Origin of the sequence: Paenibacillus sp. PK4536 (genome assembly GCF_028594455.2) — a bacterium.
GTDB lineage: Bacteria > Bacillota > Bacilli > Paenibacillales > Paenibacillaceae > Saccharibacillus > Saccharibacillus nuruki.
The window spans coordinates 2,369,421-2,427,091 of sequence record NZ_CP126313.1 but is presented as its reverse complement, the minus strand read 5'-3'; the positions used below and the strand labels follow the sequence as shown (position 1 = coordinate 2,427,091).

The window sequence follows — 57,671 nt, the reverse complement described above, 5'->3', positions numbered from 1 at the left end:
CCTTTTCTTTGTATCTACCCGTCTGATCCGCTTTGGCTTACGTCGTCGTTAACAACGATAGAATAGATCATCCTATCTGCCCGTACAAATTTGAGTATACATTTCAGGAGGAACCCTTTTGCAATTGGAATGGCAACAATCAACCAAAATGCCCGCGTCCGGTCAAGCGGTCACGATCGTACTCAGTGAAGCTGAAAAACTGCATATGCTGCATCCCGGACAAGTGATTGCTTATACCGGCCCTTCTGGAGGACGTAGCGATCGCTTTATGGATGTCAAAGGAATGTACCGCAAACGGAATCTGATTCGAGCTGACTTTACAGGGGCATGCCGATTTATCGCTTCTCTTCCTCCCGGCTTTAACCTGATGCCTATTCCTATTCGTGGTGGCAGTGATCTGCTTTATGATTTCCGCCATCTTTTTTATTATACAGATGGTATCAAAATGCAGACCCGGTTATTACAATTCAAAAATATGTTAATTACTCGTGATGCCATCAAAGTAAAATTTAGCGGTGAAGGTGAGATTGGTATTTTGACTAAAGGGGCTGTGGTGGAAATGAAACTTCATCCTACAGAACCACTGTATGTTGATGCTCGTAGTCTACTTGCGTATCCAGAAAATGCTCAATTGAAGTTAAGTGTCTATGGTAACCACCTTGCCAGTCAACATATGCATTATCAATGGCAGATGATCGGTAGTGGCTCCGTACTGATCCAAAGCGGACACGATAGCGGTGAATTGGAAAAGCATTTGCAAGGAGATGGATTATTCAAACGTGTATTGCGCGAAGTGATTCCTTTTGGAGGCATTTTTATCAAATAGTCCACTATACAAAAATGGATCGATTAGCATACCTTATCCAATCAGGTAGCCCGTCGATCCATTTTGTCATTACCGAGTTCCATTATCCCATAATTCGAACTCCGGTTTGACCCATTTATTGAGCTGTTTGAACTGCTTCTGATCAATATACGCTATTAATAGATGATGGTCTTGTGGACTAGCCACAAATTGTTTTTCAGGATTACGTTTACGATCAAGCGCAATTATATAATCGAAAAAACTTTTATCAATCCATTCATTCTTATATTCCAAATTCCATTCGATACGTTCTCCATGATAGATAAAAGAAAACAATACTTTACGCTTCTCATGATCCACACAACTACGAATATGCTTCATTTCAAGCGCTCCGTCTGTCATTTGAACCATACGTTCAGCCAGTTGAGTATAAATATCTGTATTGTCTACAGCTTTGAGATCCACATACCAAATATTGTTTGTATGATTAACCCACTCTTCCTCGATCAATGTCTGACCTCCAAGTGCAATTAATAGATGCACATAAGGCTTTTCTTCAAACCATGCTTTATCTTGACCATTCATTAAATGTTCGAGACTGATTCCCTCATTTACTGTAATTCCTGCTTCTTTGAGGCGTGTCCATTGATCTGCTAAAGGTACTGTTTTATTGCGAAAAAAACCGATCATCATACATCTCCCTTCGATCTGTTCTGTCTATAATCAGCTACGATGTGTGCAATCAATGCGGCATGAAATCATGCGGCCTAGAATTCCTACTTTCTGTTGTTAGATATATGAAGAGTACAGTATTCTTCATTTGCATATTATCCTATAATAACCCTTTCCGCCAAGTCTTATAACTCCTTTTCATGTAAAAATAACAAAAAATAGCTAATATCCTGTCTAACCATGACGGATACCAGCTACTTTTCAGTACTGTTTATATCATTTACTCAGAAGTTGAATGTTCTTCATTCGCTTCATAGAAATCCCAAACTGCATCAATAATACGATCGAACGTATCATCATCTTCACTAATAAGTGTTTCCAGCGCCAGAATTTCTTCTTCTTTGCCCGGTTCATTTAGAAAGTGCAAGCTATAATCCCACTCTTTGCCACGCTTGGTGAACAGAGTTACTTCATACGGTTCAGCATGCCCCTCGACCACTAATTCTACTTTGCCAATATAGCCTTTGTCTGGCTCAGGCACTTGCTCCAATTGAGCATTACGTATCGTGATATTCATTGTGTATTCTCCTTTATTGATGAAAATCAGTTGTTTGTTTTATTGTAACATGGTTTGATCAATATATTTAGACCAACCTATATCGAAAACTTCTTTAACAAAAGATAACCCATCCTCGTGAGCATACACAACATTTTCCAATAGGCTGTTCTTGGATTGAACTCATCTATAATCCTTTTCCTTCCACTCCAACAATCTTATTCCAGTTGGGTACTTTTATAATTGTTTTTCGAGCAATTAAAGTTCCATTCTACTAAGCTTATTATTCGAAAATTTTTCCATTCAAAATCCATAGCTTTTTTCTGCATTTTCATAAAGTATTTTTGTACATTCTCTCATTTGTGTTTTAGCAAAATCTAGCAAGTTTCTTTCTTCTAATATTAAAGAATCTAAAATAGACAAAAGTAAAACTTCTTGAACTTGTTCGTTACTTGTAGCCATTTCTTCTAGAAAATTAAAGATCAAACTTAAATTCAATTTATTCTTCAATGATTCTATTATAAAAGGTGTAACAACTAATCCAAAAATAACATGCGGCAAATCTTCTTCTAACCATTCCATTTCTTCACAATATTTAGATCTGACTTGTGGTATTTCTGATAATAATTTTGGGATTATTTCTGTATATAACAAATCATTCACTCCTCAATTCCCATTTAAGGCTTTTACAAATATCCATAAAGTACTTTGGCAATTTCTTTGTCTTTATTATTTAAAAGATTATCCTCTATTAATTTTTGTAAAGTTCTACTGCAATTTTTTCCTTTTAATGAGGGCATCTTTTTAGTTATGTTCGATAATAATCCAATTGTTGTTCTAATGTTCCTGTATGGAACTCTAGTAAATGTCCATCAGGATCACGGAAGTAGATAGAATTTCTTTCTCCATTTGGATTATGCTGATGACTCTCCTCTATGGTTGCACCTGCTTTTAACAATCTTGCTTGTAGAGTTTCCATATCTTCTTCTTTTACTGAAAAAGCAATATGAGTATAAGACGGTTGAATATCTTGTCTTGTAATATTCTCTTGCAGATTTAATGTCCACCAAATTCCTGCACTTTCAAAATAGGCTGTTTGGGGTCTCACTAATAAAGGCTGTACGCCAAAAATATTAATGTAGAAAGTTACTGCACGCTCCATATCTGCTACAGAAAAAGTGATATGTCCTATACTACGAATAACAGGCTTATCCTCTTTATCTAAATCCACATTAATATTTTTTAACTGTTCTCTCAAATTCCAATTTTCTGGTCTGCGTGTAAGAAAGTTAGCCCATGTGCCTTTATACCTTAACCAACTTTTACGATATTCTTCGACAGTTACAGGCTCACTAGCTCCATCATCATCGAACCCTGCTTGAAAAAAGCAACAAGGACATATCTCATAACTTGGAGCATCACCTTCCCATTGTGGTTCATCCAATTGATCATATCCACATACAGCACATATGTATTTCATTGCCATTCACCTAATCCTATACAAATTTTAAAATCAAACCTATGGCATTCATAGTGTTCATTCTTTATTTTAAAATCCTTCTGTTTATTTGAGCAATTCAACTATAACTCTCATCCACTATTAAATAAGATTAATTAAAAAGTGCTATCTCTTTTTTCTGTTTTATTAGTTATGTTCGATAATAATCCAATCGTTGTTCTAACGTCCCTGTATGAAACTCTAGTAAATGTCCATCCGGATCGCGGAAATAGATGGATTGTCCTTCTCTTTTTGGATTACGCTGTCGTCCTTCTTCTATCGTTGCACCTGCTCTTTGAAGTCTAGCTCGTAAAGTGTCTAAATCTTTTTCTTTTGCTGAAAAAGCAATATGAGTATATGACTGATAAATCTCTTGTCTTGGTATGTCTTCTTGTAGATTCAATGCTAACCAAATACCGGCTATTTCAAAATAAACAGTCTTTGGTTTAACCAGTAACGGCTGAACAGCAAATACATTAATATAAAAAGTCATCGCACGCTCCATATTAGCTACAGAAAATGTAATATGTCCTATACCGTGAATAATAAGCTTAACCTCCTTCAATATCTTTATAAATTATTTAGTTCTAATCATGCATCATTGTCTACAAATATGCTATACTAACGAAGCAGTTTTTCAAGTTTTATCCTGAACAGAAGATAATCCGTAGTTGTACTTGATCAGACTCCTTTCTTCTTTATATAAGTAGAAATCGTAGTTCTGTACAGAGCAACACGGGAGAGGTTCGCGAACTCCCTCTATAAAAAACTATCAATCCTGATCAATGCGTGTATTTCAAAAGAAGACTCTGTCTTTTTTAGCATTGATATGAGGTTTGTTTTTTGTTGGACAGGTTCATGGAACTCTCTTCTTCCCGAAGGACAACAAGATATAGTGTGTTGAACGTTTTGCTGATTAGAATGATGCAGATCATTTTCTTTTCTAAGCAAGTGGTCTTCGTGCTAGTGTCTTGATATCCCTTTAAGGAAATGGAGAGATTTTTTTATGCTTAAAAATGAAAAAGTGGTCGTCGTTTTCAGTGGTGGCCAAGATAGTACAACCTGTTTGTTCTGGGCAAAAGAGCAATTTGCTGAAGTAGAAGTGGTGACTTTTAACTACGGTCAACGCCATAGTGCAGAGATCGAAGTAGCCACTCAAATTGCACAAGAATTAGGTGTAGAGCAGACGATTCTCGATATGAGTCTACTCAATCAACTAGCTCCTAATGCATTGACTCGTTCGGATATTGATATTACCCACGAAGAAGGCGAATTACCAAGCACATTTGTCGATGGACGTAATTTGTTGTTTTTGAGTTTTGCTTCGATTATGGCCAAACAAAAAGGAGCACGTCATATCATTACTGGTGTCTGTGAGACCGATTTTAGCGGATATCCAGATTGTCGCGATATTTTTGTTAAGTCACTCAATGTAACGTTAAATCTGTCGATGGATCACCAATTTGTTATTCATACTCCTTTGATGTGGCTTGATAAAGCTCAAACATGGGAAATGGCAGATCAATTAGGTGCTTTTGATTATGTACGTGAAAAAACGTTAACTTGTTATAACGGTATTGTAGGCTCCGGTTGCGGAGAATGCCCTGCTTGTAAATTACGTCAAGCTGGACTGGATCGTTATCTTGCAGAACGCGAACAACTCAATGACTCTACTGAAGGTGCACGTCGATGAATCAACCGGGACCTTTCCGTATCGTCGAGAAGTTGCAACAGTATGGTACAGATATTCAACATGAACAGCTCCGCTACCATCGTAGACGGGTGCTTGTCAATAAAGAGTTTACCTTTGATGCGGCGCATCATTTACATGCTTATGAAGGCAAATGTATGAATTTACATGGTCATACGTATCGAGTGATTTTTGGTATTAGCGGTATCCCTAGTGATAACGGGATCGTAGTCGATTTTGGGGATATCAAAAACATCTGGAAAGCTCATATCGAACCTTTCCTCGATCACCGCTATCTCAATGAGACTTTGCCTCCAATGAATACAACGGCTGAAAATATGGTCGTGTGGTTATATGAACAAATGGAATTAGCACTGCAAAGCGAACCTTATGCAGCACAAGTCGAAGGCGGACGTGTAGAATTTGTACAATTGTATGAGACACCAACCAGTTATGCAGAAGCAAGACGGGAGTGGATGCAAGCATGAGTACAACATTTAAAGTGAACGCCGAACAAATCGCTAAAGCCAATCAATTAGCAGGTTCAGATATAGATAATCATGATCATTCCGAACACCCTCATACACCGAAAATCGCTCCGATTCCGGTACTTGAGATTTTTGGACCTACCGTTCAAGGTGAAGGAATGGTGATCGGGCAAAAAACGATGTTTGTGCGTACGGCTGGTTGTGATTATCGTTGTAGCTGGTGCGATTCTGCTTTTACATGGGATGGTAGTGCCAAAGATCAGATTATGCGTCTAAGTGCTGAAGAAGTGTATGCTCAATTGTTCGACATTGGTGGAGACCGTTTTAACCATGTCACGATTTCAGGCGGTAACCCTGCTCTGCTTCCTCAATTGGGACAACTTGTACAATTGCTAAGTGAAAAAGAGATTCGTACCGCAGTGGAAACACAAGGTTCCAAATGGCAAGATTGGTTGACTGACATTAATGAAGTTACGATTTCACCGAAGCCACCAAGTTCTGGAATGACCACTAATTTTGAGGTGTTAGACGATATTATTCGCCGTCTGGAGCACAATCAGATCAGTCGATATACAGCACAAGCACAAGAAGCACCTCTTTCTTATGCGGGAACATCACAGTTTGCTCATTCGTTTAGCCTCAAAGTCGTGATCTTTGATGAACAGGATCTGGCTTATGCAGAGAAAGTACATCTGCGTTATCCAAATGTACTGCTTTATTTACAGACAGGTAATCCTGATGTGACCAGTGCCGATGATCAGATTGCAGCTTCTTTATTGAAGCGTTATGAGTGGCTGATTGATCAAGCGATGGACATGCCTGCTTTTAACGATGCTCGTATTTTACCGCAATTGCACACTCTGGTATGGGGCAATAAGCGCGGCGTTTAGCAGAACATGATATACGCTATTTTTTTACGTAAAATGCTAGAAGAAGTACGATGAAAGTAACTATATATTTAGAGGAGATTAATTTCTATGTCCGGAAGACAACCCGATGAAATGCAAGATTTAACACTGCTTGGCAATCAAGGAACCAAATACAATTTTGAATACGATCCAAGTATTCTTGAAAATTTTGATAATAAACATCCATATCGTGATTACTTCGTTAAGTTTAACTGCCCTGAATTTACAAGCCTTTGCCCGATTACAGGACAACCTGACTTTGCAACGATCTATATTAGTTATATCCCTGATCAGAAAATGGTAGAAAGCAAGTCACTCAAGCTATACCTATTTAGCTTCCGCAATCATGGTGATTTCCATGAGGACTGTATGAATATCATTTTGAACGATCTTGTTAAATTAATGGACCCTCGTTATATCGAAGTCTGGGGTAAATTCACGCCACGCGGTGGGATCTCTATCGATCCATATACCAACTATGGTAAGCCGGGAACGAAATATGAGCAAATGGCTGAACACCGTATGATGAATCATGATATGTATCCTGAGACCATCGATAATCGTTAATTGTTATTTTGCATCGTTTATCTATAGATAGATTAAGAAAGCTAACGTGTCACTACGTTAGCTTTTTTTGTTATATACGCTATATATTTCATACAGTACGGTATGACATCATAAGTTCGACCAATCTAATCCCATCCTAATTGGCACAAATCAAGTATATTTCGATTGCTATTTTTGTCGATTTATGTTGTTCACAAAATATACTAAAAATATTTTCTTTCTAAATTATGATTAAATTCTTTGCTTTCTGCTCTTCTGTTCCTTTCTATAATTAGATAAAAGCCTATCCTTATAGTCGGAATACGGTTATGAACAATCTGGTTTATCTTTAGATATTATATTGTTTTATATATAACAATTTGAATATAAAATTCATCTATATTATTTTTTAAATGATCCTCTACTTGTAGTTATAGCTACATTTCTGGTTATATTCATATTTCTAAGATAGCTATCAATCACTTCTTATTCAATGATTTATTTCTATTTATTTGAAGATCAACAATCTGGTATTTATACATTTTTCTTATTTCAAACCATTGTTACGAAAGCGTTTTTGTAAATATCGTTATAATTATATCCTATGATTTTCTGTTCTTTTTCCATCCAAAAATGGTATCGCTTCCATATCAATACTTCAAATTTTAACAGTTGATTTTACTTTATTTGGGAATAAAATAGGTTATGTACTCTTTTCCATACTTACAAGAAAGTACAGAAAAGAAAATGATTATTTTCATACACAGAAAAGGAGATGGACAGATTGAGTACAGAAACCAAACTTAAAACAACGAATCCAACCGACGTAGCGAAAACAAAGGTAACCACAGGTGCTGATGTAGTTGTCGATAGCCTTATCGCTCAAGGGGTTAAATATATATTTGGGATTCCAGGAGCCAAAATTGATGCCGTTTTTGATGTTCTACAAGATCGAGGTCCTGAATTAATCGTATGTCGTCATGAACAAAATGCTGCTTTTATGGCAGCCGCTATTGGTCGTTTAACAGGGAAACCTGGTGTATGTCTAGTGACTTCAGGTCCAGGCGCATCTAATCTAGTCACAGGGCTTGCGACAGCAAATGCCGAAAGTGATCCCGTAGTTGCTCTTGCAGGTGCAGTCTCCAGAACAGATCGCCTCAAACGTACTCACCAATCGATGGATAATGCAGGCTTGTTCGAACCGGTAACCAAATACAGTGTAGAAGTCGAACATCCTAACAATGTAGGTGAAGCGATCACGAATGCTTTCCGTGAAGCTTCTGCTTCTCAACCGGGCGCGGCTTTTGTTAGTCTACCGATGGATGTATTGGTGAGCGAAGCCAAAAAATTCAATTTCCATACGATGCATACTCCTCAATTGGGTACAGCACCGACTCATTTGATTGATGAAGTAGCTTCAGCGATTCGCCAAGCGAAATTACCCGTTATTTTACTAGGGATGAAAGCAAGTAGCCCTGAAGTGACGCAAGCGATTCGTGATTTGATTCGTGATACTGATATTCCTGTAGTAGAAACGTTCCAAGCGGCAGGCGCGATTTCGCGTGATCTAGAAAAACACTTTTTAGGCCGAGTAGGATTGTTCTGTAATCAGCCGGGCGATCTACTACTCAAGCAATCTGATCTGGTGCTTACCGTCGGTTATGATCCAATCGAATATGATCCTCATTTATGGAATCAAGAAGGCCAACGATTGGTGTTCCACCTAGATAATCGCAAAGCCGATATTGATCATTATTATCAACCACAAAGCGAATTGATCGGTAATATTGCATTGAATATACAAGCTTTAGCTACACACTTGGAGGGGTTGCGACTTCCTGCCGAGTCTCTTGACGTGCTTGCACGCTTACATCACAAATTAGAACAAGATGGTCAAGGATTCCACTCTTCTCATCCTGATCTCGTTCATCCGATAGAATTTATGAAAACATTACGTGGGATGATCGGCGACGAAGTGACTGTAGCTTGCGACGTTGGCTCCCATTACATTTGGATGGCACGTTACTTCCGTTCTTACGAACCTCGTCGCCTATTGTTCAGTAACGGTATGCAGACGTTAGGCGTGGCACTGCCGTGGGCGATTGGTGCTTCATTGGTTCGTCCGAATGAGAAAGTGATTTCGATTTCGGGTGATGGTGGATTCTTATTTTCTTCGATGGAACTAGAAACAGCTGTCCGTTTGAATACTCCACTTGTGCATATTGTATGGCGTGATGGAGCTTACGATATGGTTGCTTTTCAACAAGTCATGAAATACGGTCGTACTTCCGGAGTCGATTTCGGTAAAGTCGATATTGTAAAATATGCTGAAAGCTTCGGTGCTCTAGGGCTACGAGTTAACAAACCTGAAGAATTAGAACGTGTACTTCGCCAAGCGATGGCACATCAAGGACCTGTTGTAGTTGATGTACCGATCGATTATCAAGACAATATCAAATTAGGCGAGAAATTATTACCGGATGCGATCAACTAATTAGACTTATGAGATAAACATCTCTTATTTAGAACAATAGATCGATTGGATTTTATTCAAAAAAGGAGCTAGACCGAAATGGGAAATCACGTGATTTATCAAGCTTCAACTATGATTGCTTTACTCAGTGGTATGTATGATGGTTCAGTCACTTTTGGTGAACTCAAAAAACACGGTGATTTTGGGATCGGTACTTTTCATCAACTGGATGGTGAAATGATTGCTTTTGACGGTAAATTTTATCATCTTTATCCAGATGGTAGTGCCAAACAAGTCGGTATGGAAGAAAGTACACCGTTCTCTACTGTCACTTTTTTTGAAGAAGAACAGACTTTCCAGATTAACCGTACGCTAAACCGTCAACAATTGGAAAAAGTATTAGATGATCTATTAGCGAGCCCTAATATTTTTCATGCGATTCGTATTGATGGGCAGTTCCGTGAGGTCAATACACGAACCGTTCCCCATCAAGAAAAACCGTACAAACCATTTATCGAAGTGACCAAGTCACAGCCTTCTTTCCACTTTCCAAATACAGGCGGAGTGATTGCAGGTTTCTGGACACCAGCATTTGCTCAAGGTATTGGTGTGGCTGGATATCACTTACACTTTATCAATGATGAACGTAATGGTGGTGGTCACGTATTAGACTTTATTGTGGATCATTGCACGATTTCAGTATGTAGCAGTGAAGATTTTCAATTAGCTCTTCCACATGATCAAGATTATTTAAAAGCTAATCTAGAAGCTCCGAACTTGGAACGCGATATTATGACTGCTGAAGGTGCTTATTAAATCAACACACTTTTTAGTGTTTGATGATATTTTTAGGAAATACCTGTTATACCCTCCCTATACTAAGCCTACCTTTCTTTTTAATAAGAATAGGTAGGCTCTTTTTTTGTATGTTTATTCGTCATTTTTTAACAATTTTTGTATATTTATTGATAAAAGAAATGGTATTTCTAAGGCTATAGCAACTGTGTTGGATGATGTATTGTTGTTACACTGTATCTATATTCGAATATATCCTTTTGATTCATGCTTCCGTCCTACTTTATCGTTCGTTCATGCAAGTAAGCTTTCAAGCTTTATTGTTGTTGATCTGATCCGATATGATTTGAAGGAGGGCAAAACATGGAACGTAAAATGCGTATTATTCCTTATGAAGTGATTGCTCATGCAGAACAGGTCACCGAAACACCTACTGGTGTAGAAATGATTCAAGCACCTAAGGTCTGGGATATCACCAAAGGTGCAGGTGTCACTATCGCTATCCTCGATACAGGCTGTGATACTCATCATCCTGATCTGCAAGGACGGATTCGCAACGGGCGTAACTTTACAGATGATGATCAGAGTCACCCTGATATCTATGAAGATTATAATGGTCATGGTACTCATGTAGCGGGCACAATTGCAGCCATTCAAAATAATACAGGTGTTGTCGGTGTAGCTTCAGAAGTAAATTTACTGATTGGAAAAGTGTTAAATAAAGACGGCTCCGGGCAAATCGACTGGATTATCAATGGAATCCTATATGCTATTGAGCAAAAAGTAGATATTATTTCGATGTCGCTTGGTGGCCCTGAGGATGTGCCTGAATTACATGAAGCGATTCAAAAAGCAGTGAATAACAATATTCTAGTCATATGTGCTGCCGGTAATGAAGGTGATAACGATTCAAATACAGATGAATACGGATATCCGGGTTACTACAATGAAGTCATTAGTGTAGGCGCCATTAACCTCAACCGCCAGTCTTCTGAATTTTCTAATTCTAACAATGAAGTAGATTTGGTTGCCCCTGGTGAAAATATATTATCTACGTATTTAGATGGCAAATATGCCACACTTAGCGGAACGTCTATGGCTACTCCACATGTCTCCGGTGCGATGGCATTGATCAAAGTCATCGCAAATCAAAGTTTTGAGCGAGAGTTAACAGAACCTGAGCTTTATGCGCAATTGATCAAACGTACGATTCCTCTCGGTGATTCTCCTCGTCTAGAAGGAAATGGTATGGTCTATCTAACAGCTCAAGAAGAACTTGCCAAACTGTTCAAACCGCAAACAATAGCTAGATTGCTCAATATTTAAATGCATCAGATCTATATTCTGCGTATCTATGTCTACTTTCTTGTGGATGTAGATACGTTTTATTTTATTTGATTTCTAGAATGAACCTGTATATCATTTCTGATATACTGATAAAAAGACGATATCGGTAGATCCGAATGGTACTTTTAGCTTTACAAATAGCTATACAATACATATGTATTTTCCATTCAAGCTGACTTTACCTTATTTTCTGCTCTGATCCTGTTTGGGACCGAGACAGAAAAGATGATCGCCGTGTGATTCTTTTTTGGACTCAGTACCTTTTTAGTGATGAACTAGAAGGTTTTTTTGCGTTACAACGTGTATATCATACTGAAAAAAGGAGTATTACGAACATGTCGTTGCCATCACTCACCAAAAAGATAAACAATGCTTCTCCTGGTTCTACAGCGAATCAGACCATATTCGGGGTTTTACTTGCGATCTCCCTTGTTCATTTATTTAATGATTCGATGCAGTCAGTCATTCCAGCCATTTTTCCTATTTTGAAAGAAACGATGAATCTTAGCTATACGCAAATTGGTTGGATCGCTTTTGCAATTAACTTCACCGCTTCGATTATGCAACCTGTTGTAGGACTCTTTTCAGATAAGCGCCCTACGCCTGCATTGTTACCGATCGGAATGGGATTTACGTTTACAGGAATGCTATTACTTGCTTATGCAAGTTCTTATTCTGCTGTTTTATTAGCTGTCGTGTTTGTTGGCTTGGGTTCTGCTACTTTTCACCCTGAAGGTTCTAAAGTTTCTCACATGGCAGCAGGCAATCGAAGAGGATTAGCACAATCTATTTTCCAAGTCGGTGGAAATGCAGGACAATCACTGGCTCCACTGCTGACTTCTTTGATCTTTGTGCCTTATGGTCAATTTGGTGCTATCGGATTTACAGGAGTCGCAGCCGCAGGTATTATTGTGCAAATCTTTATTGCACGCTGGTATGGACGCACGATTCGTAGTGAAAGCTTTGCTAAAAAACATCGTAACGTTGGAAAAATACGTCCTGAGCTGAAAAACCGAATAGCTTTTGCGATGATTATTTTGATTTCACTTGTATTTGTACGTTCGTGGTATTCATCGTCGATCGCGAGTTATTACAGTTTTAATCTGATTGAAGGTTTTGGACTAAGTGTGGGCGATGCACAGATTTATATTTTTCTTTTTTTAGCAGCTGGAGCTTTAGGTACTTTTTTTGGTGGAACACTAGCTGATCGCTTTGGTAAACGAAATTTAATTTTTGTATCCATGGCAGGTTCTGCTCCTTTAGCTTTAATCCTGCCTTATGCTAATTTATTTTGGAGCGGTGTATTGCTAGCTATGATCGGTTTTATTCTTATTTCTAGCTTTTCAGTTACTGTCGTCTATGCTCAAATGTTGATTCCAGGCAAAATTGGTACTGTATCTGGATTAATTACAGGGCTTGCTTTTGGATTAGGCGGACTTGGTGCATTGGTTGTGGGTAACTGGATTGATAAAATTGGTATATCACCTGTTATGCAGTTATGCAGCTTTTTACCACTACTTGGAGTCATTACATTCTTACTTCCCTCTGATCGCAAATTAAGCGAATGGACAGAAGGCGCTTCTGAAGCTTAGTACTCTATCATATGTATAGGATTTATTTCAATTGAATAAGTAAAAAAGAAAAAGCCTATCCTTTACTAAAAGGATAGGCTTTTATTTGAAAACAATACTAATTTAGCCTGCACTAGCAGCAGATGAGCCACCGGAAGCACCAGCAGCGGCAGAACTAGAAGAAGCTGCAATATATCCATTTTCCATTGCTTGTACTTTAGCTTGTTGTACATAGAATTGCAATTTAGCCAAGTCTTGTTTCACTTGATCGACATGCACTTGATATTGGAATTTATCAAAATCATATTTTGTTACGACACCAGCATTGTAACGAATCTGCATATTGGTATTATCCAATGTTACATCACTTACTGTACGTTGTGCTGTTACAACACTTTTGTATGCTGTATCTGCATCTGTGTAACTGGATTCGATAGATTTAGCCAAATCTATTTTGCCTTGAGATAATTGTTGTCTAGCAATTTCAGTATTTGCTTTGGTTGCTTGCTCATCAAAGCTATTAGCTGCATTTTTATCTTGATTATCTTCTTCCCATTGAGCTTGAACGATGCCATTAGCAAGCGTCTGTACTTGGTATGAAGAAGATAGGATACTATCTACATTTTTCTTAGCAACTGGTTCTACAGTTACATCGATATCTGTTAATTGAATATTTGGATTATATTCAATACCTAGATCGAAAGAAATAGTGATTAACGCTTTTTGGTATGCATCTTCAAGATTCGTTAAGTTATCTTTTTCAGCTAACAAAGCACGATTAGCTTTATCGATATCTTCTTGTGTACCTGATCCTAGAGATTGTAATGTCTGAGCACGTTGTACATCACGAGTCAATACATCGATATAATCTTTAGACAATTGGACTTGTTTTTGACTTGCCAATAACTGTACATATTGACCTGTCATTCCAAGTTTGATGCCTTCTTTAGCTTCATTAATTTGAAGTTCAGTATTTTCTTTTTGGGTATCCAAATTATTGATATTTTTCTCTAATGTTTTACGAGAAGTTTCAAGTTGTGTGTTTTGAGCTGCTGCACTTTTGTTTAGTCCATCCGAAATTTTACCTACAGCATTTTGAAGTTCTTTCAATTGTTGCTCATAAGCATCACTTGGATCCGGTTTGGATGGTTCAGGAGCCGGTGTTCCAGGATCTGCGGGATCAGCAGGATCAGTTGCAGCTGCACCAGCAGATCCAGATCCGCTGTTGTCAGTTGTTGGTGCTGGAGTAGGTTCATCTGCTTGAGCACTAACGGTGTTCGCTGCTTTTAATGCAGGACTTACCGTAGTAACAGAACCACTTTGTGGATCGTCACCATTTACACCTGAATCTGTACCACTGTTATTATCAGATGGAACATGCAATACAGGAGATCCGTTACCTGCTTGAATATTAAAACTGTTGTTCAAATCAACAAGGTTCACACCTAGGCTCGCATTTTGTTGATCCAACACTTTATATTTTAATTGAAGAAGTGCTAGATTGTATGAATCATTTAATGCTAAATTAATAACTGTATTTAGATCCAAAGTATCAAGCTTTTTCAATTCGCCTGCTCCAGAGATCGTTAATTGTGATGCTGGTGTTGCTGTTGTGTCTGTCACTACTGGAGTTGGGATTGCATCTGCAGCGTGCGCCATTGTTAATGGTTGTGATGCAACAAGCACCATAGCCAGAAGAGAAGCGCCGACGATTCCTTTTTTCATATCCAAATTACCTCTTTTCATATATTCAAAACCATAATTCCAATCTCAAATGAATGCCTCTGCCAAAAACATTTAGTATAGCTAATAAAATTAATTTAGCATTACTAACAAAATAAATCAACTACAATTCAATAAATCATTTATAATTATAAATAAGTTCTGTTGAAAAAAATCACTTTCTTACTTATATAAATGTTCTAATTCCCTACTTCTATATTATATACCTTAAATGACATATACGTAATCCTTGTTTAAACATTATTTTGAAATAAAATTATTAAATAATAGTGTGCTTTGCTAAGTCCACTCTAACAATATGACCACTACAGCTACTAAAATAAACGCAGCAATAGAAAGATGTATTTTTTCCTTCATCATCGCAGGCTTCGTATCTATATAATGAAGTTTGTGATTAGGTCTATTATTCTTCCTCTGATCTGGATCGTAAGGATCTGTCGTTTTCACAGTGTCTCACCTACTCTTCCATATATTGTATATCTTATGATACTACAATCTTACCATCCGTCACACAATATTCACAATATGATTCCAATTAAAATAAGCATCCACTCTCCGATTTAATTTATCCATTTCAAATCTACATCCAGAGGTTGAGGTCTCTTCAAATTTAGTTTGATACAATTGACAAGCATCGTATAAACAATCTATAATTCAGCCATGAACTATAGAGTATAAATTAAACTGGTGAGTTCAGAGGAGGATACTGTAACTATGAAAAAAAGCTGGCCAACGGCCTTTACAGCGATTCTGTTAGCTGTTAGTTTGACAGCATGTTCGACAGAGAAAGCTGCAGTGGAGCCGGCAAGTAGTAGCGTCGAAGTCACAGCCGTCAAAGAAGTAACATTAGATGCGGTCTATGACTTATCAGGCACACTACAAGCATATGATGAAACCCCTGTTTCTTTTAAAATCGGTGGAACAGTCACTTCAGTGAATGCCGATATTGGAGATCAGGTTACAAAAGGGAAAAGTTTAGCCCAATTAGATAGCGCAGATTTACAACTTGACCTCGACAATGCGAACCAAAGTGTTGCTGCAGCCCAAGCTTCCCTCAGCAATGCACAAGCTTCTCTTACCAGCGCACAAGCTTCCCTCAGTAATGCGCAAGCCGCCAAACAAGCTGCTCAAGCAGGTATCGCATCCGCTGATGCACAGATTCAAAGTGCTAAAGTACGTGAACAAGGCGTAGCTGCTGGAGCACGTACACAAGAAAGAGCACAATCGCAAAATGCTGTAAACAAAGCACAAACGGCTTATAACCAAGCCAAAACAGCAGCAGATCGTGCCAAAACATTATTTCAAAATGGTCTACTAACTCAGCAAGAAAATGAGCAAGCGCAAACGACTCTTGCAACTGCACAAGACAGTCTTAACGATGCGAAAGAACAACTTTCTCTTCTATTAGAAGGAGCAAGTGCTTCCGATCGTGCAGCAGCGGCTTCTACAGTAAAAGAAGCAGAAGTAGGTCGTCAAAGTGCTGTAGCTAGTGTAGAACAAGCCAATTCAGGTATTGAACAAGCCAATGCGGGTATCGAACAAGCCAATGCGGGTATCAGTCAAGCTCAAGCTAGTTATGAGCAAGCTGTTATCGCTAAAGAAACCGCTCAATTGAACTTATCAAGAGTAGGACTTGCCGCTCCAGTATCTGGTGTCGTTTTAGAAAAAACGATTTCTAACGGACAAACGGTTACTGCTGGAACAGCTATGTTTACTCTAGGTGAGATTAACAAACTTAAAGTGTTGCTTCCTATCGCAGATAGTGAAATCAGTAAGTGGAAAGTTGGACAACAAGTTAGCTTGAACCTTTATGATGAGACGCGTACAGGTAGAGTGACGAAGCTATATCCTGCAACCAATGAAAATACAGGTTCTATTAATGCAGAAGTTACCATTGATAACCCTAAACTCGATTGGAAACCAGGTCAGGTTGTCAAAGCTTCACGTCAAGCCGCTTCATTAAAAGGAATCGCAATTCCTGTAGAGGCAGTCGTTAGTACAGGATCTGAACCTTATGTATTTAAAAATGTAAATGGTAAAGCCGTTCAAACCCCTATTGAAATTGGTAATCTATACGATAATCGTTATCAGATTACTAAAGGCTTAAAAGTAGGCGATCAGGTGGTGACTCAAGGAGCGGACCGTTTATTTAATGGAGATGCCCTTACAGTAAGTGAGGCGACCGCTAAATGATCAAATATATCGTCAAAAAGCGTAAAATTACGCTTGTCTTCTTTATCATGCTTATTCTGTTCGGTATCGTAAGTGCATTGCAGTTGCCTAAACAATTAATGCCCGATATCGTTATCAAAACAGCAACAGTAACGACAACTTATCCGGGTGCAACTCCAGAATTAATGGAGCAGACGGTTACCAAAGTATTAGAACAAAAAATTAAAGAAGTCACTAATCTCGATACCATTTCTTCTACTTCAAGTAATGGTGTATCCAGCATTATTATTCAAGCATTACCAGCGGCAGATGCAAAAGATACATGGAGTGAATTGCGTCGTAAAGTACAGGATGCTGAAGGTGAACTTCCTGCTGATGCAAACACGCCTATTGTCAATGACAACTTAACACAAACCTTTGTGCAATCTTTTGCTTTATATGGCAAAACCAAAGAAGACATTTATGCTTTAAGTGATCTTATGAACACATGGCGTGACCAACTTCGTTCTGTACCGGGTATCACTGATGTAGCGATCAAAGGTATTCCCGATCAACAAGTACGAGTTGATGCAGATATGGCGAAGTTAAAACAATATAACATTTCGTGGGAATCGGTTATGCAAGCGATCCAGTCTGAAAATAACCGTGTACCTACAGGTGATATTGCATACGAATCACGTACTTATCAATTAACTGTAGACGAATCTCATAATGTAGATTCCCTCAAAAATATTGTTGTTTTTCAAACCGAAGCCGGTGTTCCTGTCTATGTTAAAGACATCGCAAATGTACAACTGATTACTGATAAAGAAACATACTTAGGATATTACAACGGTGTACCTGCAATTTCGCTTGATATTAGTAGCGAAACAGGTTCTGATGTACCTACCATGCATGAGCGTGTAGCAGAAAAAATGACTTCACTTGAAAAAACATTGCCTGCTAATATCAAACTTACTTCCTTGTTTGCTCAAAAAACAGAAGTAGATCGTATCTTTAATGATTTGATTCGTGAAATGTTAATTGCTATTTTGGCTGTTATTATCATTTGTATGTTGGGATTGAACTGGTTAACCGCTTCTTTTGTAGCTTTGGCTATTCCAGTCTCGATTGCACTAGGTCTTATCCTTCTACCTACACTTGGAATATCACTGAATCAGATCACGATTGTAGGACTTATTATTGTACTGGGGATTCTGGTCGATGATGCGGTTGTTGTTAATGATAATATTGAACGGCGATTAACCGTACTTAAAGAAAATCCGACAGATGCAGCAGTCAATGGTACCAAAGAAGTATCCATCTCTATCGTTACAGCTACATTAGCAACGATTGCAGCTTTTGCTCCATTGATGCTACTTGAAGGCGATATGGGATCATTTATTCGTCCGATTCCAACCATTATCTCGTTATGTATGTTAGCTTCGATGATTATGGCATTAACGATCATTCCTATTTTCCGCGAATGGTATGAAGAGCGTCGTAATGAACAAGGTAAAACACATGGCACAGAAAAACCTGCTGGACTATTAGGTAAACAAATCCAATCGTTAACTAATGGCTATGCTAAAAAATTAATGCCTAAAGTGCTAAAACGTCCATTAATTGTGGCTTTAACAGGGCTTATTGTGAGTACACTTGCTTACGGGTTAGCTGCTTTTACACCTGTCGAGCTATTCCCAAGTTCATCTGATCCTCAGTTAACGATCAATGTATCGTTGCCTACAGGTACTTCTTTACAGAAAACAGATGAAGTCGTAAAAGGTGTTGCTAAATGGGTCAAAAAACAGCCAGGTGTTGAAAATATAGCTTATGCTTCTGGCGGCGGTGCACCTCAGTTGTTTACCAACCTTAGTCTAGGTGGCGGTGGTGTCACAACCGGACAGATTCTAGTCACCGGTGAAGAACATAAGCTCGATGTAGCTACAGCGTCAGAACAGTGGTCTGATCAACTTAAAAAAGATTATCCAGGTATCAGTATCTCTGTAAAAGCTACAGATTTGGGTGTCTCTGTAGGTAAAGCAGTATCGATCCGTATTCTAGGTGATGATCTAGAAGAAATTCGTAGCCTAACCGATAAAGTGAAACTTGCGATTGCTGATACACCAGGAACATACGGTATCACTGATAGTATTGGTGTAGAAAATTATGCTTTGAACTTTGTTGTAAACAAACAAGCTATGGATCAATACAAAGTGAGTTATGAAAACTTAACACGTACGCTTTTGATGATGGGTAGCGGTATTAGTGTAGGTGACTTTGATAACGGTGAAGATCTAATCGATATCAAGCTTTATATGAAAGATTCTACCAACGCTAGTCCAACAGCACTATTCCAACAAGTCAGTATTACCAACTCTGCTGGAACTCAGATTCCATTATCACAAGTGGTTGAAATGAAACCATCATTTGCGATTCAACAAATCGATCGTTACAACTTAACACGAGTGAATACGATTGAGGCAGATGCAAATGGACGTACAGCTACAGAAGTTATGCAGGAATTAGAACCTAAAATACAACAAATTAATTTCCCTGAAGGATACACATGGGATGTCGGTGGAGCAACGTCCAGTCAAACAGATACCTTTACTGATTTAGGTCAATTGTTTGTAGTCGTTATCTTCCTGATCATTATCTTAATTATGATTCAGTTCTATTCGCTTTCAATTCCAATGATTATTATGACAACTGTATATCTAGCAGCCGCGGGCGGTATATTAGGATTATTTATCACTCGTACGCCGATTGGATTTATGTCAGTCATGGGGATTATTGCTCTTGCCGGAATTGTTGTACGGAATGGTATCGTATTGATCGAGTTTATAGAAGATGCAAGGCATGAAGGTATGGAGCTGACCGATGCTATTATATCTGCTGCATCTGCTCGTTTCCGCCCGATTCTTTTAACATCTTTGACAGCGATTGTCGGTATGATTCCTATCGCTACTGTCGGTGAATTACTATTCCGACCACTGGGAGTTACGATTATTTTCGGTCTGGTCTTCTCGACAATTTTGACACTGTTTGTAGTTCCTTCTTTATATATGGTTGTAGCTAGACGCAAATTAAAAAAAGCAGCTCGTAAAGAAGAACGCAAACAACAACGTCGTGAAAAACTGAATTTAAGCAAAAAAATGTAATTTTATTATTCTAGATACATGAATCTGTACTGAATAAGAACAGGCTTCTTTTCAAAGAGCCTGTTCTTATTTTATAATGACGTGATGATATAGCGGTAAAGGAGACGTGCACTTGAAAAACAAAGAACATGAAATTATTGAAGTAGCACTTCAACTTTTTTCCGAAAAAGGATATACTTCTACTTCTGTAGATGAGATTGCTAAAGAAAGCGGAATAGCGAAAGCTTCTTTTTACAAATTTTTTCAAAGTAAAGAAGATGTTCTTGTCGCTACTGTTGTGATGCATGGACACAAAATCGATGATGCCATCTGCAAAATGTATTCCGATACTCATCTACCACCTGAACAAAAAATAGCTGAATTTGTGCGCATTTACTTACAGAACTCTTTGGATACCAAATTCCATTCGATGATGATTTCGATGCATGATAAAAGTCTATTTCACAGCGAGAAGTTAATCGAAGCGTTTCTTATCGTAGAATACAAATTAAGCAAATGGACTACCGATTGTCTGGTGGATATTTATGGTGAGCAAGTAGAGCCTTTTGCTTATGATGTGATCTTTATGATTAGAGGCATGATGATGCAATACCTGATTCTGCCTATGATGGGACTCAAGCCGAATACAACAGATGAAGAATTTGCTGCTCTACTGGCTAACACTGTCGATCTATGGATTAAGGGTATGATGGAATACAACTATGTACCGATCTGGGATTGGAAACAGCTCAAAGTAGATCCTGAACATATCAAAGATAGCCCTATTTTCAAAGGGATTATGATTCATGATGCTTTGCTAGACCTCAAGCGATTACTGCATCACCTCCAAGTCTCTGATGAGCAAAAAGAAGAGTATCGTCAGGTTCTGCAAGAGTTAGAACAAGAAATATTGAGCGATATAAAACGTAAAGGGATGCTTAAAGCAATGTTTTCTTTTCTATCTCAAGAACCCACTCTGGTTGAAAAATGTAATCTGTTACAATCAGTGCTGGATATCTAATCCTATTGATACCAAAAAGCTGCTTTCTGTTATGATCACAGGAAGCAGCTTTTTTTATTGCTCATTTCAAATATATCTCTACATGAATTAATGTATCCATATCACTTTAAGATTAGATCATTTTTTTATTGTCGCTATCACGCAAGCGAACTTTAAGTTGATCAATTGTACGTTCTAGTGTTCCAATCGCATCTGTTACAATACTGCGATCTACCGAATCCTCGACTTCTTTCATCCGTGCAGAAGCGCGCTCACTTTCATACGTCTGGCGACGTTGAAGTTCATTATATTTATCAAGCAAGTCTGTAATGACTTTGTAAAAACGCTCATAATCTAAAATAACATCATCTAGAAAAAAATCGACTTCTTCTTGAGAATAGCCTCGCATTTTGGTTCCAAAATCTTTTTCATGAATGGTAAGGGCATCGAACTTAATCCCCAACTGCTTAAATAAACGTTTTTGGTCTTCTAACTTACGCTGATAATTCTCATCTACAGCCATGATGATCCCCCTATTCCCGTAAGAACTTATACTCACATACAGTTCTTTTTTATAAATGTACCATAAACACAGCATAGGGGAAAACAATCTGTTCAAAGATATTTCGCTTAGGTATGCTTGTTTGTCCGAATGAGTAGACAGAAAGTCGCTCGATCATTGAATAGAAGAAGCCGAAGATTGGGCGGCTTTCCACAGATCCAATTGCTTTTGCTCTTCAGCAATCAACGTTTCTACTCCAGCGATCTGTAATTTTTGCAAAAAAACAGGCAATACTTTCTCTGGATCAACTGTACCATTAATCAGTGGACGATAGTATTCTGCTAATACATTATTGATAGCAGCTACCTCTGTAGATACCGGGGCAATATTCATATTGAAGCCCAGTGCTGGCGCTGGAATATTACCGCTGTTAAATGCTTCATACTGCTCATACGTATCTTGAGGGTACGATTTATCAAAATACGAGATAAAGATATTTCCCCACATCCAGCCATATCCATAATCATACTTTGGATTCAGCGGATCCATACCTGGTGCAGGTTCGATATGTTTATCATCTACTTTGATATAATGAACCCCTTCGATTCCATGCTTGAGCAGATTAGCCAGATAAGGATCAGTATATAACAATTCTAAAAACATCATTGCACGTTCAGGTTGCTTGGAAGAACGAGGAATTGCAAAAGCCCCACTTTGCACATCACCTGTCTCAATAACCCCCTGCCCGATATTAACATAATCCAGATCGTATCCCAGTTGACTGCTACGCTCATACACATAATTAGGTGCATAGGATAGTGCTCCTGCAAATATCTTACCTGTTTTCCAATCCCCTTCGGCTTCATACATCGGGTCTTTAGGCAAATATCCTGCTTGATTCCAGCGATACATCGTTTCTACAAAATGCTTAAATTCAGGTGTGGCATATTGATTGAACACTTGATGATCATCACGCTTAAACGCAGGCGATTCTCCGATATTGATCGCACCTGGCAAATACCAATCACCTGAAATATGATTCATTGGAATCGACCGATATAACATTTCCGGTGTATCCAGTGGTCTTAGTTGAGGTTCATGCTGATGCACAATCTGTAAAAGGGGTTCTAAATCTTCCCATGTCTGAATACGATCTATCTTGAGATGATATTTATCTACAATGTCTTTACGCATTAGCACACCGTATTGATGTCCAATTTCTTTGTTAAGCGGTACAGCGTAGGTCTGATTATCCACAAGCATGCCTTTCCACAAAATAGCTGGAATCGACTTCTGCATCCCCACTCCATACTGCTTTAGCAAATGATCTAATGGTAAAAAAGCTCCTCTAGACACATTGGCTAAATAATTATTGGTCCACGAACTAGTAAATACCAGATCTGCTGGTTGACCGGAAGCTAGAATCGCTGGTATTTTCGCTTCAAATTCGGTTGGATTCAGTGTGATAATACGAATAGTTGCATTGATTTTGCGCTTAAGGTATTTATTGACTTCGTCCATGACTTTATCTTGATCTGGCATAGGATTCGCATAATTGTAAAATACCAACTCCGCAGGTGGAAGATTACTTTGCGTCGTCTCTTGCCCTGTCTGTGAAGATTGTGAAGTGGCTGAATATAAGGTCACATCTTTCTGATCTTGTTGCTGACAACCTGCCCCAATACACAACAATACAGATACCACCAGAAGCAAAAGCATTCGGTGATACCTGTATCTGGAATGGTTCATCCTATTCCTCCTTACCTTGTGTTAACCTTTGATACCACCAATAGTTAATCCTTTTACAAAATACTTTTGGAAAAATGGATATGCGCAAAGAATCGGTGTTAATACGATAACTAAGATAGCCATACGTGCGCCTTCGGCTGGAATCTGTGCCATTAACATATTGTTAGTCGCTGAGGTCGCATTACTGGTTACAAAGTCGATATTAGACTGCAATTTCATTAACATATATTGTAGACTGACTAATTTGGGATTGGTAATATACAACTGTCCAAGGAACCAATCGTTCCAATAGGTAACCAGTGTAAATAATCCAACAGTAGCGAGTCCTGGCTTGGACAACGGAATCACAATACGAGCAAAGATATACCACTCGCCTGCTCCATCAATCCGTGCGGCTTCCAGAATCGCTGTTTCAATAGATTGCTGCATAAACGTTCTCAAAATAATAACATTAAAAGCACTCAGTGAATACGGTAAAATCAAAATCCAGAATGAGTCTGCTAAATGAAGAACATTCGTATTTACAATATAAGAGGGCACCAATCCACCGTTAAATAACATCGTAAAAAATAAGAAAAATGCCATCACATTACGATAACGAAAATCACGTCTCGACAATACATACGAGAATAACGCAGTCACAAGTAGGCTAAATAACGTTCCTATCGCTGTAACTCCAATCGTCACATAAGCCGATTGCAGAATCTGATCTCCATTGCGGAACACATAACGATATGCATCCAAGCTCCATTCTGAAGGTAAAAACTGATAGCCTTTAGCAGACAAGCTCGCTTCACTGGTAAATGAGATCGCATAAACCAGAATAATTGGAATAATACAGACCACACACAGTACAATCAAAATCAGGTTAAATACAAGATTCCAACTTTTTGGAAGCTGATTGAATTTACTAGATGTTTGCTCCATCGAAATTCCCCCTTTTCTAGAACAGCGCGCTGTCTTTGTCCATTTTTTTCACAATCCAGTTGGTAATGATGACAAGCACGAACCCGACAAAAGACTGATATAAGCCTGCTGCTGCGGTCATACCGTAGTTCCCCATCGAAGTTAGGCCGTTGTAGACATACGTATCAATAACCTGTGTAACAGGGTACAGAGCGCCTGAGTTGTAGGTCACTTGATAGAACAATCCAAAGTCAGCGTAAAAGATTTTGCCGATACTGAGAATAGTCATAATAATAATGATTGGCTTGAGACAAGGAATCGTGATAAAGCGAATTTGTTGCCATTTACTAGCACCATCAATCGTAGCGGCTTCATAATACTCTGGTGAAATACCTGTAATAGAAGCGAGGTAGATAATACTGCTATACCCTACACTTTTCCAGAAAAAGACAAAGATCAAAATGTATGGCCAATAGGTCGTTTCAGAGTAGAAATTGATCGGATGCATTCCCATAAACGTTAGTGCTTGATTGATAATCCCTTTGTCTGCACTAAGGAAAGCATAAAAAATTAAAGCAACAATCGTCCATGATAAAAAGTAAGGCATAATCAATATGGTCTGATAGGTTTTGGATAGAAATCGGTTACGAATCTCATCAAGCACAATAGCAAGGGCAACTGCGAGAATCAGTCCGAAAATAATAAACACGAAGTTGTATAATAATGTGTTACGTGTAATCAGCCATGCATCGCCTTTGAATAAATACTCAAAGTTTTTGAACCCGATCCAGGGACTGCCTAGAATACCATCGTAGAAATTATAATTTTTGAAAGCAAGGATGACTCCGAACATCGGCAAGTAGTTGAACAAGACCAGTAAGATTAGTGCAGGTAACGCCATCAAAAAAAGAACTTTATTTTTACGTAATTCGTACAAAAAGGTCATGATTGAAGTCCCCTTTCTCTCCGGTATCTCTCTTGTGTGCTTATTCTTTAATTATGGGCAAGAGAAGGAAAGGAAACTACGCTAAGTTCTTTAGGTTATGTGTACTTTTTTTAGGTAAGCGTTCTCAAAATAGAGTTGTGGGATTGAAGGCGACTTCATTGTGTTAGTTTTAGTTACATATTTAGTAGAGGCAGACCGCTTCGCTTCTATCGGGTCATTCCTTGATCTACGCTCTGTGCTGGGGGTATATTTGAAGGAAGGATACATTAAAAACTGTTACAGGAAGTTAAGGATAATACATAGTATCAGAATAAATATAAAATGTTTAGAAGTTGATATCAGAGTAGTTTAGCCTATACCTATAATCAAAAAAAGTCGAACGCTACACCTTCGTGTATATCGTTCGACTTTTTTGATTATTTTGTGCTATCGATAAAGCTTTTCAAATCATCTGCCATGACTTTGGACTGAGTGTAATGTAGATAATGAGTGCCCTCTAATAGAATGATTTTGCCATGTAGTGAATTTTTGATTTGTTCTTCATGTTGAGTTGTCCAGTTTTTAATATCAGGATCATCTTTGACTAGAAAGAAAATCACAGGTAGATTTTTAGGGAATTGTAAGCCTTGTACAGCTTTGAAATTCGTCGGCAATAACTGTGCTTCACTCACAATATCTGGATTCATCATATTTTTGAGTGTAATCATTTTGATCTGTTCTTTGGTTGCCTCATCTACATCAGGTGTCATAATCTGACTCGGATTAAGCTTGACTAGCAAGCGGTAAAAGCCTGATTTTTTCAGGATGCTTATCGATTCGGTATCCATCACTTCAGTTGGCTGTGTAGGGAAGCTTGTATCTATACCTGCAAAAGCAGTCACTTCATTAGGATATTTATTCACATAATCTAATCCATAAATACCTGAGATCGAGTGACCCATCAGAATGTATTTATTGATCTTCAATTGTTGCAAAGCTTCATGAATCTCATTCGTAATATTGTCGACTGTACGAGGTTTATCGGTGACATCACTTAATCCATAACCAAATGGTTCAACAACAACGACTTTGTAATGCGACGATAGTTGATCAATCAATGGTTTGAAATCTAGAGCTGGCGATGCTGTACCAAAACCGGGAATCAATACAATCGTTTCTTTACCTTCTCCTTGAATCATTACATTCATGTTTTTACCATCTACAGCAACCGATTGTCCGTATGGTTGTATTTTGCTTTGTTCAGACTTACTGGCGAAGACATTAACGGTATACACCGTTCCTAAAAAAATAACGATTAATACAACAACAACTGCAATAGCTTTGAGCATAAACTTGAGTAATCTTTTCATGAATTCATTCCTTTAATATTGACTTGATGAATAAGTAACTTCTTTCAATTATAAAGTATTTTATTTATATAAGCTAACTTCGTGTTATATGAATCCATTCCTATTCAAAAAAGGGATTACCTGTGTAGGTAACCCCTTTGATTCTTGCTATAGTCGTTGTTGCTATTTCACATCAATACTTACTTCTTCTGGACGATAGACGGTGCAAATTGCACCTTCTGTATCGGTAGCGAACATCACTGTACGTTCGGCATCCAATTGGAAACTGTACGTTTTGTGACTGATCGGGTCTTGTACTTGAATTTGAGCATTCGCTCCATACTCGGATACAAAGATATACAGATTACCTTGATCGAAAGACAATTTACGTCCATAGACACCGGATAATTCATCGCCTTGCAACCATTCCAGTTCAGAAGACACTTCTGCTTCTGCTAGCGCATATTCATACAGTGCAATTTGAGTTTCGGTACGATCGCTTAATTCTACAGGCAATGGGCTCCAGATGATTTTACCTTTACCTATCGCTACATTTTTCACCTGAGCAACACCGGTCAGTGGAGCTTGTTTGACCAGTTCAGCAATACGTTTGCCACTAAATGATACCGGTAACACTTCTTCGCCTAACTGTAATGCTTCTTCACGGCGGACATTTGATAATGGAGCACTCTCTGTCACTTCGCTTAGACGATCTGTAGGCTGCCAGTATTCATCTAATGATAACGGCCCTGTAAATAATAAAGTACTGCCATGCTCTTCTACATAATCGACCAGTTGCTTAAGCGCTGATGTCTGGAAATTATGAGGACTTGATACAATGATTAATTTCGGCGCATCGCCTGTCGTTAATTCATGTAAATGATATTCCCCAAAAGCACGTGCATGTACATTCAGTTCATAGGATAAGGTACGAATCAATTTGGTTGTTGCATCATGTGCTAGTTTGCGATTCGACAAATCGTTGGAATATGGGAAAACAACAGCTACTTCTTCCAATTGACGATTTTCAAATAAATCACGAGTTGCATTCATAAAGCGTCCGAAGTCATAAGATACGTCTGCTTCTGGCTTTTCTGTTCCATCTGCTCGTACAGCACCGATATGAGATTCATTCACATTGTGCATATAGAAATTGATATTCCAGATCCACTGCACTGCCCCTGCTCCACCTGTTGAGAAAGCATACGAATATTTGCGTTCTAAAATATACTTCAATTCATTTTCTGTACGCTTGGCTTTGCCTTCTGGTGTCTCAATATACATAATCCCTGTTTCTTGGATAAGATTCGGCTTCTGTGGTGTTTTGGTGAAAATACCATCCCACACGAGATCATCCATTTCCCACCAAGAGTGTACTGTCGTATAATCGACAGTCTCTGCATACAACAATGGAGATGGACGTTGCCCTGCTAATCCTTCATCTTGTCCAACCGTCACTAACTGCTTCGGTTGAATACTTTGGATCATACGAGTGAGGTCTGTCGCCCAGCGATTGTGCATATCCATCGTAAACAGATTATAGTCGAGCCAACGAGTTCCTTTTTTCGGATGAATCGAGGTTGGATTATAACTGATATCATCGACATGCACTGGATATACCGCATCAAAATTAGGTAACTCTTCAGGTGTCATATTCCAGCGTTCTTGTACTCGGGTAATATCGCTATCGTAACGCTTTTCTATCCATTCTTTGTAAGCCGCAATCTCAAATTCATCGTACACCGGTTGCGGACCTGAAAATGGACGATCTGGATTAAACATCGATGGTTCATTGATCAGATCCCAATGGATATTCGATGTATGACGATGACGGGTTACAATCGCTGAGATAAAACGCTTCTGCGCTTCTACACTACGTGGATCAAGATACGGGTTAACCCCTTCCCAAGCTTCCGGTGTAAATGCAAAAAAGTTAAATGTCAGTTCATGCCCGTGCTTTTTACTTGTCAAAATAAACGCATCAATTGCACGCATTACTTCTTCATAGGGATGACCATCGACAAACATCACATGTCGCCAAGCACTCCATACACCTGTACGTAGATAGTTAATCCCTGCATTTTTCATCTGTGCCATATCTTTATCCCACACCGCTGCATTCGGTAAAAATAAGAATTTGCGTGCTACATCCGAAGTCATATATGTCATACCCACAATCGGTAATGGACGACCTTCTTTGCGGAAATAATCACGATCAGCTGTTAACATTTCACCTTGTGCCAAAAAGTCTGCATCAAATCCCCAGAATCCTTGATGAATGCTACGTACTTCTCCAGATGGTGAAGTGATCGTTCCTTCCAAGCGATAATATCCAGCTTCGATCGTAATCTCAACAGGTAAGCGTACAATATCCAGTTCACGAGAAGCAGCAATCGTTAATTTTTGGGTCCACACGTCTGTAAATTGACCGGATAAATCCTGATCTTCTTTGGATACTTGTAGATTGAATATCCACTCTCCGCTGATATCTGCACTGGTGGAATGACGTTGTAGCGATTGCAATTGAATCGTTAACGTTGGACGCTCACCCGGTTCATAACTTGCATAGTTGGGCTTCACCCAGATTTCAGTAACCCCTTTGGCAGCAAATTCGCCCCATTTGGAAATAGCTTCGATTCCTTTTTCCCAGAAGGCTTCACCTGCTAATTGGTTAACAAATATCCATCGTCCACCAGCATAAGCTCCTTTTGTATTTTCAAGCAAAATAGCAGGAGCGGCTACTTCACGTCCGTCTTTGGAGATTCCTTTGAGCAGAGGATAAATATGTGCATCCATTGGTCCACTGGAACCCCCTTGTGCAGGATGGTCATTGGCTTTGGTCACATGAAGAGCAAATCCCCATGTGCTTTGACGCTCAAATAATGATTCTTGTCCTGCAAATAACGGAAAATCTTTGCTTGCTTCATAATGATCAATCGGTGTTACTTCTACCGGTAATACTTCGTTAATATTCAAAATTTGATGATAAGCGGTTTGTTCATTTTCTACTTTCCAGCCATCTAATGTTTCATTGACAGGCTTACGGAAAGGAATACCGCCCATATGTACAAATCCTTTGCTATTATTCAAATGATTGTGGATCGCTGTCCATGCTTGTTTGGGAAAGTAACTGCCGTGCAGATGAATAAATAAATCCGCTTGCGTAAGCGCTTTAGAAAGTTCGTTAGCTGTAACCACTGTACCTTGCTTGTGCAGTTCAGTTAGCTGTTGTTCATTCGGTCGTTGGCCATCAAAAGGGAATGCAGGATCATAAAAAATTACCGTATGGAGCTTAGAAATTAATGTCATAATAATCTCCTTCATTATTGATATTGGATTAGGATAAAACTGGATTTGAAAGTTTCGGATAGTGAGATAGACCGCTATGGGAATAGGATTGTTCTTGTCGTCGCTGAAGTACCTTTCTTACGAAAGCTTGTAACTCTTTCAGAACAATCATATTCCCTTCGCTCTCTGCTCTTACATCCTCATTTCTAAATCGTTTTTTTCGTAATGAGGGTGGGTAAAGGTTAACAAATTTAGAAATAACTTTAGTTGAATAATAATGCTTGATAAAGATTGGTTAGTTATCGTTTTGTTTTCTGGTGATAATGTTGTACTTTTGTTATTTTGTACTCTTTTACTATAACTGATTTTATTAAGTTACGCATTAAGTAATTTTTGAAATAATGAATTTCAACTTTATTCAACATTTTGATGTGTTTTATGATGATGGCTTAGTGAGTAATCCTTTTTGTATCGCTTTATAGATTAACTGTGAAAATAAGCTGTTGGACCATGCAAACCATGGGCGGGTAAAGATTGTCGGATCATCTGAATGGAATCCTTCGTGCATATAACCTGTATCTGCATCGGTAGTTTCTAATAAATGGATCATGTCTAATATTTCAGCATCATTATTGGCTGTTAATCCTTGCATGGATAATCCCATATGCCAGATATAACCTGCTGGCGTGTGAGGGCTACCCATGCCTTTGGCAGCTTTTCCTTCGAAATAGTATGGATTTTCGGTACTTAAAATAAACTTCCGTGTATTAAGATACATCGGATCGTTCACATCACAATAACCAAGATAAGGCATTGATAACAAGCTTGGTGTTCCTGCATCATCTACCAGACAATAATTGCCAAAACCATCGGTCTCATAAGCATAAATATTGCCATGTACAGGATGACGATAAATACCATATAGCTCGATACCATGCTGAATTTCTTCTTCCATTTCAGCCAATTCAGCGCAGAACGCTTCATCACGATAGACAGCTCGTACCATTTCTTGCATTTGACGCAGAGAAACGACAGCGAACATATTGGAAGGAATACTGTAATGAAATTCGCAAGCATCATCGCTAGGACGGAAAGCTGACCAGATCATTCCTGTGTAGTTAACAGGCATCCCGAGTCCCTTATTACGGATCGTATCAATTGCCGGACAATTGCGTCTGGTAAAACGATACGGTGATTCTTCCATATGACGTTGTTCTGTTCTCCATAATTGGAAAATAGTACGCAACCCTTGCTTAAAACCTGCATCAAAAATATCAGTATTGCCACTTGTTTTCCAATAGTGATACGCCAAGCGAATTGTAAAACAAAGCGAATCCAGTTCAAACTTGCGTTCCCAGACCCACGGGCTCATCTCTGTCTCATCTGCCGGGTCCCAATGCCAATCATTCGCAGTTTCATTAAATGAATTGGCATATGGATCTATCTCTAGATAAAACATATGTCGTCTAATCAATCCACTGATTATTCGTTGTAGCTGTTTATCTTCTTTGCACAATGGCACATAGTGCATTAACTGTTCGACCGAATCACGTAACCACATTGCCGGAATATCGCCTGTGATTACGAATGTAGAGCCATCGTCCATTAATTTGGTTGTAGTTTCTAATGTATTTGGAAAACAATTACGAAAGAGTTCAGCTAACTTTGGACGATCTACTAACGCTTGCTCTGCTTCTGCTAGCACATCCTGAACGGCCTGTGGCAGTTCGAATGTGGACATTTGAACATGTTCTAATTTTTCTAGCATGATGATAGATCCCCCTTACTCCATTTCAATGTTTTGATCTCATAAGGTTTGAAATGTAGCTCTACAAGATGATCGGTGATAGTTAACGTGTCTAGATGATCTTCCAATATATTGACCAATGTCATTACATGATCGGTGGTATCTTCTGCTTGTGCAGGTAATTGAATATGCGCTTTACCTCGACTGCCTGAAGATTCATAGAGACGGATAATCGTTCCTTGACCATCTTCTGCTGGCTTCATCGTATCTAAAATAACATGCTCACTATCATACGAGAAAATAGAATATGATAAATTATCCTGTAACTGACTTGGTTGTTGCACCTGTTCAGCTGTAGTCTGGAATTCGATGATTCGATATGATGCTGGTTGATTAAGTTCTGCGGCGGCACGCACAATATGAGCTTCACGCCAATTGTCACCATGTGGTAATAGCGAATACGTAAACTCATGATGACCTAGATCTGCACCTTGATCTGGCCATTTCGGTGCTCGTAGTAAAGACAGACGCATATTGCAGTCTTTAATATCGTAGCCATATTTACAATCATTAAGCAGACTAACCCCATAATTACCTTCTGAAATATCTGCCCAGCGATGTCCACAGACTTCATACTGTGCTTGATCCCAACTGGTATTCCTATTCATCGTACGTTCTAGAGCACCAAAAGGAATCTCATAGGTGGCTTGCTCTGCAACGAGATCTACAGGGAACGATACTTTTAGTAATTTGTGACTTTCATTCCACTCTACCTCTGTTTTGAAATCGATTCGACGATGATCGGTATACAAGAACACTTTTTGCGAAATAATCGACTGCCCAATCTGCCAGCGGAAGTGTAAAATATCGCCTGTCTGTCCATGCATAATGACTTGTGAAGAGATCAATTGAGCTGTATCTGCAATCTGTTCTGCAAAATGCGGATCAATATCCCACGCATCCCACAGCAACGGGCGATCATGATAAAAGCCGAACACATTGCCATGTTGATGTTCTTTCAACACTTCACGTTCATACTCTTTATCATACAAAGACGATATCTCACCTTGTTCACTAAACTGGATACGATAAAAAGGAGTTTCCCATACTGCTGGAACAGATTTTCCTATTCTATCTTCTACTTCTACCGTCGAATGAATATCTGCATATGCTGATACTGTATTCATTTCATCCTCTGCACGTAACCAGATCACTTGATAATCGAATGCTGGAATTGATGGTACATAGATACGTAGAGTGTATTTATTTTCCAATTGGTTATCATTTTCTGTGGATAACTTTGTTGTTTCTTGAGTTGCAGCTGAATCTGTATTGGTGGTATGTCCGGGTAAAATAGGCTGAGCTGCTGTAAATAGAAGCTTCGGAACATCCGCATGAGTTGATGGTGTAGAAGGTATACTTGATGGTTCAAGAGTGCTTGGTGTCACTAGATCACTGCGTAGTAATTGCCCAGCTTGATCATAGACTTGCACATCTGCTAACTCTTCGCCACCTTCGATCTGTATCCATTCTCCACGTTCCCAACTTAGACTGTTAAATACGGCATAGGCTGTTCCTTGATATTGATTAGAATATGCAAGCTGTTCTGCGATCATGGTTGTCCACGGAGCTAGGGCTTGATTCAGAGCACTTTCTCCAATACGTAAAATCTGAGCATATTCCACTTCTGAAGTATCATACACTTCAGGAATTGCTGAACCCGGCACAATATCATGAAACTGATTGAGCATAATACCGAGCCATCCATTTTTAAACTGTTGCTTGGTAATCATGCCATCTTCTGATTGCTCAAACAGACTTGCATGTACTGACAATCCATCATCTGCATGTTGCTTAGACAACAGTTGCGACTTTTGAAATGAAGCCTCTTCTATGGATGATTCGACTACCGATGTCTCTGTTAGACTATGGTGATTAAAATAAATAGCTGTTAACCGTTCCCAAATCTCAGCTTCACGATAAAGGAGTTCTGCTTTGCGATTGTGGCGTTTATTCCATGCTTGTGTTGTATACGTTCCCCGGTGCAATTCCAAATACAGATCGCCACGCCATACCGGCAGGTCATCGGCTGACTCTAACGTTTGTGCAAAAAAGTCTTTAGCTGTTCCAAATTCAGCTTGCGGTAACCCCACCATCAAGTCTGCATGTTCTACATATTCGATCATTTCATGAGTGACTCCCCCGCCACCATCGCCATGCCCGTACAATAACATTTGCTGAGGATGGACATCTTTTTGACGGAAATATTCCCAGTGCTCTCCAATATCTTTGGGAGTTGTCGATTCATTCACACCATGATTGAGATAAGACAATATTGGCGTTCCATCAATGCCTACCCAGTGAAATAGATCATACGGGAAGATATTGGTATCATTCCAATTGAGCTTGGTGGTCATAAAATAATCGATTCCCGCTTGACGCAACAATTGCGGTAAAGATGCGCAATATCCGAACGTATCCGGTAACCATTCAATCGTTGAAGTGATCCCGAACTCATCACGGTAAAAGTGTTGTCCATACAATAACTGACGTGCTAACGACTCCCCACTAGGAATATTCAGATCAGGTTCTACCCACATTCCGCCTACCAATTCCCAGCGACCTTCTGCGATCCGTTCTTTGACTTTGGTGTATAGCTCTGGATAATGATCTTTCACATAAGCAAACAGTTGTGGCTGACTTTGAGAGTAGATAAACTCAGGATACTGCTCCATTAATGTACACATCGTTGAAAATGTACGACTGGATTTACGTACCGTTTCACGTACAGGCCATAACCATGCGATATCAATATGTGATTGTCCAATCATATACATATAGCCATTGTCTTCTGCTGTTGGAGCAAAAGCTTGTACTTGTTCTCGTAATAACTGTTCCAGTTGTTGCCACGGTTCTTCCAATTGCCATGATTCTTCTGGAAGATTATAAGCGGCATTCATCACTTGTTCTAACGCTTTCTGAATAGCGATTCGGCGTAATTCATTTTCAGGTAAACGGCGCATACTATGTAGCAATACACGTACACTGTACATTAGACTACGCAATCCACCATTGATGCTTACCAGACTGGCATTGTACCGGCTTAATGGAGCTACATATTCAGGTTGCCCATTAAGTGGATCGTGCGGTTCAGGAATAGGATCGTATAATTCAATATCTAGCTGAATATCTGTACCAGTATAAGATTCTCGTAACGGAACAAACGTATGATTTTTATCCAGCCCATGATAGAACTCGCCATTGATTTTAAGTAATCCTTCTCCACCGCCTGCACTGAATACTAAGCCGACAGGATGTGCTGACCATGAAGCTGGAATCTGCTCTTGCGTGTGTAAAAAGTAAGTGATGCCATAGGTGGATCGTAAGCTCATATCACTGTTCTGGCGCGGAACTGTGATCTCATAATGATCAGGTGTCACATAACGTGCTTCTTCTACAGTCCATTGATTCAGTTCTTTGGTCTCTAACCATTGCTTGGTAGATAAATGTTTGATAAATCGTTCGATCCGGTACATATACTGCCTCCTCGAATAGTCATTGATTTAAGGTATCATCTTATATCTATATTCATTTCATATCCCTTAGAGATTACCGAACCGTCAACGTCACGACCTGACCTTCAACCGAATTGCTACCAATTTGTAAATGGAACTCGCCGGGTTCGACAATACGATCCAATTGAGCAGTGACTAATTCCAAATGTTCTGGTGTGAGTGTGAATGTCACAGTCTGTGTCTCGCCAGGTTGTAAAAAGACTTTTTGGAATCCTTTCAGTTCTTTTTCTGGACGAGTAACAGAAGCGAATAGATCCGTCAAATACAATTGAGCCACTTCCCAACCTGCGACTTGCCCTGTATTGGTGATCTCTACACTCACTTGAGTATGTTCATCACGCGCAATCTCAGCAGGACTTACTACAGGTAAACTGTATGCAAAAGTGGTATAGCTGAGTCCATGTCCAAAAGCATAAGCTGGTTGCAAATCCATTTCCAAATAACGTTTCCCACGTGTCCGCTTACTGTTGTAATAAACAGGCAACTGTCCAACATGTCTAGGAACAGATATAGTCAGCCGACCGGAAGGATTTACTTCGCCATACAAAATTTCTGCTAAAGCATGACCGCCTTCTTGCCCTGGATACCATGCTTCGATAATCGCATCTGCATGTTCATCAATCCACGGCTCTGCTACAGGTCGTCCATTGATATAAATTACAATTAACTTTTTGCCAAGTGCATAGATCTGCTGACATAATTCAAGCTGTACTCCTGTCAAATTCAGATTAGAGCGGTCGATACCTTCTCCACATTCCATATCGCTTTCTTCCGAATCATGCACTAGTGACTGCCCTGTTCGTAAGTCTATCGTTCCTTCGCCAAAATCGCGTGCACTTGATCCACCTAATACCAGAATTACGGTCTCCGCTTGCTTGGCAGTCTCTAAAGCAAGCTCGAATCCTTCCCGTGACTCGTCTTTGATCCGACACCCTGGAGCATATAGCAGTTGATCGCTGTCTACACCGAGCTTCTGGCGAATCCCTTCTAACACCGTAATCACTTTGCCTGCGGGTTGAGGTGAAGTGTAATCACCTAATTGGTTATATGGTTTATTGGCATTGGGTCCAATCACTGCAATTTTTCCAGTAGATGTTGGTTGTAAAGGTAATGCTTCATTTTTATTTTTGAGCAAAATAATCCCTTGTCTCGCCACTTCACGAGCCAGTTCAATATGTTCTGGACTGTGGATCACCCGGGCAGCACGTTCGGGATCGACATAAGGTTGATCAAATAGACCCAACTGAAACTTCACTTTGAGTAGACGGCTAACCGCTTGATCCAAATGGGCTTCTTGCGCAATGCCTTGCTCTAATGCGGATTTGAGATATTTGCCAAACATATAACCTGACATTTCCAGATCAATTCCTGCTTGTAGCGATAAAGCAGTCGCTTTTTCTCCTGTCTCCGCGACATTATAGCCGTGCACTAGCATATTCATAGCGCTTGCATCTGTAATAATAAATCCATCAAATCCCCACTGCTTGCGCAGTACTTCATCTAATAAGTATTCACTGGATGTACAAGGTACCCCATCAATTTCGTTATACGCAGTCATGATCGATATCGCTCCAGCTTCAATCGCTTTGCGGAAAGGAACCAGATCGATCTCATGCAATTCTTTCATTCCCATATGTACAGGTGCGGCATTACGTCCACCTTCTGAAGCGCCGTAACCGACAAAATGTTTTAACGTGGCGATTACGGTATCTGGTGAATCCAAGCCTTTTCCTTGTAGACCAATCACAGCGGCGGCGGCAAGTTCTCCTGCGAGATAAGGATCTTCGCCATATGTCTCCTCGGTTCTGCCCCAGCGTGGATCACGCACAATATCGAGTACAGGGGAATAGGTCGCTACTCCGCCCTGACTACGTGTCTCTATCGCTACCGCTTCACACATTTGTTGATACAAGGCAGGGTTCCATGTACTTGCGGCAAGCAGTGGAACTGGATATACCGTAGCCCCGATTGCCATATGTCCATGTGAACATTCTTCGCCAAACATCAGTGGAATCCCTAATCGGGAATGTTCGATCACAAAGCGCTGGATATCATTGAGTGCGGCGGCTCCTTCTGCTGGAGAAAGCCCTGTTTCCAGTGTCACTTCTGTCCACGGATCGGCACGTAATGTCGCATATAATGAACCAATTTTACCCTGGCGGATATCTTCTTTGAATTCTTCAGTAAGGGTAACGGTTCCATCTTCATTTTTGCTAAAAGTACGCCAGCCAAACAATTGAATCAGTTGCCCTACTTTTTCGTCTAATGTCATTTGAGCGAGCAAGTCTTGTACGCGTTCTTCGATTGAAAGTGCTGGATTTTTATAGTTGGTCATGTGTGATCATCCTTTCAATTGGAGTTGCAGGGTAGGAATAAAGTGGAAAGTTTCTGCACGTCTAGGTGTACACCGCTGCGGGGGAAGAGTGGCTATTGTCGTCGCTGGTGTAAAGAAATCCCCGAATGAACCGTTTAGCGGTCGGGATTTCTTTACAAAGGCGAGCGCTTCGCTCTTTCATAGCCTCTCCTCCCCCTCCGCTCTGTGCTAGGTGCGAATTTCTCACCTTTATTTCTAGCAACTTGGGTGGGTAGTGTAGGGCATGGTAAAGATGATAGTGATGTAGAAATTAAGAATATGAGTGTTTGGTTTTAATATGGTGATCTAGACTTAGCATTATATTTGGTTTCTTTTAAAAAAATTGGCTATATTAACTACTTCTGTTCTTGAGGTGGGATACCTGTAAATTTTATTTATTATTTGATTTGTTTAAAAAGAAAAGGACGGAATGGGGGTTCCGTCCTTTGGTGTGGTATGGAATTGCTGGTGGTGCTTTTGGAAATTAGGAACCGGTTTGTTGGGATTTCCATGTGTCGTATTGAGTTTGCATTTCAGCAAGCATATTATCTACACCAGCGTCTTTTAACTTCTGAATAAATTTAGGCAGGTATTCATCTGGATTAACGGTTCCGGTGACTAGTGGTTTGTAATATTCACTAATCACATTATTAATCGCAGCAATCTCGGTCTGTACCGGTGTGGTATCAAAGTTAAATCCTAATGCTGGTGCAGGGGTGTTATTGTCTTCGAACTTTTTGAATTGTTCTAACGTATCTTTAGGATACGATTGATCATAGTAGAACATATTCACATTTCCCCACATCCAACCATAACCGTAGTCATAATCTGGATTAGCGGCATCTACACCTTTTGCAGGCTTGATAAATTGATCATCGACTTTGGTATAATCTTGTCCTTCAATACCGTGTACAAATAAGTTAGCTAATGTTGGATCAGTGTATAGCAAGTTAAGGAACATCATGGCACGTTCTGGATTTTTCGATGAACGAGGGATCGCATAGGCGCCGCCTTGAACATCACTGGTTTCCACAACGCCTTTACCTAGATTTTGATAATCCAATTCATATCCTAATTGAGCACTGCGTTTGTAGACATAGTTGGGAGCATATAGTAGAGAACCGGCAAAGACTTTGCCTGCTTTCCAATCGTTTTCGCTCTGGTAATCGACATCTTTAGGTGTATAGCCTGCTTGATTCCATTTGTAAGCTGTTTCCACGAACTCTTTAAATTCAGGTGTATCATATTGATTGAAAATTTTATCGTCGGAACGGGCATAATATGGTTTGTCGCCTACATTGATGATACCCGGTAAGTTCCAGTCACCAGACATATGTTGGACAGGGAAAGAGCGATACATTCCTTCTGTACCATCTAAAGCAAGAATACTTGGATCTTTTTCATGTAAAGTCTGTAAGATCGGCTCCATGTCTTTCCAGGATTGAATACCTGCTACATTTAATTTATATTTATCGACCAGGTCTTTACGGAATAAGACGCCTACTTGGTGACCGATTTCTTTGTAGATCGGTACAGCATATAATTCTTTATTCACAGTCATCCCTTTCCACAGGGTATCAGGAATTGTTTTTTTCAAATCTTGTCCGTACTGATCCAGTAGTGGAGTTAAGGGTGTGAAAGCTTGCTTGGAGACGTTGGACAAATAGTTATTGGTCCATGAACTTGTAAATACAATATCCATAGGTTGACCCGATGCCAACATCACAGGTACTTTGGTTTCAAAGTCACTGCCTTCCATCGTTACTACTTTGATCGTAGCGTTAATCTTCTGCTTCAGATATTCATTCACTTTCTCCATCACTCGATCTTGACCTTTCATCGGCGTTGCATAATTGTAAAAGATCAATTCGACAGGAGCGAGCTTACCATCTGCTGTTGTTCCGTTACTTTCTTTGGAACCACCACAGGCAGACAAGACAATAGATAACATCATAATCACGACTAGACTTAAAGACCATGCTTTTGATTTGCGTAACATAGACCCATCCCCTTTTTCGTTCTTTATCCATCTTCACTACAAAATAATGTTATTAAACCGTTGTTTAAAGAATAATATGTACTTTTTTGTAATGGTAACGTACAGGGATTATTCTTTAGCCACTCCTTTAGAATTCTTCTTCTGGAATGGCTCAAACTTTGTATCTTTATTATCCTTCAGGCTGTCAGAAAGGTGTACCGTATTTTCTTTAGATTAGGTGGATATTTTTTCGGTAAGCGTTTTCTTACTTACTTTATACGGAATAGTGATGACAGATTTCATTACATTATCTGTATAATAAAAGCGTAAACCGAACATATTATCTTCATAATGCAACTTAATTCGCTGATGAATATTACTAATTCCGATTCCATCTGAGCTATGCAATACTTCTTGCTCTCGATCCAAATAATCATTTAACAATGCTGTATCGGTTCCTGGACCATTATCTTCTACAATAATGCGTACCACGATACCGTCTGTATAAGCGCGTAATACAATCTTACCTTGACCTGTAATTTGTTCTGTTCCATGTAGGATCGCATTTTCGATTAAGGGCTGAATAATAAATTTGGGCAATAGATAATCGTATAGTTCAGGTTCTATATCATAACTCACTTGAAAATTATCGCCATAACGAAGAGATTGAATATTGACGTAATTCTGCACATGCTCGATCTCTTGTCGTAATGGAACTTGTTCATTGGGTTGCTTAATACTGTATCTCAAAATATGAGCAAGTGAAGATACCATGGTGACAATATCATCTTCATTTTTACTAAGCGCCATCCAGTTAATCGAATCAAGTGTATTGTATATAAAATGAGGATTGATCTGAGCTTGCAAAGCTTTCATTTCGGCTTGTCGTTCTCGTTCGCCGCTTTCGATTACATCGTCTACTAATCCATTGATCCGTTTCATAAGATTATTGAACTGACGATATAACACACCCACTTCATCTTGCTCTGGTGGCTCAATAAATACATCCATTGTCGAGCCATCTTTGATATTTCTCATTACATTGGCTAATTTGATCACCGGACGTGCAATACTGTTGGACAAGAGTAGAGTAAAGCTTATTCCTGCTACAATAACAGCTACTGTAATTCCCACGATAATATCGAAAATAATCGACAGTCGATCTGTAATATCACTATAAGGAATTAAGGCGATTAGATTCCAGCCCCATTTAAGCGGATACGTATCTGCAATATAGCGTGTCTGATTGTACTTAAGATCACTGGTTCCGCCGATATCCGTATACTGCAACACAGGTGCTAAGTCAGGTGTACGGCTAATATCCATTCCTTTTAAAGTAGGATTATTGCTATACAAGACTTGATTATTCTGATCTGCTAATAATAATTGTGTTCCCTGTGTCAACCGTGACGCTTCAATCTGCTTACCAAATTCAGACGTATCAATCGCAATCACAATAACACCCATTTCATTAGTGGTATTGAGAATTAAGGGATTACGTACTTGCTTGGCAAAATAAACACGGTCACGATCGTCATTTGCATAAAAGATATTTAATGTACCGCTCAATTCAACGGTACGCTTAAACCACTCTTCATTTTCCGCTTCATCTGAATTGAAAAAGCGATTAGAGCCTGTTCCACCGGGTAACTTACTCAACTGCTCTAACTGGATCGTAGGTAATTCTGCGGCAACAGGAAATGTATTTTTGACAAAAAAAGTAGCTGAATACGTACTGACCACATTACTCAACGGCACATCCAGATACTTGATAAATTGCTGATTGATTGTATTAAGATCCCGATAACTTTCGATATCATCAAATGTCGCTTTGTTAAGAATATCAGCTATCGTTTTGTCTGTTGAAAAGTAGTATGTCGCCTGATCGATGCTATTCTCTACATTTTGCACATTACTGCGACTTTGAAGCATAATATTCTGCTGATCTTCCAGCAGTTGTTCTCGCATAATGTTCATAAATACAAAGTACAGTATTCCATTAGACAACAGTGCAGATAAAGTAATCAGCACGATAAATAAAACTGCAATTTTGATTTTAATGCTCGCTTTGGGGATGAAAGACATCGACTTGTTTTTGAACACGATTATTTCACCTCAGCATCAGCACGTACACTATGGTTCAGATATAGATTTCGATATTCTGAAGGTGTAATACTTTCTACTTTTTTGAATACACGGGCAAAATAATGCGGATCTTGAAAGCCTAATTTTTCCGAAATACTATAGATCGGCAAAGACGGATCAAGTAACAACTGTCTGGCTTGATCGATGCGTTTCTGCGTAATATATACATTTAATTTCACACCGGTATTTTGACTAAATACTGCACTGAGATACGCAGGTGAACGCTCCATATGATAAGCAATATCAGCAAGTGATAGATTTACATTGTAGATATTATCATGTACATACTGCTTCACATATTGCACTAATGAATGCTGACGATCTTCCTTCTTCTCGGTGGCTAGTTCATTGACCTGACGGAACAGATCATACGTAAATGATATCGCTTCATGACGGGTTTTGAGATTATAGAGATCATCAAAACGTGCAGATTTGGATTGTAATAACGTAGACGCTCGATCTCCGCCTACCCCTTGATAAAAATCAAATAAAATATTGAGTAGACGCATACATAATTCTTTGATCTCATTATGACTGGCTGTGGATAACGCTAATTCATGTTCAAATAGTTCTTTGAAAAAAAGCAGATTACTTGTTTTGAGTGCTTCATAGCAGTTCAGTTCCAATTGACGATTAAAAAGGGAAGAATAATGATGTAGCTTTTCGTTTTTGCGACGGGAGACTTCTTGAATATAAGTGGTTAATTGGCTGATTTCTTTGCGTCCCATAGGCTTGACGATATACGTATCTACTCCGTATTGCATCGCCTGACGAGCATAATCAAATTCTTCATGAGCACTGAGTAACACGATTGCTGTATCCGTCATTAATTCACGAATACGACAACATAATTCCAGACCATCCATAATAGGCATTTTGATATCGGTAATAATCAGATCAGGATGCAGACGCAAAGCAATTTCTAAAGCATCTTTGCCATTACGAGCTTCTCCGATCACTTCTGCTCCTAATTCTTGCCATGGAATAATATTACGAAGTCCGCGGGATACTATGACATCATCATCAACAAGTAATACTTTCATCACCCAGCCACCTTCTGTCGAAAATTGTGAAATTGTGTCGTGATCGATTAATTACGCTTATCTTACCGTTATTCTTTAGTTCATGACAAGTCTTCTTACATCTAATTTCACTTGTTTTCGAACTATATTTTTCTTTTTTTCAAAATGATAACGCTATCAAAAATCTGTATATTAAAAAAAGATAAAGAAAAAGGGCTTAGAAAGCCCAATTTCCTTGACGAAATACAGGTTCGATCGTTCCATCTGCTAATTCTCCGTCAATATCCAGTTGATCTGATCCTACCATAAAGTCTACGTGAGTTAAGCTTACATTTGCACCTTTGCTTTGTAGTTGCTCTTTCGTCATTTGTGTACCTCCTTCAATATTGGTCGGGTACGCACTACCTAGCGCAAAGTGACAAGAAGCATTTTCATCAATACCGGTATTGTAAAAGACTCGTTTTAAATGTGAAATGGGTGAATCGTAAGGAACCAACGCAATTTCTCCTAGATAAGAAGCACCTTCATCTGTTTCCAAAAGAGAAGTTAAATGTTCACGTCCTGATGTCGCTTGATAATCAATCACTTTGCCATCTTTAAATGTAAGCTCGATTCCTTCAACCAGACGACCGTTCAAGTTAAGTGGTAATGTGCTTCTCACCGTTCCATTTACGCCTGTACGGTGAGGCATACTGTACACTTCTTCTGTAGGCATATTGGCAACAAAGTAAACGCCTTTTTCATTTTCGCCACCGCCACCACGCCATAGATGACCTTCTGGCAAGACAACGTGTAGATCGGTGCCTGGTGCACGGTAATGTAAGCTTTTATAGCGTTTAGCATTGAGAATATCCTGACTTTTTTTCAAATGATCAATATGATCTCTCCAAGCGGCGACCGGATTATCTGAACCGACACGATTCATCTGGAATACTGCTTCCCACATCGCAGATACACGTTCTTCTTCTGGCAAATCTGCAAATACTTTATTCGCCCAAGCTTGTGTAGGGGCTTTGATCAATGACCAGCTAATTCGGCTATTCCGTGTATATCCCTGATAATTTTCACGAGCAATCGCTGCTGCTTTAACAGCTGTAGATACTTTCCATGAATCGATTCCTTTGAACAATTCAGGATCTGGCACTTTAATATGTAAAATCGCTCCGCCTTCTTCAGCGAATTTCTCCAACATATCAGCATGCCATTGAGGATAATAGCCAAATGACTCGTCTGTTGCTTTTTCATAACGAATACGAGTAATCTGTTCGTCATCCCAATCGACCTGTACATACTTCGCCCCTGCTTCATACGCTTTGCCAACAATCAGACGAGTTAAGTCGACTGTTTCTAAAGGCGCTTGTACGATCAGTACTTGTCCTGGCTGAATATTCACACCGACTTTAACAACAAGTTCTGCATATTTTTCTAACATTAATTTGAATTCACTCATTTTCTTCGCCCCTTTATGATCTTTTTTTAATCACGTTACGAACAAGTAATGCAAGAATCAATTACAGCAATTAATTTGCATCCAATACAATCAAACCTTAATTAATTCTTCATGTTTAAATATTACAAAATGCGTTGATATAGACGATATATACCTTAGATACTTAGCAAATATATTCCTTTCATCTTGAATCAACGCTATCTATTATACTCTTTATCATCTCAAACCACACTATTTTTACCCTAATCAACTTTTGATTATCCACCTTATCTGAATTTAGAGGAGTCCCACACATGTACGCGAAAAACAAAGTTATGAATATGTTATGCTTGATTACTGTGCTTTTATCTTTTGTTGTATTTGCTCTACATCAATACACTCACATTATTCCTGTAGCTACAATGGCAGGTATGGATCATAATTCTACGACTCCTTCTTCGATGGAGCATATCATTGTCTTTCGCTATATTCTGTTAGCGGTTCCACTTGCTCTACTCCTATGGTCTGCTTTGTTATTCCGTCGTCAACCGAATCATTCGTATCTTCCTGTTATCAATACATTAGTGCTTACTTTAGGCAGTATTGGTCTAATTGCCGCAGGTAATGGATTAGTAGAATATCACTTTTCTGTTTTTATGGTCGTTGCTTTTATCGCCTTTTATGATTCGATTGCTTTGATATTACTCAGTACTGCTATTTTTGCTTTTCATCATCTAGCTGGCTTTTTCTTATTCCCTGAACTGCTATGCGGGGAACATGCGTATTCCTTTTCTTTACTGCTTATTCATGCGATCTTTTTGTTACTAACCAGTGGCGCAGCTATTCTTATTATTGTCGCCAAAAAGAATACCACTCAAGCATTACAATCACAAAATGATGAAGCTACTTTACGCAATCATGAAGCTCTGTTCAATCTACAGCATACTGAGCAATATATGGAACAATCTGCTGGATCGTTACGTCTGCATTCTCAATCCTTGATGTCATTATCAGAACATATTGCTAAGGCTATACAATTACTTCGTACTCAAGCCAGTGATGAATTATTACCTTCACAACAGGTCAGTGAGCAACAATTGATACAGGTTGCAGATGCTATTTATCAAATAGCGGCATCGTTAGAACAACTCAATCAATCGTCTACAACAACACTAGAACGTGCTCAAATAGGGCAACAATCGCTAACTCAGATTACCGATCAAGTCTCTTCTTTGCAAATCGATGTTCATGATATGGCTTCCGGTATTCATGCCATGTCAGATCAATCGTATGAGATTGCTCGCTTTGTCGATATTATTGCGAATTTGGCAGAACAGACTAATTTGCTTGCACTAAATGCTTCGATTGAAGCCGCTCGTGCAGGTGAGCATGGACAAAGCTTCGCTGTTGTCGCTCAAGAAGTGAAAAAGTTATCTCTCGAAACCAGCTCTGCTCTGAAAATGATCTCTAGTATTATCAGCGAATTCAGTTTGTCTACCACGTCAGCAATTCAATCCTCTGAACGTGGCGCCATCAAAATGCAGGAAATGTTAAAAACAGCTACACAAGCTCATTCCACATTCGGAGTGATTGTAACAGCGACAGAAGAAACCAATCTCCAAATTGCTCATATGTCCAGTCAAGCCCAATCACTCAATGGATCAGCTGAAAAGATCGGTCAATCGATGAGCTATGTCACCCATATTATTCAAGACTCTATGCAAAGTCATGAAGCAGTCAATCTCACTGTGCAACAACAATTAGAGAATACACGCTTAGTTAATGAAGAAGCAGATCACCTGAATCAGATGAGCGATAAGCTTGGACAACTGGTTCATAATCTTCAACCAACCACTACTTCAAGTCCTTCTGTTCCTCAAGTTACAGAACAACAATCTTCTATGCGTACAGTACCGGTACTCGGATAATCTATCCACACAAAAAGCACAATCTTATCCTCTGCAATAGAGTCATAAGATCGTGCTTTTTTCATAGCATATTTAACATTATCAGTGCATATTTAGCATGATGAATAGTATCAATCTCTGCTCAAAAGTACTGATGTGATAAGGATTAGCTTACCTGACGTGCTGTTTTGGTAACGTTATGGTCTAACCAGCTTGTCCGCCATTTGATCTGCATAATCACTAGCAAGCTAAGGCAACATAACACAATAATACTGAGCATAATAAATCCTAATGTATAGGAGCCTGTCGCTTTGTATAGATTGCCCAAAATAAGAGGTAATGCATATCCGCCTAATCCACCTGCCGCACCTACAATCCCTGTCATTAGACCAATCTCATTTCCAAATCGTTGAGGCACTAATTGGAACACAGATCCATTCCCTGCCCCCAGACACATCATACCGACAAAGAGTAAGCTGACAACTACCGGAAGTGGTGGTAAAAACGAAACACATGCTAACATGATGCCTGCACCTGAATATAGATACATCAACATCTTGGTTCCACCGATACGATCTGCCAGAAAACCACCTACCGGACGGAAAAAGCTTCCTGCTATCACACAAATAGTAGCAATATCTGCCGCTTGTACGGCTGTTAATCCATATTGAGTATTAAAGAAAATCGTTAAGTAATTGGCAAGCCCTACAAACCCACCAAAGGTCACACAGTAGAATGCACAAAATACCCATGCATCTCGTTGTTTAAGTACGGTAGCATATTGAGATAGCTTTTTAGGTTCAGGACGGTTAGGACTGTTTTTAGCAAAAATCGTAAAGAAAATAAAAACAAGTATAATCGGAATCATGGCAATTCCAAATACAATTTCCCAGCTTCCAAAATGTTGAGCCAGTCGATTAGCAAATAAAGTAGCAATAACGGTTCCGCTATTCCCTGCCCCGGCTATCCCCATCGCAAGCCCTTGATGTTCTTTAGGATACCATTGCCCTGCAAGTGGTAAAGCAGCGGCAAAAGATGCGCCTGCTATCCCTAGCAATATCGCTACAACATACAATTGCTCTAAAGATTGCACCCATTGCCAGCCTAATAATAGTGGAATCAATGTTAAGATCATTCCGATCTGTGCGGTTAATTTGGGACCAATATAATCAGACAAGAATCCTAAGACTAAGCGTAAAATCGAACCACCTAGAACCGGTAAAGCGACTAACTGTGCTTTTTGTACAGGATCCATCGGATAATCGAGCGCAATAATTACACTAAGCGGCCCAATCATCCCCCAGATCATAAAGCTGATATCAAAGTACAAAAAAGAACCTAATAATGTAGGCTTATGCCCGCTTTGCCAAAAACTTTTTTTGTCCATCATTGTGTATCATCCTCTCCACAGTGTGTTTATTTTTTCTATAGGTAATCATAAAAAAAGCCGCAATTTGCCCTTATATTGCTAAAGGACAAGTTGCGGCTTCATTGCCGTTGTTACATGGTACACGTCATTGTGTGCCATGAGATAAATAATATGAGTGGTGTGCGATTGGCTGTCATCACAAATGTGAATTTGATTCAAATTATATGAACGACTGACTCATATGTCAATATAATTAACTCAAATTCTAAATATTTTTATTTTATGTTAATTATATTGACATTAAAAGATTGATCTATTACTCTTATCTATAAGATTTCACACAATGGAGTGTGATGATGTAACGGCAACGATGCCCTTTTCCAGAATACGGAGAAGGGCTTTTTCTGTGTAAATAACGATGCACCTTTGAAATAGAGACAAAGGAGGAACTTGTTATGCGACAACAATTAGTAGTTATCGGCAATGGCATGGCAGGTGTACGCTGTGTCGAAGAGATTTTAAAGTTAGCCCCTGATGATTTTGAAATTACGATTTTTGGTACTGAACAACATCCCAATTATAATCGTATTTTGCTTTCCAAAATACTACAGGGTGAACATACATTTGAACATATTATTTTGCATGATTGGTCATGGTATCAACAACAACAGATCACTTTATATACTAACGAAACAGTCACCCACGTCGATCCCGATACTCGCACGCTGACCACTGCTTCAGGTCTACAACAGACTTACGATACCCTTATTTTTGCTACAGGTTCTATTCCGTTTATTCCGCCTATTCAAGGTTCTGATAAAAAAGGAGTTATTTCTTTCCGTACCGTTGAAGATTGCGAACAAATGAAAACTTATGCTCAGAAATATCGTCAAGCGGCTGTAATTGGTGGGGGGTTACTCGGTCTAGAGGCTGCGCGTGGTCTGCTTCATTTAGGGATGGAAGCTCATGTTATTCACAATGCTTCATACTTGATGAATCGACAACTGGATCAACTTTCTGCACAATTGCTACAACAAGAACTGGAACAACAAGGAATGAAATTTCATCTGAACCAAAATACGACTCGGATTACCGGAACTACGCGTGCGCAAGGGTTACGTTTTGCCAGTGGAGATAAGTTAGCGGCTGATCTGGTTGTACTGGCTGTTGGTATACGTCCTCATATCCGCTTAGCCGAATATGCAGGGCTACATGTTAAGCGTGGCATTGTAGTCAATGATTATATGCAGACCAGTATTGAACATATTTATGCTGTAGGCGAATGTGCAGAACATCAAGGCATCACTTACGGCTTAGTCGCTCCACTGTATGAACAAGGTAAAGTGCTTGCCCAGCATATTTGTCAGCAACGTCCTTATCGTTATCAAGGGTCTATCCCTTATTCTCAGTTAAAAATATCCGGTGTATCTGTATTTTCAGTCGGTGATACGACCGCTCCTGATTGTGAACCTGTTATTCAGCAATATGATGGTGTACGCAAAACATACAAAAAAGTGAGTGCTGTTGCAGGCAAAATTACAGGGGCGATTTTATATGGAGATACCGCAGAAGGCATTGCATTATTAGAAATGGTCAAACAAGGTGCATCTGTGGAGTCCTATCTTCATCCATTGGAATCTACGGCTACATTAAGCGAACAACAATCACAAAGCCCCACCGATATAGCTACTGCCAAATTAGAACATACCGCTACAGTCTGTGCTTGCAATGCAGTAACTAAAGCGACGATCTTGCAATCGATACAGACTCATGGATTGCAGACAGCAGATGAAGTTCAGCAACATACCAAAGCATCTGGCTCATGCGGAGGTTGTCGTCCGATCGTCGAATCCCTTGTGCGTTATAGCTTGGCAGGTAATCAGGCACAAGCAGACCCAACAACGGCTATAGATCCTCTTTTAATAATAGAGCTTCCAGAGTATCCTGATACCGTACCTATCTGTTTATCGACATCGTTAACTCATACTGCTCTTAAAGAACAGATCAAAGATAACATATGGAACAATAATCCAGAGATGATATCTCCATTCATATTGCACGATCATGATTGTAGCACTTGCCGTACAACGATTCATTATTATCAGCATCTGTATTCAGCGAATACTGTAGCGCAGCTAGATACCTATCGCTTACCTTATGCACAGCTATTATTAGATCGGAACTTACTTTCTTCTGATGCTATTGGTCAACAGGTTACAGATTCTAATGATGAGATCCATCAGATCAGACAATGGCAATCTACTATAGAACAGATGCCTCTACCGCATACAGTCAATATAGCGATAGCCCTTGATATCTATTCCCCTGTTAGTGTACGAGTACAAGACATCGGCATATTATATTCACCAGCAGGTTGGGAAATAAGTATAGGAGGATGCGCTACAGATCCTATTCAAGCATCTTCATTATTAACCACAGTAGAACATATCTCAGATGTACTGTACGTAGTGAATATTGCTCTGGAATTGTATCGTTATGATGCATATTACAGCGAACCTTTATGGCATTGGATGGAACGTACAGGGATACTTCCACTGCGAGAACAGGTCTTATCTTTATTTTACAATGAAGCGATCACTCATTCGAATGACGACCGTGAAGGAGGCGGAACTTATGATGCACACGCAATGTCCTTTTTGCAGCGTACAATGTAAAATCACTCTTCATTCCTCCGAATCTACAACATTACATCCTACTCTGCCTCTGATGACTTATCAGGCAGAAGGTACACCCAATGCGGCTTCACAAGGTCGTCTATGTATTAAAGGCATGAATGCTCATCAACATGTGTTCAACCGTGAACGATTGAAATATCCACTTATTCGTCGTCAAGGAGAGCTTGTACGTGCTTCATGGCAAGAAGTGAACGATTATATAGCCAAGCGTCTGCAACAGTCTATTCAACAATCCGGACGAGATTCCATCGGTATCTATGGTGGAGGTTCGCTCACCAATGAGACTGCGTATCTATTAGGCAAATTCGCCCGTGTTGCGATAGGTACCAAATATATTGATTATAATGGACGTTTTTGTATGTCTGCCGCCGCTTCGGCTGGAAGTAAAACATTCGGGATCGATCGTGGATTAACCTGTCAGTTGTCCGATATTCCGTTAGCTAAATGTATTATTCTGGCGGGTACTAATATTGCTGAATGTCAGCCTACCTTAATGCCTTATTTTAACCAAGCCAAAGAAAATGGAGCACAAATTATAGTTATAGATCCCAGAGTGACTGCAACGGCTACCATAGCAGATATTCATTTGCAAATTCGCCCCGGTACAGATGCATTGTTAGCTAACACCATGCTCAAAATCATGTTAGAACAAGATTGGATCGATCATGAATTTATTAAAAAGCGTACCAACGGATATGAGGAGTTAGCCGAGCTTGTCCGCGATATTGATATAGAACAGACAGCTAGCATCTGTGATGTACCTGTGACGTTAATTTATCAAGCAGCCCAAGTCTATGCTCAGGCAAGTACAGGTATTATTTTTACAGCTCGTGGCGTCGAACAACAGACCGATGGGCATTTAGCTGTCCGTTATTTTCTAAATCTGGTATTAGCAACAGGTAAAATTGGTAAACCTGGTTGTGGATATGGAGCCGTTACCGGACAAGGCAACGGGCAAGGTGGACGAGAACACGGACAGAAAGCAGATCAATTACCCGGCTATCGCTCTATTGAAAATCCAGCAGATCGTGCTTATATCTCTTCTGTCTGGAATATTGACCCTGAAGATTTACCAGATAAAGGAGTATCTGCTTACGAGATGATGGAACTTATTGATCAACAACAGATCACTACTTTATTCGTAATGGGTTCCAATCCTATAGTATCTAATCCTAATATTCCACTGGTACGTGCTGGATTAGAAAAGTTAGACTTGTTGATTGTAGCTGACTTATTTCTATCAGAGACTGCGCAATTAGCAGATATCGTGTTGCCTGTTACTGCCTATTTAGAAAATACAGGTACATTAACCAATTTAGAAGGTCGGGTACTGTTACGAGAAGCAGCCCGCCCTATTTTATATGAAAGTAAACATGATTGGCAGATCCTATGTGAGTTAGCCCGAGCACTTGGTCAGTATACAGGTTTTGATTTTGCACAGGCGGAAGATATCTTTAATGAATTAAGGTTAGCCAGTCGTGGCGGACTTGCTGATTATTACGGTATTACTTATGATCGTCTACGTACAGAAGAAGGAATATACTGGCCTTGTCCTTCGCTAGATCATTCAGGTGTACCTACGATGTTTGCAGATTCGTTTGCTCATGCAGATGGTCGTGCTGTATTTACATCGATTGCTAATGTAGCAACCAAAGATACGATTTCTTCAGATTATCCTCTGCTGATGACTAATGGACGTGTGCTTGCGCATTATTTAACAGGGGTACAGACCCGACGCAGTGCTACATTAACAGCACGCGAACCAGAGAATTTTATGGAGATTCATTCTCAGACTGCTAAGCGATATCATATTAAAGATAACGATTGGGTTGAAGTCTCTTCGGTTCGGGGTTCATTTACTATTCGTTGCCGGATCAAAAATCATATTCGTGAAGATACATTATTCGTCCCGATGCATTGGGGTGGTGCCCAAAATGTAAATCAAGCTACTGACCCTACACTGGATGCTTATTGTAAAATGCCAGGCTTCAAAGTATCTGCTGTATGTATTCGCCCGGCTTCATTACGTTATCTATAATATACAGACGATCATAATCTCTAAATCTGATATATTCAGGTTTGGAGATTTTTGTATTTCTACAATATATCGCCCTTGTGAACCATCGTATTTGCTCTATAACTAATGTATGCTAGAACTATCTGTAAACGACTTATTCTTTCATTTATTCGGCTTACTTTTTTCTCTATTATTCTCACGAGGAGGGCAATATATGCAAATTAGACGTGTTCTTACACATGAACTGAAGCAAGCCGCTTTGTTAGCAGAAGATGTATTTTGCGCAGATGGAGACCGATATATGGAGTCCTCTTTCCCTGCTCTTTTTCAGACAGGTATAAGTCACTCTTATGGTGCATTTACACCGGAAGGTGTATTGGTTTCTTTTATGGGAATGGTTCCGGTACAGATTCAATCCGGTACATATACAGTATCCGCCTATTCGATCGGGGCCGTCTGCACTCATCCTGATTATCGCGGGCAAGGATTAGCTGGACAGCTATTAGAGTTGTGTAGACAACATGCACGTTCAGCTGGAGCTTCAGTGTTATTTATATCAGGAGATCGTTCATTATATACACGTGTAGGAAGCGTACCCTTTGGACAAATCAGTGTATTTGAATTATCTACAGCTTCCTTTAGCACATTACCAGATGCTAGTTTGCATTTAAGTTATCGTGATCTTTTACCACAGGATATTTTTGCTGTTGCTCATCATATTCAAGCACAATATGCTCATATTCGTTGGGGGCTTGGCGATTTACAGCAGTTTATTGCTGCTCACCCGATGGCTAATATTAACAAACAGCAACAACATATTCGAGTCGCAGAGACGGCTGATCATCAGGTCGCTGGTTTTGTGATTTTGTCTATTCCACATGAAGAAGATACTGCAACATCCCGAATCGGTAGTGTGATTGAATATGGTGGTGATCCTGAAGTGGTCTATCCATTATTTGCAGACGCGATCACTCATTATCAGCTCTCTTCTCTTACCGTTCGTATTCCGTGGCAAGACAAATCATTAATCGATCTATTTCTTAAAGCAAATATTCCTGTAAGTATTGAGAAAAATGGCGGTACCTTGCTGGTATTAGATCATGATCTTCTTTTAGAACAGACGGGTGTGCACGACTTTTTGAATGCTCATGATATCAAAGTTCAATTAGACAATGGTTATGCACTACATACACCATCTGCTTCTTACCCTTTCAATAGTGCGCAAGAATGGTATGATCTGCTTTTTGATCCTGATGCTACACTTACCCATAAGATGAATGTGGCTTTCCCTACTGTCCCTTTACCTTATCTATATGGATTATATTTTATCTGAACTGTTTAACAATTAGAGTTCAAGGGTTGTAAAAAGATATACCGCTTAAGAAAGAAGGAACATATAAATATGAAAGATCGGAGTATTCTAACTGATTATGTCCAAAAGCATTGGCGATATTATCTACTCGCTGTCAGTCTGATCATTCTGTCTAATATCGGGCAAGCTGCAATTCCCCGTGTACTGGGGCAATTTACAGATGCTCTGCTGAATGGTGGAATACAGTATCAAATGATTATTGAATACAGTCTGATATTAGCTGGAATTGGGATTATGTATAATCTTTTTTTCGGTGCTGGACAATTCACAGTCATGCGCTTAGGACGCAAATTCGAATTTGAAATGCGTCAAAGTCTTTTTAGCAAGTTCTCTACACTAAGTGAATATTACTTTTCCAAACAAGGTACAGGTAAATTATTAAGCTCGATGACCAATGATGTGAACTCGGTACGTGAATCGATTTCGAATGGTGTGACCATGACCACCAATGCTATCTTTCTATTTTTATCATGTATTGTGATGATGTTACTTAGTCATATTCCACTGTATCTTATTCTGGTGAGCGTGGTTCCGATGGTGGGGATTCCTTTTCTAGTGATTTACTTTGGCCCACGCATTCGCAAACGCTCGCAAAATGTACAGGAATCGTTAGCTGTCATGACAGAATCGGCAGAAGAACAGTTAAGCGGGATTCGAGTGACGAAGACTTTTGCTATTGAACCTACGGCACGTCAGCGATTTGGTACAACAGTCAATCATATTCGTGATAATCAGTTGCATCTGGTACGAATGTCATCTCTATTTCAAGCGGCTGTCCCTTTTCTAGGTGCATTGTCGTTAGTTATTTCGTTACTATATGGAGGTTATCTAACGATTCAAGGTACGATTACGATTGGTAACTTTATTGCTTTGACTTTGTATTTACGCATTATGTCAGGCCCTTTACAACAAATTGGTAACGTGATCAATATGATGCAACGTTCAGGTGCTTCTTTGGATCGAGTAAATCGTTTACTTGCCGAAAAGCCTGATATCGAAGATCATCCTGATGCGCAACCGCTCGCTTCTACCCCTGATCTCAAAATCGAACATTTATCATTTGCTTATCCGGGCAGTGATCGTTATGCCCTATCGGATATTAACCTGCATATCGAAGCTGGACAAACGGTAGGCATTGTCGGCAAAACAGGTTCTGGTAAAAGCACACTGGTGAAGCTATTATTGCGCCTTTACGATCCACCTGAAAATACGGTCTGGTTAGGTGGTACTGATATTCGGCAAATTTCACTGCAAAGTCTACGTTCTCGCATCGCTTATGTACCTCAAGATGGATTTTTATTCAGCACGACGATTCGAGATAATATTGCGTTCAGTGATCGGAATACACCGCTTGAAAAAGTAGAAGATCATGCACGACAAGCGATGATCTATGAGCCAATCTCTAATTTCCCAGAAGGGTTCGATACCAAATTAGGTGAGCGTGGTATCACTTTATCCGGTGGACAACGTCAACGTACCAGTCTTGCTCGTGGATTGGTCAAAAAAGGGCCGATTCTAATTCTGGATGATAGTATGAGTGCTGTTGATGCTGTAACCGAAACAGGAATATTGAACAACTTAATTCGTGAACGAGATCAATATACGAACTTGATTATTTCGCATCGAATCAGTGCTGTTAAACATGCTGATCTGATTATCGTGCTTGACGAAGGTACGATTGTACAACAAGGAACCCATCAACAATTGTTGCAACAACAAGGCATCTATTCATCCTTGTATCAATTACAGGAAGAAGGGTTGCGCGCATGAGCCAGACATCTTCTACGACCAAAGCCAGTACATCCACCAGCGCTCCGATCCGATATGAAGCACTGCGTGCCATTTTAGCGTATGCTCGTCCACATCGTTGGACATTTGTTGGTATCTTCTTTGCCACGATGCTGGCGATTGCGGCTGATCTGTTACAACCGTATCTGGTCAAAATTGTGATCGATGATCATATTGCTGCCGGACAAAATGGTTTACCTTTTTTAACAGGGATGGCGGCTATTTATCTTGGACTTGCAGTCGTTAGTTTTATCTTTTCTTATGTACAAAGTAATCTGTTGCAATATGTAGGACAACATATTGTGGCTAGTATTCGTAATGATCTATTCGCTCATATTACCAAATTACCGATGAGCTTCTTTGATCGCTCTAGTAGTGGTGGCTTGGTGACCAATGTATCGAGTGATACTGAGACGATCAGCCAATTTTTCACGCAAGTACTATTAAGTCTGATTCGTGATGGTATGATGCTTGTGTTTATTATTTACTTTATGTTCCGTCTGGATACAACACTTGCCTGGTATTCGATGATTACGTTACCTGTGATTGCCACACTAGCGATTTTGTTCCGGGGCAAATTACGACAGGTGTATCAATATACACGTAGTCGCTTATCCAAGTTAGTCGGATTTACAGCAGAAAACTTATCGGGCATGGGCTTAATCCAGATTTTCCATCAAGAAAAAGAACAGAAAAAACGATTTAATGAATACAATGCGGATTACTGGCAAGCTAATGTGGAACAATTAAAATCCAATGTATTTTTTAACCGTACCTTTGATATTTTGGGCAATATTGCACTCGTATTAATGGTCTGGCTTGGAGGTATGGCTGTATTTAATAAGCAGATTGAAGTCGGTGTTTTATACGCTTTTATCAGTTATATTCGCCAGTTTTTTCAACCGATTAATCAGATTACGATGCAATGGAATACATTTCAATCGACCACTGTCTCAATGGATCGGATCTGGCGCATTCTCAAACTTCAACCACAGATTCAAGATCCTGCACCTGAACAAGCAGTGATGGTCGATCTAAACAAAGTCAAAGGCAAGGTGGATTTCAATCATATTTCATTCGGTTATGATCAAGATCAGACGGTGATTCCTCATCTAGATCTGCATATTCAAGCAGGCGAAATGATCGGGGTTGTTGGGACAACAGGTGCTGGTAAAAGTACATTGATTGCTCTACTCAACCGTTTCTACGATGTGAATAAAGGTTCTGTGACGATTGATGATATTGATCTACGGCATATGCCACAAGAAACCTTGCACCGAATAGTCGGATTGATTCAACAAGAACCGTTTTTATTTTCCGGTTCGATTATAGATAATGTACGAATGTTCCAACCACATATTAGTGATGAACAAGTTATTGAAGCTTGTAAATTTGTAGGTGCGCATGAAATGATTACACGATTACCGCTAAAATATGATACACGTCTATCCGAGCGTGGAAGTGGATTATCCGCAGGTGAGCGTCAATTGATTTCATTTGCCCGTATTGTAGTGTTCCGTCCGAAAGTATTGATTCTAGATGAAGCAACAGCCAATCTAGATTCACATACCGAACAGTTGGTTCAGCAAGCACTAGATACTGTATCCCATGGACGCACAACGATTGTAATTGCTCACCGTCTATCTACGATTATGCATGCCGATCGTATTCTGGTCATGGAACACGGCGAAATTATTGAGCAAGGAACTCATGCTCAGTTAGTCGCTCAGCATGGAACATATGCCAAATTATATCTTCATGCTAGACAATCGAATCAGCAAGTCATTCAAGCTTAAAACAAATAAATCCCTTTGCTGCATACTCCTACAAGATTAAGGTCTGTCTTGACCTGATCCCGTATGCACCAAAGGGATTTTACGTTGTTCTATCATAGACTACCCATTATTTCAAAAGTCCAAGTAGATTCTTAGTAGGCGTACTTGTTGTAGGAGCCGTTGTTGTGCTAGTCGATGTTGTTGTTGGGACAACAGTAGTCGATGGTTTTGGCGTTAACAATGGACTGGTTACCGATATCAACGGTGCTGTTGTTGATGTTGTCGGTGCAGATACTAAAGGAATAGATGTATTGACTGTAATCACATTAGGTACAGTGATTGGAATATTAACAGATGTTGAACTTGTTGTTGTATTATTGGTTGTCGTATTCG

40 protein-coding genes and 1 riboswitch (2 of these 41 cut by a window edge) are annotated in these 57,671 nt (G+C 39.4%); of the genes, 19 read left to right on the top strand and 21 right to left on the bottom strand.

The window, feature by feature from the left end:
* A protein-coding gene (locus PO903_RS10835) for a hypothetical protein (RefSeq protein WP_069326184.1) crosses the window boundary here: on the top strand, nt 1-52 show its 3' end. It extends 383 nt beyond the left edge of the window; only the last 52 of its 435 coding nucleotides appear in the window; the start codon falls outside the window, past its left edge; its stop codon occupies nt 50-52.
* Between the two features lie 96 nt (nt 53-148).
* Complete coding sequence (locus PO903_RS10830; RefSeq protein WP_273594646.1) at nt 149-826, top strand: AIM24 family protein; 678 nt, start codon at nt 149-151, stop codon at nt 824-826.
* 69 nt (nt 827-895) lie between these two features.
* Here the strand turns inward: PO903_RS10830 and PO903_RS10825 are convergent, their stop codons facing one another.
* From PO903_RS10825 to fosB, 5 genes are all read right to left on the bottom strand, one after another.
* Nucleotides 896-1,495, bottom strand: coding sequence for a hypothetical protein (locus PO903_RS10825; RefSeq protein ID WP_273593414.1), 600 nt, complete (start codon nt 1,493-1,495; stop codon nt 896-898).
* A 262-nt stretch (nt 1,496-1,757) separates the two neighbouring features.
* A complete protein-coding gene (locus PO903_RS10820) occupies nt 1,758-2,054 on the bottom strand; it encodes a hypothetical protein (protein ID WP_137220971.1) in 297 nt (98 codons plus the stop codon).
* A 282-nt stretch (nt 2,055-2,336) separates the two neighbouring features.
* Nucleotides 2,337-2,687: a DUF7674 family protein gene (locus PO903_RS10815; RefSeq protein ID WP_273593413.1), complete on the bottom strand. Its 351-nt coding sequence runs from the start codon at nt 2,685-2,687 to the stop codon at nt 2,337-2,339.
* Nucleotides 2,688-2,841: 154 nt separating this feature from the next.
* Nucleotides 2,842-3,513 carry a VOC family protein gene (locus PO903_RS10810; protein ID WP_273593412.1) on the bottom strand — a complete coding sequence of 224 codons (672 nt, stop codon included), beginning with the start codon at nt 3,511-3,513 and terminating at the stop codon, nt 2,842-2,844.
* Nucleotides 3,514-3,682: 169 nt separating this feature from the next.
* On the bottom strand, nt 3,683-4,078 hold the full coding sequence (gene fosB, locus PO903_RS10805; RefSeq protein WP_502921688.1) for a metallothiol transferase FosB: 396 nt from the start codon (nt 4,076-4,078) through the stop codon (nt 3,683-3,685).
* 188 nt (nt 4,079-4,266) lie between these two features.
* Nucleotides 4,267-4,310: riboswitch (PreQ1 riboswitch) on the top strand.
* 227 nt (nt 4,311-4,537) lie between these two features.
* On the opposite strand from fosB, the gene queC reads away from it, so the two are divergent.
* From queC to PO903_RS10765, 8 genes are all read left to right on the top strand, one after another.
* Entirely contained in the window at nt 4,538-5,224 is a 687-nt protein-coding gene (gene queC, locus PO903_RS10800; protein WP_273593411.1) for a 7-cyano-7-deazaguanine synthase QueC, read from the top strand.
* The gene (gene queD / locus PO903_RS10795) at nt 5,221-5,709 is read left to right on the top strand and encodes a 6-carboxytetrahydropterin synthase QueD (RefSeq protein ID WP_273593410.1); all 489 of its coding nucleotides are present in this window, start codon (nt 5,221-5,223) and stop codon (nt 5,707-5,709) included. Before queC ends, queD begins: the two co-directional genes overlap by 4 nt.
* A 158-nt stretch (nt 5,710-5,867) precedes the next feature.
* Nucleotides 5,868-6,599, top strand: coding sequence for a 7-carboxy-7-deazaguanine synthase QueE (gene queE, locus PO903_RS10790; RefSeq protein WP_502921687.1), 732 nt, complete (start codon nt 5,868-5,870; stop codon nt 6,597-6,599).
* Between the two features lie 87 nt (nt 6,600-6,686).
* Nucleotides 6,687-7,184 (top strand): preQ(1) synthase, encoded by a 498-nt coding sequence (queF, locus tag PO903_RS10785; RefSeq protein ID WP_069329139.1) that lies wholly within the window; start codon nt 6,687-6,689, stop codon nt 7,182-7,184.
* Between the two features lie 754 nt (nt 7,185-7,938).
* Nucleotides 7,939-9,657 carry an acetolactate synthase AlsS gene (alsS, locus tag PO903_RS10780; RefSeq protein ID WP_273593408.1) on the top strand — a complete coding sequence of 573 codons (1,719 nt, stop codon included), beginning with the start codon at nt 7,939-7,941 and terminating at the stop codon, nt 9,655-9,657.
* Between the two features lie 78 nt (nt 9,658-9,735).
* Nucleotides 9,736-10,452: an acetolactate decarboxylase gene (budA, locus tag PO903_RS10775; protein WP_273593407.1), complete on the top strand. Its 717-nt coding sequence runs from the start codon at nt 9,736-9,738 to the stop codon at nt 10,450-10,452.
* A gap of 342 nt (nt 10,453-10,794) precedes the next feature.
* The gene (locus tag PO903_RS10770; protein ID WP_273593406.1) at nt 10,795-11,757 is read left to right on the top strand and encodes a S8 family peptidase; all 963 of its coding nucleotides are present in this window, start codon (nt 10,795-10,797) and stop codon (nt 11,755-11,757) included.
* 356 nt (nt 11,758-12,113) lie between these two features.
* On the top strand, nt 12,114-13,370 hold the full coding sequence (locus tag PO903_RS10765) for an MFS transporter (RefSeq protein WP_273593405.1): 1,257 nt from the start codon (nt 12,114-12,116) through the stop codon (nt 13,368-13,370).
* 102 nt (nt 13,371-13,472) lie between these two features.
* Here the strand turns inward: PO903_RS10765 and PO903_RS10760 are convergent, their stop codons facing one another.
* On the bottom strand, nt 13,473-15,074 hold the full coding sequence (locus PO903_RS10760; protein WP_273593404.1) for a TolC family protein: 1,602 nt from the start codon (nt 15,072-15,074) through the stop codon (nt 13,473-13,475).
* A gap of 732 nt (nt 15,075-15,806) precedes the next feature.
* Between PO903_RS10760 and PO903_RS10755 the strand changes: the two genes are divergently transcribed.
* From PO903_RS10755 to PO903_RS10745, 3 genes are all read left to right on the top strand, one after another.
* Entirely contained in the window at nt 15,807-17,285 is a 1,479-nt protein-coding gene (locus PO903_RS10755) for an efflux RND transporter periplasmic adaptor subunit (protein WP_069327854.1), read from the top strand.
* Nucleotides 17,282-20,407: an efflux RND transporter permease subunit gene (locus PO903_RS10750; RefSeq protein WP_069327853.1), complete on the top strand. Its 3,126-nt coding sequence runs from the start codon at nt 17,282-17,284 to the stop codon at nt 20,405-20,407. Before PO903_RS10755 ends, PO903_RS10750 begins: the two co-directional genes overlap by 4 nt.
* Before the next feature lie 112 nt (nt 20,408-20,519).
* The gene (locus PO903_RS10745) at nt 20,520-21,407 is read left to right on the top strand and encodes a TetR/AcrR family transcriptional regulator (RefSeq protein ID WP_273593403.1); all 888 of its coding nucleotides are present in this window, start codon (nt 20,520-20,522) and stop codon (nt 21,405-21,407) included.
* 112 nt (nt 21,408-21,519) lie between these two features.
* On the opposite strand, the gene PO903_RS10740 is transcribed toward PO903_RS10745, so the two are convergent.
* From PO903_RS10740 to PO903_RS10680, 13 genes are all read right to left on the bottom strand, one after another.
* On the bottom strand, nt 21,520-21,909 hold the full coding sequence (locus PO903_RS10740; RefSeq protein WP_069327851.1) for a DivIVA domain-containing protein: 390 nt from the start codon (nt 21,907-21,909) through the stop codon (nt 21,520-21,522).
* A gap of 153 nt (nt 21,910-22,062) precedes the next feature.
* Nucleotides 22,063-23,637, bottom strand: coding sequence for an ABC transporter substrate-binding protein (locus PO903_RS10735; RefSeq protein ID WP_273593402.1), 1,575 nt, complete (start codon nt 23,635-23,637; stop codon nt 22,063-22,065).
* Between the two features lie 21 nt (nt 23,638-23,658).
* Nucleotides 23,659-24,564 carry a carbohydrate ABC transporter permease gene (locus PO903_RS10730; RefSeq protein WP_069327849.1) on the bottom strand — a complete coding sequence of 302 codons (906 nt, stop codon included), beginning with the start codon at nt 24,562-24,564 and terminating at the stop codon, nt 23,659-23,661.
* A 16-nt stretch (nt 24,565-24,580) separates the two neighbouring features.
* Nucleotides 24,581-25,489, bottom strand: coding sequence for an ABC transporter permease (locus PO903_RS10725; protein ID WP_069327848.1), 909 nt, complete (start codon nt 25,487-25,489; stop codon nt 24,581-24,583).
* A 416-nt stretch (nt 25,490-25,905) separates the two neighbouring features.
* Entirely contained in the window at nt 25,906-26,838 is a 933-nt protein-coding gene (locus tag PO903_RS10720) for an alpha/beta hydrolase (RefSeq protein ID WP_069327847.1), read from the bottom strand.
* A 162-nt stretch (nt 26,839-27,000) separates the two neighbouring features.
* Complete coding sequence (locus PO903_RS10715) at nt 27,001-30,126, bottom strand: type 1 glutamine amidotransferase family protein (RefSeq protein ID WP_273593401.1); 3,126 nt, start codon at nt 30,124-30,126, stop codon at nt 27,001-27,003.
* 415 nt (nt 30,127-30,541) lie between these two features.
* Complete coding sequence (locus tag PO903_RS10710) at nt 30,542-31,873, bottom strand: glycoside hydrolase family 125 protein (protein ID WP_273593400.1); 1,332 nt, start codon at nt 31,871-31,873, stop codon at nt 30,542-30,544.
* Nucleotides 31,867-35,388, bottom strand: a complete 3,522-nt coding sequence (locus PO903_RS10705; RefSeq protein WP_273593399.1) for an alpha-mannosidase — start codon at nt 35,386-35,388, stop codon at nt 31,867-31,869. The genes PO903_RS10710 and PO903_RS10705 overlap by 7 nt, the downstream gene beginning before the upstream one ends.
* Before the next feature lie 73 nt (nt 35,389-35,461).
* Entirely contained in the window at nt 35,462-37,762 is a 2,301-nt protein-coding gene (locus PO903_RS10700; RefSeq protein ID WP_273593398.1) for a glycoside hydrolase family 3 N-terminal domain-containing protein, read from the bottom strand.
* 502 nt (nt 37,763-38,264) lie between these two features.
* The gene (locus PO903_RS10695) at nt 38,265-39,779 is read right to left on the bottom strand and encodes an ABC transporter substrate-binding protein (protein ID WP_137221051.1); all 1,515 of its coding nucleotides are present in this window, start codon (nt 39,777-39,779) and stop codon (nt 38,265-38,267) included.
* A 213-nt stretch (nt 39,780-39,992) separates the two neighbouring features.
* Complete coding sequence (locus PO903_RS10690; RefSeq protein WP_273593397.1) at nt 39,993-41,861, bottom strand: cache domain-containing sensor histidine kinase; 1,869 nt, start codon at nt 41,859-41,861, stop codon at nt 39,993-39,995.
* A 2-nt stretch (nt 41,862-41,863) separates the two neighbouring features.
* A complete protein-coding gene (locus PO903_RS10685) occupies nt 41,864-42,946 on the bottom strand; it encodes a response regulator (protein ID WP_069327840.1) in 1,083 nt (360 codons plus the stop codon).
* Between the two features lie 196 nt (nt 42,947-43,142).
* Complete coding sequence (locus PO903_RS10680) at nt 43,143-44,375, bottom strand: aminopeptidase (RefSeq protein WP_273593396.1); 1,233 nt, start codon at nt 44,373-44,375, stop codon at nt 43,143-43,145.
* Between the two features lie 293 nt (nt 44,376-44,668).
* Here PO903_RS10680 and PO903_RS10675 point away from each other — a divergent pair, with 293 nt between their 5' ends.
* On the top strand, nt 44,669-46,282 hold the full coding sequence (locus PO903_RS10675; protein WP_273593395.1) for a methyl-accepting chemotaxis protein: 1,614 nt from the start codon (nt 44,669-44,671) through the stop codon (nt 46,280-46,282).
* Nucleotides 46,283-46,427: 145 nt separating this feature from the next.
* Here the strand turns inward: PO903_RS10675 and PO903_RS10670 are convergent, their stop codons facing one another.
* Complete coding sequence (locus PO903_RS10670) at nt 46,428-47,648, bottom strand: nitrate/nitrite transporter (protein WP_273594644.1); 1,221 nt, start codon at nt 47,646-47,648, stop codon at nt 46,428-46,430.
* A 437-nt stretch (nt 47,649-48,085) separates the two neighbouring features.
* Here PO903_RS10670 and PO903_RS10665 point away from each other — a divergent pair, with 437 nt between their 5' ends.
* From PO903_RS10665 to PO903_RS10645, 5 genes are all read left to right on the top strand, one after another.
* Nucleotides 48,086-50,305, top strand: coding sequence for an FAD-dependent oxidoreductase (locus tag PO903_RS10665; protein WP_273593394.1), 2,220 nt, complete (start codon nt 48,086-48,088; stop codon nt 50,303-50,305).
* On the top strand, nt 50,265-52,364 hold the full coding sequence (gene nasC, locus PO903_RS10660) for an assimilatory nitrate reductase catalytic subunit NasC (RefSeq protein WP_273593393.1): 2,100 nt from the start codon (nt 50,265-50,267) through the stop codon (nt 52,362-52,364). Before PO903_RS10665 ends, nasC begins: the two co-directional genes overlap by 41 nt.
* 193 nt (nt 52,365-52,557) lie before the next feature.
* Nucleotides 52,558-53,676: a GNAT family N-acetyltransferase gene (locus PO903_RS10655; protein ID WP_069327836.1), complete on the top strand. Its 1,119-nt coding sequence runs from the start codon at nt 52,558-52,560 to the stop codon at nt 53,674-53,676.
* A gap of 69 nt (nt 53,677-53,745) precedes the next feature.
* Nucleotides 53,746-55,485, top strand: a complete 1,740-nt coding sequence (locus PO903_RS10650; RefSeq protein ID WP_137221061.1) for an ABC transporter ATP-binding protein — start codon at nt 53,746-53,748, stop codon at nt 55,483-55,485.
* Nucleotides 55,482-57,299, top strand: a complete 1,818-nt coding sequence (locus PO903_RS10645) for an ABC transporter ATP-binding protein (protein ID WP_273593392.1) — start codon at nt 55,482-55,484, stop codon at nt 57,297-57,299. Before PO903_RS10650 ends, PO903_RS10645 begins: the two co-directional genes overlap by 4 nt.
* Before the next feature lie 106 nt (nt 57,300-57,405).
* Here the strand turns inward: PO903_RS10645 and PO903_RS10640 are convergent, their stop codons facing one another.
* On the bottom strand, nt 57,406-57,671 hold the end of the coding sequence (locus PO903_RS10640; protein WP_273593391.1) for a hypothetical protein. 985 nt of this gene lie beyond the right edge of the window; the window shows 266 of its 1,251 coding nt (coding positions 986-1,251); the start codon falls outside the window, past its right edge; the stop codon is at nt 57,406-57,408.

Coding starts and splice junctions, on each gene's coding strand:
- PO903_RS10830 (WP_273594646.1), top strand. CDS start 149: ATGCCCGCGTCCGGTCAAGCGGTCACGATCGTACTCAGTGAAGCTGAA.
- PO903_RS10825 (WP_273593414.1), bottom strand. CDS start 1,495: ATGATCGGTTTTTTTCGCAATAAAACAGTACCTTTAGCAGATCAATGG.
- PO903_RS10820 (WP_137220971.1), bottom strand. CDS start 2,054: ATGAATATCACGATACGTAATGCTCAATTGGAGCAAGTGCCTGAGCCA.
- PO903_RS10810 (WP_273593412.1), bottom strand. CDS start 3,513: ATGAAATACATATGTGCTGTATGTGGATATGATCAATTGGATGAACCA.
- queC (WP_273593411.1), top strand. CDS start 4,538: ATGCTTAAAAATGAAAAAGTGGTCGTCGTTTTCAGTGGTGGCCAAGAT.
- queD (WP_273593410.1), top strand. CDS start 5,221: ATGAATCAACCGGGACCTTTCCGTATCGTCGAGAAGTTGCAACAGTAT.
- queE (WP_502921687.1), top strand. CDS start 5,868: ATGGTGATCGGGCAAAAAACGATGTTTGTGCGTACGGCTGGTTGTGAT.
- queF (WP_069329139.1), top strand. CDS start 6,687: ATGTCCGGAAGACAACCCGATGAAATGCAAGATTTAACACTGCTTGGC.
- alsS (WP_273593408.1), top strand. CDS start 7,939: ATGGACAGATTGAGTACAGAAACCAAACTTAAAACAACGAATCCAACC.
- budA (WP_273593407.1), top strand. CDS start 9,736: ATGGGAAATCACGTGATTTATCAAGCTTCAACTATGATTGCTTTACTC.
- PO903_RS10770 (WP_273593406.1), top strand. CDS start 10,795: ATGGAACGTAAAATGCGTATTATTCCTTATGAAGTGATTGCTCATGCA.
- PO903_RS10765 (WP_273593405.1), top strand. CDS start 12,114: ATGTCGTTGCCATCACTCACCAAAAAGATAAACAATGCTTCTCCTGGT.
- PO903_RS10760 (WP_273593404.1), bottom strand. CDS start 15,074: ATGAAAAAAGGAATCGTCGGCGCTTCTCTTCTGGCTATGGTGCTTGTT.
- PO903_RS10755 (WP_069327854.1), top strand. CDS start 15,807: ATGAAAAAAAGCTGGCCAACGGCCTTTACAGCGATTCTGTTAGCTGTT.
- PO903_RS10750 (WP_069327853.1), top strand. CDS start 17,282: ATGATCAAATATATCGTCAAAAAGCGTAAAATTACGCTTGTCTTCTTT.
- PO903_RS10740 (WP_069327851.1), bottom strand. CDS start 21,909: ATGGCTGTAGATGAGAATTATCAGCGTAAGTTAGAAGACCAAAAACGT.
- PO903_RS10735 (WP_273593402.1), bottom strand. CDS start 23,637: ATGAACCATTCCAGATACAGGTATCACCGAATGCTTTTGCTTCTGGTG.
- PO903_RS10730 (WP_069327849.1), bottom strand. CDS start 24,564: ATGGAGCAAACATCTAGTAAATTCAATCAGCTTCCAAAAAGTTGGAAT.
- PO903_RS10725 (WP_069327848.1), bottom strand. CDS start 25,489: ATGACCTTTTTGTACGAATTACGTAAAAATAAAGTTCTTTTTTTGATG.
- PO903_RS10720 (WP_069327847.1), bottom strand. CDS start 26,838: ATGAAAAGATTACTCAAGTTTATGCTCAAAGCTATTGCAGTTGTTGTT.
- PO903_RS10715 (WP_273593401.1), bottom strand. CDS start 30,126: ATGACATTAATTTCTAAGCTCCATACGGTAATTTTTTATGATCCTGCA.
- PO903_RS10710 (WP_273593400.1), bottom strand. CDS start 31,873: ATGCTAGAAAAATTAGAACATGTTCAAATGTCCACATTCGAACTGCCA.
- PO903_RS10705 (WP_273593399.1), bottom strand. CDS start 35,388: ATGTACCGGATCGAACGATTTATCAAACATTTATCTACCAAGCAATGG.
- PO903_RS10700 (WP_273593398.1), bottom strand. CDS start 37,762: ATGACCAACTATAAAAATCCAGCACTTTCAATCGAAGAACGCGTACAA.
- PO903_RS10695 (WP_137221051.1), bottom strand. CDS start 39,779: ATGTTACGCAAATCAAAAGCATGGTCTTTAAGTCTAGTCGTGATTATG.
- PO903_RS10685 (WP_069327840.1), bottom strand. CDS start 42,946: ATGAAAGTATTACTTGTTGATGATGATGTCATAGTATCCCGCGGACTT.
- PO903_RS10680 (WP_273593396.1), bottom strand. CDS start 44,375: ATGAGTGAATTCAAATTAATGTTAGAAAAATATGCAGAACTTGTTGTT.
- PO903_RS10675 (WP_273593395.1), top strand. CDS start 44,669: ATGTACGCGAAAAACAAAGTTATGAATATGTTATGCTTGATTACTGTG.
- PO903_RS10670 (WP_273594644.1), bottom strand. CDS start 47,648: ATGGACAAAAAAAGTTTTTGGCAAAGCGGGCATAAGCCTACATTATTA.
- PO903_RS10665 (WP_273593394.1), top strand. CDS start 48,086: ATGCGACAACAATTAGTAGTTATCGGCAATGGCATGGCAGGTGTACGC.
- nasC (WP_273593393.1), top strand. CDS start 50,265: ATGATGCACACGCAATGTCCTTTTTGCAGCGTACAATGTAAAATCACT.
- PO903_RS10655 (WP_069327836.1), top strand. CDS start 52,558: ATGCAAATTAGACGTGTTCTTACACATGAACTGAAGCAAGCCGCTTTG.
- PO903_RS10650 (WP_137221061.1), top strand. CDS start 53,746: ATGAAAGATCGGAGTATTCTAACTGATTATGTCCAAAAGCATTGGCGA.
- PO903_RS10645 (WP_273593392.1), top strand. CDS start 55,482: ATGAGCCAGACATCTTCTACGACCAAAGCCAGTACATCCACCAGCGCT.